This is a genomic window from Nonomuraea terrae, from assembly GCF_004348995.1.
Lineage (GTDB): Bacteria > Actinomycetota > Actinomycetes > Streptosporangiales > Streptosporangiaceae > Nonomuraea > Nonomuraea terrae.
This window is the reverse complement of sequence record NZ_SMKQ01000011.1, coordinates 1-56,335: the sequence shown is the minus strand read 5'-3', so window position 1 is coordinate 56,335 and position 56,335 is coordinate 1. Positions and strand designations below refer to the sequence as shown.

54 protein-coding genes (1 of these 54 cut by a window edge) are annotated in these 56,335 nt (G+C 72.4%); 31 read left to right on the top strand and 23 right to left on the bottom strand.

Translation table 11 applies throughout. The features are described from left to right. Positions 1–193, bottom strand: partial view of an ABC transporter permease gene (locus E1286_RS06670; protein ID WP_132609766.1) — the beginning only. 623 nt of this gene lie to the left of the window's left edge; 193 of the gene's 816 nt are visible here — the first part of the coding sequence; its start codon is at positions 191–193; the stop codon falls past the left edge of the window. Between the two features lie 145 nt (positions 194–338). Between E1286_RS06670 and E1286_RS06665 the strand changes: the two genes are divergently transcribed. The 5 genes from E1286_RS06665 to E1286_RS06645 are packed head-to-tail and all read left to right on the top strand — an operon-like array spanning position 339 to position 5,194. Then, the gene (locus tag E1286_RS06665) at positions 339–1,844 is read left to right on the top strand and encodes an ABC transporter substrate-binding protein (protein WP_223189622.1); all 1,506 of its coding nucleotides are present in this window, start codon (positions 339–341) and stop codon (positions 1,842–1,844) included. Further along, on the top strand, positions 1,844–2,809 hold the full coding sequence (locus tag E1286_RS06660) for an ABC transporter permease (RefSeq protein ID WP_132609764.1): 966 nt from the start codon (positions 1,844–1,846) through the stop codon (positions 2,807–2,809). Before E1286_RS06665 ends, E1286_RS06660 begins: the two co-directional genes overlap by 1 nt. Then, positions 2,806–3,618 (top strand): ABC transporter permease, encoded by an 813-nt coding sequence (locus tag E1286_RS06655; protein WP_132609762.1) that lies wholly within the window; start codon positions 2,806–2,808, stop codon positions 3,616–3,618. The genes E1286_RS06660 and E1286_RS06655 overlap by 4 nt, the downstream gene beginning before the upstream one ends. After that, positions 3,615–4,406, top strand: coding sequence for an ATP-binding cassette domain-containing protein (locus E1286_RS06650; protein WP_132609760.1), 792 nt, complete (start codon positions 3,615–3,617; stop codon positions 4,404–4,406). The genes E1286_RS06655 and E1286_RS06650 overlap by 4 nt, the downstream gene beginning before the upstream one ends. Continuing rightward, positions 4,403–5,194: an ABC transporter ATP-binding protein gene (locus E1286_RS06645; RefSeq protein ID WP_132609758.1), complete on the top strand. Its 792-nt coding sequence runs from the start codon at positions 4,403–4,405 to the stop codon at positions 5,192–5,194. The genes E1286_RS06650 and E1286_RS06645 overlap by 4 nt, the downstream gene beginning before the upstream one ends. A gap of 115 nt (positions 5,195–5,309) precedes the next feature. Here the strand turns inward: E1286_RS06645 and E1286_RS06640 are convergent, their stop codons facing one another. From E1286_RS06640 to E1286_RS06630, 3 genes are read right to left on the bottom strand one after another with little or no spacing between them, the layout of a single operon-like run. Next, entirely contained in the window at positions 5,310–6,908 is a 1,599-nt protein-coding gene (locus tag E1286_RS06640) for an ABC transporter permease (RefSeq protein WP_132609756.1), read from the bottom strand. Then, the gene (locus tag E1286_RS06635) at positions 6,905–7,828 is read right to left on the bottom strand and encodes an ABC transporter ATP-binding protein (protein ID WP_132609754.1); all 924 of its coding nucleotides are present in this window, start codon (positions 7,826–7,828) and stop codon (positions 6,905–6,907) included. The genes E1286_RS06640 and E1286_RS06635 overlap by 4 nt, the downstream gene beginning before the upstream one ends. After that, the gene (locus tag E1286_RS06630; RefSeq protein WP_132609752.1) at positions 7,821–8,516 is read right to left on the bottom strand and encodes a TetR/AcrR family transcriptional regulator; all 696 of its coding nucleotides are present in this window, start codon (positions 8,514–8,516) and stop codon (positions 7,821–7,823) included. Before E1286_RS06630 ends, E1286_RS06635 begins: the two co-directional genes overlap by 8 nt. A 321-nt stretch (positions 8,517–8,837) precedes the next feature. On the opposite strand from E1286_RS06630, the gene E1286_RS06625 reads away from it, so the two are divergent. Further along, positions 8,838–9,302, top strand: a complete 465-nt coding sequence (locus E1286_RS06625) for a hypothetical protein (protein WP_132609750.1) — start codon at positions 8,838–8,840, stop codon at positions 9,300–9,302. 184 nt (positions 9,303–9,486) lie between these two features. Here E1286_RS06625 and E1286_RS06620 read toward each other — a convergent pair whose 3' ends face one another. Continuing rightward, positions 9,487–11,190 carry an alpha amylase family protein gene (locus E1286_RS06620; protein ID WP_132609748.1) on the bottom strand — a complete coding sequence of 568 codons (1,704 nt, stop codon included), beginning with the start codon at positions 11,188–11,190 and terminating at the stop codon, positions 9,487–9,489. Positions 11,191–11,375: 185 nt separating this feature from the next. Between E1286_RS06620 and E1286_RS06615 the strand changes: the two genes are divergently transcribed. The 9 genes from E1286_RS06615 to E1286_RS06575 all read left to right on the top strand — a co-directional run bounded on the left by E1286_RS06615 (position 11,376) and on the right by E1286_RS06575 (position 22,448). Further along, on the top strand, positions 11,376–12,671 hold the full coding sequence (locus E1286_RS06615) for an ABC transporter substrate-binding protein (RefSeq protein ID WP_132609746.1): 1,296 nt from the start codon (positions 11,376–11,378) through the stop codon (positions 12,669–12,671). A gap of 61 nt (positions 12,672–12,732) precedes the next feature. Continuing rightward, positions 12,733–13,611 (top strand): carbohydrate ABC transporter permease, encoded by an 879-nt coding sequence (locus E1286_RS06610; protein WP_132609744.1) that lies wholly within the window; start codon positions 12,733–12,735, stop codon positions 13,609–13,611. Then, positions 13,608–14,453 (top strand): carbohydrate ABC transporter permease, encoded by an 846-nt coding sequence (locus E1286_RS06605; RefSeq protein ID WP_132609742.1) that lies wholly within the window; start codon positions 13,608–13,610, stop codon positions 14,451–14,453. The genes E1286_RS06610 and E1286_RS06605 overlap by 4 nt, the downstream gene beginning before the upstream one ends. Continuing rightward, a complete protein-coding gene (locus E1286_RS06600) occupies positions 14,450–15,166 on the top strand; it encodes a GntR family transcriptional regulator (protein WP_132609740.1) in 717 nt (238 codons plus the stop codon). The genes E1286_RS06605 and E1286_RS06600 overlap by 4 nt, the downstream gene beginning before the upstream one ends. After that, the gene (locus tag E1286_RS06595; protein WP_132609738.1) at positions 15,163–16,041 is read left to right on the top strand and encodes an ROK family protein; all 879 of its coding nucleotides are present in this window, start codon (positions 15,163–15,165) and stop codon (positions 16,039–16,041) included. The genes E1286_RS06600 and E1286_RS06595 overlap by 4 nt, the downstream gene beginning before the upstream one ends. After that, entirely contained in the window at positions 16,038–17,588 is a 1,551-nt protein-coding gene (locus tag E1286_RS06590; protein ID WP_132609736.1) for a DUF4127 family protein, read from the top strand. The genes E1286_RS06595 and E1286_RS06590 overlap by 4 nt, the downstream gene beginning before the upstream one ends. After that, positions 17,582–19,246, top strand: a complete 1,665-nt coding sequence (locus E1286_RS06585; RefSeq protein ID WP_165969607.1) for an FAD-dependent oxidoreductase — start codon at positions 17,582–17,584, stop codon at positions 19,244–19,246. Before E1286_RS06590 ends, E1286_RS06585 begins: the two co-directional genes overlap by 7 nt. Next, on the top strand, positions 19,243–19,929 hold the full coding sequence (locus E1286_RS06580) for an N-acetylmannosamine-6-phosphate 2-epimerase (RefSeq protein ID WP_132609732.1): 687 nt from the start codon (positions 19,243–19,245) through the stop codon (positions 19,927–19,929). The genes E1286_RS06585 and E1286_RS06580 overlap by 4 nt, the downstream gene beginning before the upstream one ends. Then, on the top strand, positions 19,926–22,448 hold the full coding sequence (locus E1286_RS06575) for a glycoside hydrolase family 38 N-terminal domain-containing protein (protein WP_132609730.1): 2,523 nt from the start codon (positions 19,926–19,928) through the stop codon (positions 22,446–22,448). Before E1286_RS06580 ends, E1286_RS06575 begins: the two co-directional genes overlap by 4 nt. On the opposite strand, the gene E1286_RS06570 is transcribed toward E1286_RS06575, so the two are convergent. Both E1286_RS06570 and E1286_RS06565 read right to left on the bottom strand, forming a co-directional pair. Further along, a complete protein-coding gene (locus E1286_RS06570) occupies positions 22,435–22,998 on the bottom strand; it encodes a hypothetical protein (protein WP_132609728.1) in 564 nt (187 codons plus the stop codon). The two genes, E1286_RS06575 and E1286_RS06570, sit on opposite strands and share 14 nt — an antisense overlap. 78 nt (positions 22,999–23,076) lie before the next feature. Further along, complete coding sequence (locus tag E1286_RS06565; RefSeq protein ID WP_132609726.1) at positions 23,077–24,834, bottom strand: glycoside hydrolase family 10-like protein; 1,758 nt, start codon at positions 24,832–24,834, stop codon at positions 23,077–23,079. A 305-nt stretch (positions 24,835–25,139) separates the two neighbouring features. Between E1286_RS06565 and E1286_RS06560 the strand changes: the two genes are divergently transcribed. From E1286_RS06560 to E1286_RS06525, 8 genes are read left to right on the top strand one after another with little or no spacing between them, the layout of a single operon-like run. Beyond that, positions 25,140–26,291 (top strand): inositol-3-phosphate synthase, encoded by a 1,152-nt coding sequence (locus E1286_RS06560; RefSeq protein ID WP_132609724.1) that lies wholly within the window; start codon positions 25,140–25,142, stop codon positions 26,289–26,291. Beyond that, a complete protein-coding gene (locus E1286_RS06555; RefSeq protein WP_132609722.1) occupies positions 26,288–27,133 on the top strand; it encodes an SCO3242 family prenyltransferase in 846 nt (281 codons plus the stop codon). Before E1286_RS06560 ends, E1286_RS06555 begins: the two co-directional genes overlap by 4 nt. Continuing rightward, a complete protein-coding gene (locus E1286_RS06550; protein ID WP_132609720.1) occupies positions 27,130–27,996 on the top strand; it encodes a sugar phosphate isomerase/epimerase family protein in 867 nt (288 codons plus the stop codon). Before E1286_RS06555 ends, E1286_RS06550 begins: the two co-directional genes overlap by 4 nt. Then, positions 27,941–28,459 (top strand): EboA domain-containing protein, encoded by a 519-nt coding sequence (locus E1286_RS06545; protein WP_132609718.1) that lies wholly within the window; start codon positions 27,941–27,943, stop codon positions 28,457–28,459. The genes E1286_RS06550 and E1286_RS06545 overlap by 56 nt, the downstream gene beginning before the upstream one ends. Then, entirely contained in the window at positions 28,460–29,305 is an 846-nt protein-coding gene (locus E1286_RS06540) for a TatD family hydrolase (protein WP_132609716.1), read from the top strand. It abuts the gene before it with no gap. A gap of 2 nt (positions 29,306–29,307) precedes the next feature. Continuing rightward, positions 29,308–30,420 (top strand): metabolite traffic protein EboE, encoded by a 1,113-nt coding sequence (eboE, locus tag E1286_RS06535; RefSeq protein WP_132609714.1) that lies wholly within the window; start codon positions 29,308–29,310, stop codon positions 30,418–30,420. Continuing rightward, complete coding sequence (locus E1286_RS06530) at positions 30,420–31,754, top strand: alkaline phosphatase family protein (protein ID WP_132609712.1); 1,335 nt, start codon at positions 30,420–30,422, stop codon at positions 31,752–31,754. The genes eboE and E1286_RS06530 overlap by 1 nt, the downstream gene beginning before the upstream one ends. 41 nt (positions 31,755–31,795) lie before the next feature. Beyond that, positions 31,796–32,842: an amidohydrolase family protein gene (locus tag E1286_RS06525; protein WP_223189620.1), complete on the top strand. Its 1,047-nt coding sequence runs from the start codon at positions 31,796–31,798 to the stop codon at positions 32,840–32,842. Positions 32,843–32,961: 119 nt separating this feature from the next. On the opposite strand, the gene E1286_RS06520 is transcribed toward E1286_RS06525, so the two are convergent. The 3 genes from E1286_RS06520 to E1286_RS06510 form a co-directional block, all read right to left on the bottom strand. Then, positions 32,962–34,119, bottom strand: coding sequence for an ROK family transcriptional regulator (locus E1286_RS06520; protein WP_223189618.1), 1,158 nt, complete (start codon positions 34,117–34,119; stop codon positions 32,962–32,964). A gap of 49 nt (positions 34,120–34,168) precedes the next feature. Next, positions 34,169–35,662, bottom strand: a complete 1,494-nt coding sequence (locus tag E1286_RS06515) for a glycoside hydrolase family 36 protein (protein ID WP_132609708.1) — start codon at positions 35,660–35,662, stop codon at positions 34,169–34,171. 79 nt (positions 35,663–35,741) lie between these two features. Then, positions 35,742–37,100 (bottom strand): ABC transporter substrate-binding protein, encoded by a 1,359-nt coding sequence (locus E1286_RS06510; RefSeq protein WP_132609706.1) that lies wholly within the window; start codon positions 37,098–37,100, stop codon positions 35,742–35,744. 147 nt (positions 37,101–37,247) lie between these two features. Between E1286_RS06510 and E1286_RS06505 the strand changes: the two genes are divergently transcribed. Beyond that, the gene (locus tag E1286_RS06505) at positions 37,248–38,639 is read left to right on the top strand and encodes a DUF4832 domain-containing protein (RefSeq protein ID WP_132609704.1); all 1,392 of its coding nucleotides are present in this window, start codon (positions 37,248–37,250) and stop codon (positions 38,637–38,639) included. 81 nt (positions 38,640–38,720) lie between these two features. Here E1286_RS06505 and E1286_RS06500 read toward each other — a convergent pair whose 3' ends face one another. The 6 genes from E1286_RS06500 to E1286_RS06475 form a co-directional block, all read right to left on the bottom strand. After that, the gene (locus E1286_RS06500; RefSeq protein ID WP_132609702.1) at positions 38,721–39,602 is read right to left on the bottom strand and encodes a carbohydrate ABC transporter permease; all 882 of its coding nucleotides are present in this window, start codon (positions 39,600–39,602) and stop codon (positions 38,721–38,723) included. An 11-nt stretch (positions 39,603–39,613) separates the two neighbouring features. Next, a complete protein-coding gene (locus tag E1286_RS06495; protein WP_132609700.1) occupies positions 39,614–40,564 on the bottom strand; it encodes a carbohydrate ABC transporter permease in 951 nt (316 codons plus the stop codon). 280 nt (positions 40,565–40,844) lie between these two features. Beyond that, positions 40,845–41,477 (bottom strand): helix-turn-helix domain-containing protein, encoded by a 633-nt coding sequence (locus tag E1286_RS49065; RefSeq protein WP_223189616.1) that lies wholly within the window; start codon positions 41,475–41,477, stop codon positions 40,845–40,847. 319 nt (positions 41,478–41,796) lie between these two features. Further along, positions 41,797–42,135, bottom strand: a complete 339-nt coding sequence (locus E1286_RS48785) for a hypothetical protein (RefSeq protein WP_187368126.1) — start codon at positions 42,133–42,135, stop codon at positions 41,797–41,799. A gap of 122 nt (positions 42,136–42,257) precedes the next feature. Next, the gene (locus E1286_RS06480) at positions 42,258–43,127 is read right to left on the bottom strand and encodes an aminoglycoside phosphotransferase family protein (RefSeq protein WP_246074515.1); all 870 of its coding nucleotides are present in this window, start codon (positions 43,125–43,127) and stop codon (positions 42,258–42,260) included. A gap of 51 nt (positions 43,128–43,178) precedes the next feature. After that, on the bottom strand, positions 43,179–44,369 hold the full coding sequence (locus E1286_RS06475; RefSeq protein ID WP_132609696.1) for a Cmx/CmrA family chloramphenicol efflux MFS transporter: 1,191 nt from the start codon (positions 44,367–44,369) through the stop codon (positions 43,179–43,181). Positions 44,370–44,836: 467 nt separating this feature from the next. Here E1286_RS06475 and E1286_RS06470 point away from each other — a divergent pair, with 467 nt between their 5' ends. Beyond that, entirely contained in the window at positions 44,837–45,952 is a 1,116-nt protein-coding gene (locus tag E1286_RS06470; protein ID WP_246074513.1) for a DUF418 domain-containing protein, read from the top strand. 2 nt (positions 45,953–45,954) lie between these two features. Here E1286_RS06470 and E1286_RS06465 read toward each other — a convergent pair whose 3' ends face one another. From E1286_RS06465 to E1286_RS06450, 4 genes are read right to left on the bottom strand one after another with little or no spacing between them, the layout of a single operon-like run. After that, positions 45,955–46,185 (bottom strand): hypothetical protein, encoded by a 231-nt coding sequence (locus E1286_RS06465; RefSeq protein WP_132609694.1) that lies wholly within the window; start codon positions 46,183–46,185, stop codon positions 45,955–45,957. Positions 46,186–46,197: 12 nt separating this feature from the next. Further along, the gene (locus E1286_RS06460; protein ID WP_132609692.1) at positions 46,198–47,535 is read right to left on the bottom strand and encodes a TRAP transporter large permease subunit; all 1,338 of its coding nucleotides are present in this window, start codon (positions 47,533–47,535) and stop codon (positions 46,198–46,200) included. 56 nt (positions 47,536–47,591) lie between these two features. Continuing rightward, on the bottom strand, positions 47,592–48,587 hold the full coding sequence (locus E1286_RS06455) for an HpcH/HpaI aldolase/citrate lyase family protein (protein WP_246074511.1): 996 nt from the start codon (positions 48,585–48,587) through the stop codon (positions 47,592–47,594). Continuing rightward, a complete protein-coding gene (locus tag E1286_RS06450) occupies positions 48,584–49,771 on the bottom strand; it encodes a CaiB/BaiF CoA transferase family protein (RefSeq protein ID WP_132609690.1) in 1,188 nt (395 codons plus the stop codon). Before E1286_RS06450 ends, E1286_RS06455 begins: the two co-directional genes overlap by 4 nt. A 68-nt stretch (positions 49,772–49,839) precedes the next feature. On the opposite strand from E1286_RS06450, the gene E1286_RS06445 reads away from it, so the two are divergent. From E1286_RS06445 to E1286_RS06435, 3 genes are all read left to right on the top strand, one after another. Further along, entirely contained in the window at positions 49,840–50,493 is a 654-nt protein-coding gene (locus tag E1286_RS06445; protein WP_246074508.1) for a GntR family transcriptional regulator, read from the top strand. Positions 50,494–50,633: 140 nt separating this feature from the next. Beyond that, a complete protein-coding gene (locus E1286_RS06440) occupies positions 50,634–51,359 on the top strand; it encodes a hypothetical protein (protein ID WP_132609688.1) in 726 nt (241 codons plus the stop codon). 22 nt (positions 51,360–51,381) lie between these two features. Then, the gene (locus tag E1286_RS06435; RefSeq protein WP_132609686.1) at positions 51,382–52,116 is read left to right on the top strand and encodes an HAD family hydrolase; all 735 of its coding nucleotides are present in this window, start codon (positions 51,382–51,384) and stop codon (positions 52,114–52,116) included. Here E1286_RS06435 and E1286_RS06430 read toward each other — a convergent pair. Further along, complete coding sequence (locus E1286_RS06430; protein ID WP_132609684.1) at positions 52,078–52,851, bottom strand: inositol monophosphatase family protein; 774 nt, start codon at positions 52,849–52,851, stop codon at positions 52,078–52,080. The genes E1286_RS06435 and E1286_RS06430 overlap by 39 nt on opposite strands. Positions 52,852–52,937: 86 nt before the next feature. Between E1286_RS06430 and E1286_RS06425 the strand changes: the two genes are divergently transcribed. Beyond that, positions 52,938–53,678, top strand: coding sequence for a GntR family transcriptional regulator (locus tag E1286_RS06425; protein ID WP_132609682.1), 741 nt, complete (start codon positions 52,938–52,940; stop codon positions 53,676–53,678). Positions 53,679–53,741: 63 nt separating this feature from the next. Here E1286_RS06425 and E1286_RS49950 read toward each other — a convergent pair whose 3' ends face one another. Continuing rightward, positions 53,742–53,996 carry an aldo/keto reductase gene (locus E1286_RS49950; RefSeq protein ID WP_246074506.1) on the bottom strand — a complete coding sequence of 85 codons (255 nt, stop codon included), beginning with the start codon at positions 53,994–53,996 and terminating at the stop codon, positions 53,742–53,744. A gap of 481 nt (positions 53,997–54,477) precedes the next feature. After that, entirely contained in the window at positions 54,478–54,687 is a 210-nt protein-coding gene (locus E1286_RS49945) for a hypothetical protein (RefSeq protein WP_246074504.1), read from the bottom strand. Here E1286_RS49945 and E1286_RS51895 point away from each other — a divergent pair. Beyond that, positions 54,601–54,909, top strand: a complete 309-nt coding sequence (locus E1286_RS51895) for a hypothetical protein (protein ID WP_425464739.1) — start codon at positions 54,601–54,603, stop codon at positions 54,907–54,909. The genes E1286_RS49945 and E1286_RS51895 overlap by 87 nt on opposite strands. A gap of 72 nt (positions 54,910–54,981) precedes the next feature. Then, positions 54,982–56,271 carry an alpha/beta fold hydrolase gene (locus E1286_RS06410; RefSeq protein ID WP_132609680.1) on the top strand — a complete coding sequence of 430 codons (1,290 nt, stop codon included), beginning with the start codon at positions 54,982–54,984 and terminating at the stop codon, positions 56,269–56,271. Positions 56,272–56,335 lie beyond the last annotated feature (64 nt).

Genomic DNA, 56,335 nt, shown 5'->3' with positions numbered 1-56,335 from the left:
GGTCGAGCGCGGTGGCGGCGACGGCGGAGGGAGCGGCGAGCAGGCGCTCCGGCAGCAGCCCCGTGGAGCTGGCGAGCTGCCAGAGCGCGAGCAGCGCCAGCGGACTGACCAGCCGCCACCCTGTGCCGGGAAGACGCCATCGGACGGGCGCCGCCCTGGACGCCGCGGGGAGATCGAGCTCGGTGGAGGCCATACCGCCATGCTGCGCAGTATTACCCTCTAAGTCAATAGGGATTCCCTGGAATACGTCCTGCTAGCGTCCGTCGTGCGACAAGCGAGGTTTGTGAGAATTTGGAAGGTATAGTCCACTAAACCTACTGAGTTTTTATGGAGTGACGTTGACCAGCAAGTTCGTCGGCGTGATCGCCGCGCTCGCCCTCGCTCTCGCCGCGTGCGGATCCGGCGGCGGCGAGCCGGGCGGCGGTCCGGCCGGGACGCCCGACGCCGGCGCGACGATCGAGATCGGCTCGCTGTACGAGCCGCAGAACCTCGACAACACCGCCGGCGGCGGTCAAGGCGTGACGGAGGCCTTCAACGGCAACGTCTACGAGGGCCTGTTCAAGCTGACCGACGACGGCAAGGTGGAGAACCTGCTGGCCGAGAGCTACGAGGTCTCCGACGACGGCCTGACCTACACCTTCAAGCTCCGTCAGGGCGTGACGTTCCACTCCGGCAAGGCGCTGACCGCCGCCGACGCGAAGACCAGCATCGAGCGGGTCATCTCCGACGATTCGCAGTCGGCGCGCAAGAGCAGCCTCACGGCGATCGAGTCCGTCGAGGCGCCCGACGACGCCACGGTCGTGGTCAAGCTGTCGAGCCGGTCGATCTCACTGGTCTACAACCTGAGCTACGTCTGGGTCGTCAACGCCGAAGGCAAGGACCTGACGACGGGCGAGGACGGCACGGGGCCGTACAGGCTGGGCAGCTGGAAGCGTGGCTCCACCCTCAGCCTGGAGCCCTTCCCCGGGTACTGGGGTACGGCTCCCGCCAACGGCGGCGTGGTGTTCCACTACTTCACCGACGCCACGGCGCTCAACAACGCCCTGATCACCGGAGCCGTGGACATCGTCACCAGCCAGCAGAGCCCCGACGCGCTGGCGCAGTTCACCGGCAACCCCGACTACAAGATCAGTGAAGGCCACTCGACGACCAAGCTGCTGCTGGCCTTCAACGACCGCAAGGCGCCGTTCGACGAGCCGCTGGTGCGCAAGGCCGTCTCCTCGGCCGTCGACGACGCCAAGCTGCTGGAGTCGGTCTGGGCCGGTCACGGCAGCGTGATCGGCTCGATGGTGCCCCCCACCGACCCGTGGTACGAGGACCTGACCTCGGTCAACCCGTACGACGTCGAGCTGGCCAAGAAGCAGCTCGCGCAGGCCGGGTACGCCGACGGCTTCCGGTTCACCCTCGACACGCCCAACTACGACCCGCACCCGACGGCGGCCACGTTCATCAAGAGCGAGCTGGCCAAGGTGGGCATCACGGTCGACATCAACGTCATCACCGCCGACGAGTGGTACACGAAGGTGTACAAGAACCACGACTTCGCGGCGACGCTGCAGGAGCACGTCAACGACCGCGACGTGGTCTGGTACGGCGACCCCGACTTCTACTGGGGCTACGACAACAAGCAGGTCACCGACTGGATCGAGCAGGCCGAGCAGGCCAGGACCGCCGAGGAGCAGACCGAGCTGCTGAAGAAGGCCAACCGGCGGATCGCCGAGGACGCCGCCAGCGACTGGATCTACCTCTACCCGCAGATCGTCGTGGCGGCCTCCGACCTGTCGGGCTACCCGGTCAACGGCCTGAACTCGCAGTTCTACGCCTACGGCATCAAGAAGGGCTGATGGGGCGCTACCTGCTGCGCCGTACCGCCTTCCTGCTCGGCTCGCTGCTGGCGGCGGCCGCGCTGCTGTTCGTGCTGCTGCGGCTGCTGCCCGGCGACCCGGCGAACGCGCTGCTGTCCGTCGGCGCCACGCCCGAGCAGATCGCGGCGGCGCGCCGGCAGATCGGCTCGGACCTGCCGCTGCTGCAGCAGTTCGGCTCGTGGCTGGCCGGGCTGGCGCGGCTGGATCTCGGCACGTCGTTCGTCAGCAGGCTGCCCGTCGGCCCGGAGATCGCCGCGCGGCTGGTCGTGACCGTGCCGCTGACGCTGCTGGCGTTCGTCCTGGCGGTGGTGATCGCGCTGCCGGTCGGGTTCGTCGCGGCCTGGCGGTCCGACCGCTGGTACGGCCTCCTGCTGAACGGCGTCTCGCAGCTCGGCATCGCGGTCCCCGCGTTCTGGATCGGAATGTTGCTGGTGACGGTGTTCGCGCTGCGGTTGCGGCTGCTGCCGGCGGGCGGGTTCCCGCGCGACGACTGGGCCGAGCCCGGCAGGGCGCTGACCTCGCTGGCGCTGCCGGTCGTCACGATCGCGCTGGTCATGTCGGCCTCGCTGATCCGCTACGTCCGCTCGGCCACCCTCGACGTGCTCGGCAGCGACTACCTGCGCACGGCCCGGGCGCTCGGCTCGTCGTTCGCGGGCGCCATGTGGCGGCACGGGCTGCGCAACGCGGCGGTGCCCGTCGTGTCCATCCTCGGCATCGAGCTGGCCACGACGTTCCTCGGCGCGGTGGTCGTGGAGAGTGTGTTCACGCTGCCGGGGCTCGGCACGATGCTGGTCGAGGGCATCGCCGAGCACGACTATCCGGTCATCCAGGGCGTGCTGGTGGTGAGCACGTTCGCGGTGCTGGTGATCGGCTTCGCCGCCGACCTCGTCCAGCGGCTGATCGACCCGCGGCTGCGGGCCCACGTGGGCGGAGGACGTCCATGAGGGGCCGGACCGCGTTCGTGATCGGCTGCGTGCTGGCCGGGCTGATCCTCGCCATGGCCGCGCTGTCGCTGGTCTGGCTGCCGTACGACCCGTCCGACACCACGGGCGGGCGGCTCGCGCCGCCGGGCGACGGCCACCTGCTGGGCACCGACAAGCTGGGCCGCGACCTGCTGACGCAGCTCATGGTCGGCGCCCGCATCGCGCTGACCGTCGGGATCGGCTCCGTGCTCCTCGGCGCGCTGCTCGGGGTGGCCGGCGGGCTGCTGGCCGGGTTCGCGAGCGACTGGCTGGACGACGCGCTGTCGGCGGCGCTCGACATCCTCATCGCGTTCCCGACACTGCTGCTCGCCATGCTGGTGGTGGCGGCGCGCGAGGCATCGCTCGGGTCGGCGGTGCTGGCGATCGGGCTGGCCATGTCGGCGATCGTGGCCCGGCTGACCCGGGTGCTGGTCATGCGCGTGCTCGCGCAGGACTACGTCACGGCCGCACGCACCTCGGGCACCTCGTGGCCGCGCGTGGTGATCGAGCACGTGCTGCCGAACATCTGGCCCACGCTGCTGGTCAACCTCTCCCTCCAGCTCGGGCTGGCCGTGCTGGCCGAGGCGTCGCTGTCCTACCTCGGGCTGGGGCCTCCGCCGCCGAACGCCTCGTGGGGCCGGCTGCTGCAGGAGGCGCAGGCCACCGTGCTGACCGCGCCCCTGGGCGCCGTCGCGCCCGGCGTGCTGCTCGTCGTCCTCGTGGTGGGCGTGAACCTGCTGGCCGACGGCTTCCGTGACCTGGCCGACCCGACGCGCAGGAGGAGCCGATGACGCTGCTGGACGTCGCCGGCCTGTCGGTGCGCCGCGCCGACGGCCGCGACCTGGTGCGCGACCTGTCCTTCACCCTCGCCCCCGGCGAGCGGCTCGGCCTCATCGGCGAGTCGGGCTCCGGCAAGTCGTTGACCGCGCTGGCCGTCATGGGCCTGCTGCCCGCGGGCATGACCGCGCACGGCAGCGTGACGCTGGCCGGGACGCAGGTGGTCGGAGCCCGCGACAAGGAGCTGGACCGGGTGCGCGGACGCAGGGTCGGCGTGGTCTTCCAGGAGCCGCTGACGGCCCTGGACCCGTTGATGCGCGTCGGCCGGCAGATCGCGGGGCCGATCCGCCGCCGTCGCGGGCTGCGCGGCGCACCGCTGCGCGCCGCCGTCGCCGCGGCGCTGGGCGAGGTACGCCTGCCGGAGAGCCTCGCCCGCGCCTACCCGCACGAGATCTCCGGCGGGCAGCGGCAGCGGGTGGCCATCGCCATGGCGCTGGCGTGCGAGCCCGAGGTGCTGATCGCCGACGAGCCCACCACGGCGCTGGACGTCACGGTGCAGGCCGAGATCCTCACGCTGCTGGACCGGCTGGTCGCCGGGCGGGACATGGCGCTGCTGTTCATCAGCCACGACCTGGCGGTCGTCGCGGACGTGGCCGACCGGGTGATCGTGCTCAAGGACGGCTCCGGCGTGGAGTCGGGAAGGACGCGTGACATCGTGCGCGAGCCCCGCCACCCGTACACGCGCGCACTCGTGGACAGCGCGCGGGCGCTGGAGGGCGCGCTGGATCGGCTGGCTCCATGAAGGGGCCGACGGAGGTGCTGGCGGCGCGCGAGGTGGGCTTCGCCTACCGCGGCGGCCGTCCGGTGCTGGAGGACGTCTCGGTCTCCGTGACGACGGGGCGCAACCTGGCGCTGGTCGGCGAGTCGGGAGCCGGCAAGACCACACTGCTGCGGCTGCTGCTGGGCCTGGCCAGGCCGACGGCCGGTCAGGTGCTCTTCGACGGCGCCCCGATCGCCCCGCGCGACCGGGCGTTCCGGCGGGCCGTGCAGCCGGTGTTCCAGGATCCGTACTCCTCGCTCGATCCGCGCCAGCGGGTCGAGCGGATCGTCTCCGAGCCCCTGCGCTCGCTCGGCCTGCTGTCCGGCTCCCGGGCGGCCCGGCGCGAGGAGGCCGCCGATCGGGTGGCCGAGGCGCTGCGCTCGGTGGAGCTGCCCGCCGACGCGGCCCGCCGGTACCCGCACGAGTTCTCGGGCGGCCAGCGGCAGCGCATCGCGATCGCCCGGGCCATCGTGTGCCGGCCGCGCGTGCTGCTCGCCGACGAGCCGGTCAGCGCGCTCGACGTGTCGACGCGGGCGCGCGTGGTGGAGCTGCTCGCCGGTCTGGCGGAGAGCCACGGCCTGACGGTGGTGGTGGTCTCGCACGACCTCAGCCTGGTGGCGGCGCTGTGCGCGGAGACGGCGGTCATCGAGCAGGGGCGCGTGGTGGAGCAGGGGGCGACGGCGGACGTGCTCGGCTCCCCCGCGCACCCGTACACGCGCAAGCTCATCGCGAGCGTCCCCCGCCTCAGCCGGGCCGCCCGGCTGCGCTGACCGGCGCGCTCGTCCTGCCACCTCCAGCCGGGCGGCACCGCGGCGCTGACCGGCGCGCACGTCCTGCCACCCCGGAGGGCCCGTCCACCAGGCGGCTGCCGGCGTCCCTGTGGGCTCACCCGAAGTCGCGGCGGCGGAGGGCGAGCAGTCCGCCGCCGAGCAGGACCGCCGTGACGGCGAGCAGGGCCAGGATCGGTCCAGCGTCCATGGGTGCTGCGGCGAAGGCGTTGGGGATGTAGTGGAACGGCTCCAGCGGGCTGCCGCCCCACCGCCCGTACAGGGGGCCGGCGACCTGCCCGAGCGCGACGGTCAGGATCCAGACGGCCCAGGAGATCGCCGCGCTCGCCCGCGGCAGCGTCGCGTAAGCGAGCAGGCACACCGCCCCGACGCACCAGGCGGCCGGCACGGCGCCCAGCGCCCCGGCCAGAAAGCGGGGCAGGTCGGTGGCGAGGTCGCCCACGAGCACCGAGTACAGCGTGCCGAACACGAGCCCGGCGGCGGCCATCAGCGCCGTCGTGCCGAACCCGGTCACGACCAGGTGCCCGGCCGCCCACCGGAGCCGGGTCACCGCGGTGGCCTGGACGACCTGCGCGCGGCCTGAGGTCTCCTCCGAGCGCAGCCGCAGTGTCATGAGCACCGGGTAGAGGGCGATGGCGTAGGCGAGGATCAGAAGCATGTACCAGGAGTAGGCGCCGAGCGTCTGATCTGCGGGTACGCCGAGGGTGTTCCTGATGTTGTCGGCCACGATGCTCGGTCGCGAGAGCAGATCCCGGCCCAGCGGGCTCAACCCGGCTGCCGCCGCCGCGAAGAACGCGACCCCGGCCGTCCATTTCAGCAGCAGGCCGCGGTGCAGCCGCCAGGCCAAACTGATCGGGCCGCGCAGCTCCGGTGCCGTCGCGCGCCCGAGGCGTTCGGGCAACAGCCCGGCGCCGAGGTCACGGTGGCCGAGCAGCTGAGAGGCGACGGCGGACAGGACGGCGCCGGCCAGGATCGAGATCCCGAGCATCCACCACCGTTCGTCCTGGTAGGGCTGCACCAGATGGCTCCAGCCGATCGGGGACAGGTACTTCAGCCAGTACTGGGCGCTCGCATCACCGGCATAGCGCATCACGAAGGAGATGGCGAGCACGGACAGGCCGATCACGGTGGCCGTACGGGCGTCGTGCGCCAGTTGGGCGGCGACGGCGGCGACGCCCGCGAACACCCAGCCCGCCACCGTGATGGCGGCCCCGTAGGCCAGCGATCCGACGGGTTCGAGCCCGACCCCGATCAGCACGACGGCCGCCACCAGCCCACCGAGCAGACTGATCCCCGCCGCCACCAGCATGGCGGCGATCAGCTGAGCGTGGCGGCTCACCACGGCGGAGCGGACCAGCTCGCTGCGGCCGGCGTCCTCCTCCCCGCGAGTGTGCCGGACGACTGACATGACCGCCGCCAACGCGCTCGCCAGATGGAGGAACCCGCCGCTGCGCCACGTGGCGAGCACCTCCAGCCGCGGTTCGGCGAATCCACCGCCTAACCCTTGGAGGAAGGCGTTGCTGCGGATGATCTCGATGTAGGCGAGTTTCAGCTCGTAGGTGCCCATGTTCCTGTTGATGTAGGCGACCATCGTCAGGGCCAGGGTCGCGATCAGCAGGATCCACCAAGGGGCGATGGCCCGTTCGCGGCGCAGCGCCAGGCGGGCGAGGTGACCGGCGCCCGTGAAAGAGGTCATCGTGCCGCTCCTACCTGTCGCCCGTCGTTCCTGCCGGTGCGGTCGTAGTGCCGAAGGAACAGCTCCTCCAGGGTGGGGGGCCGGCTGACAAGACCGCGTACGCCGGTGCCGGTGAGGTGGCGCAGCACGGCGTCCAGGTCCGTGGTGTCGACGTCGAACCACACCCGGCTGCCCTCGGTGCGCAGGTCGTGCACGCCGGGCAGGCCGGCCAGCCCCTCCGGCGGCGCCGCCAGGTCGGCCTGGATGGAGGTGCGGGTGAGATGGCGCAGGCCGGCCAGGGTGCCGGTTTCGACCGTGCGCCCGTCCTTGATGATGGTCACCCGGTCGCACAGCGCCTCGACCTCGGCCAGGATGTGGCTGGACAGCAGTACGGTCCGGTTTCCGCGGCGCTGCTCCTGGCGTACCGTCTCGCGGAAGACCTCCTCCATCAGGGGGTCCAGACCGCTGGTGGGCTCGTCGAGGATGAGCAGCTCGACGTCGGAGGCCAGCGCGGCGATCAGGGCGACCTTCTGCCGGTTGCCCTTGGAGTAGGCACGGCACTTCTTGCGGGGGTCCAGGTCGAAGCGCTCCAGCAGCTCGGCGCGGCGCCGCTCGTCGAGCCCGCCGCGCAGCCGTCCGAGCAGGTCGATCACCTCGCCGCCGGACAACTGAGGCCACAGCGTGACGTCTCCGGGCACGTAGGCCAGCCTGCGGTGCAGCCGCGTCGCGTCGGCCCACGGATCGCCGCCGAGCAGCCGGGCGGTGCCCGCGTCGGCGCGAAGCAGGCCGAGCAGGATGCGGATCGCGGTGCTCTTGCCCGCGCCGTTGGGCCCCAGGAAGCCGTGCACCTCTCCGGTTCCCACGACGAGATCGAGCCCGTCCAGCGCGCGGGTGGTGCCGAACGTCTTGACCAGGCCTGTTACCGACATCGCGTCACTCATCGGGATGCTCCTCGGGCGAACGGAGTGCGGCTCCGGGGTCTGTCCGGGTCCTGTCCAGGGCGTCGCGGTACGCGGCGGCCTCCTCAGGGCTGAGCCAGGGGTGGGAGTAGAGGTCGAGCACGGTCAGGGCGAGCAGGTGGGCGCCTTCCTGGCTGGACACGTCGACGCCCAGCCCTCGGGACACGTGTCGGCGGAGGATTCCGACGGCCAGCGCCATCGCCGTGCCCACCGTCGCCCTGGCCTTGCGGTCGGTGAAGGGAGGATCGGAGCGGCGCTCGTCGAGCCCCGCGAGCCACTGCTCGCTCATCTGGACCATCGCGTCGAACACCGGCTCGGCCCATCCCTCGGTCAGGGCGCGCGCCAGGTATCGCTGGTAGGGGCCGAGGGCCGCCATGGAGGCCGCGACGTAGTTCACGCCGTTCATGCCGCCGGCGGCCGTGTCGGCGCCTACCTGCTCGTTGATCCTGCTGATCAGCTTGACCAGGTGGGCGTCGCACGCCTCGCGCAGCGCCTGCTTGGACCCGAAGTGATGGCGCAGCAGTCCCGGGGAGACGCCCGCGGTCTCGGCGATCGCCCGGGTTGTCGCCCTCTCGAAGCCGTGCTCCCCGAAATGCCGCAGGGCCGCGTCTCTGATCCGCGCGCGAGCGGTCAGGTCCTCAGGGTCCGGTCTGATGTCGTCACTGCCCATGGCTCCTGTCCATTCGCATAGAGAATTGTTCGTGCGGACAGGATGCTATGCGGTTGCATAGGAGACGTCCAGCGCGAGAGGGGATGGGGCCTTGGGGGCGGCTGGTCGAGCAGGGATCAGCGGCGGCCGGCCCCGGATGCCCCGCCGTCCAGGGGTCGCTGCGGGCACTTTTCGTGGCGGGGACTCCACCGAGACGCGTCGGCGGAAGCCGCTCGTCCGGGGTTGTCGAGCGACCTGGCCAGGCCAGAAATTCGAAGGTCATCAAGCCACGTCAGCCAAGTAGGCTGGCACGCGGATACCACGCCGGAGAAGGAGCCGCTCATGAACACCGACCCGACGCTCACCCGGATCGGCCAGGGGGTGGAGCTGCATCACCACCGAGGTGAGCGCGAAGCCGCTCGCGAGCTGTTCGCGCAGATCTGGGACGACATCGGCGGCGAGCAAGGCGACCCGCTGCATGTTTGCGTCCTTGCCCACTCGATGGCCGACGTGCAGGACGACGTGCACGAGGAGCTGATGTGGGATCTGCGGGCGCTTGCCGCCGTCGGCCTGATCACCGATGAGCGGGTGGCCCAAGCGGGGGTGCCGCTTTCGGTGGCCGGCCTGTATCCGTCGTTGCATCTCAACCTGAGCGAGTGCTATCGCAAGCTGGGCGATCTCGGCCGCGCCCGCGAGCACCTCCAGCAGGCGCGGGCCCAGATCGGCGCGCTCGGCGACGACGAGTACGGGCGGCTCATCAAGAGCGGTCTGGAGCGGCTGACCGAACAGGTGGGTGACGCCACCTGACCGCGCCCCGGCGCATTCCTCTCGTGGCCGCTTGAGCCAGGCCAGGACCGACGGTCTCGTGCGTCTTCCAGGCCGCCAGCTGTCGGTCAGGGCGGGTTTTCCCTCGCGCGCACGCCTCGACCCGCGGCCCTGCCGATCGTGGGCAGGCCGCGGGTCAGCGTGAGGGGTGGACGCGTCCGCTGGGTCAGCGGTCGTTGGTGAGCATGGCCCGGTAGGCCGGGTTCTCGTGCGGGGGGCGGTGCGGGCCGTGGCCGAACTCGTCCGCGACCACGTCCCACCAGTCGTACTGCTCCAGGTAGACGAGGTCGAAGAGCATGATGCCGTGCGTCTTGTCCAGCGCCATCCGCAGCGCGCGGCGGAACTTGTCCGGATCGCCCTCGTACTGCAGGAGGTAGAGGCTCGCGTAGGTGAACGTGGCCTCGTCGATCGCCTCGGTGGCGAGCTCGGCGGAGCCCTCCACGGAGTACCACGGGGCCGGCTGGCCCTCGGCCACCGCCTCGTCCTTCGTGATGGCCGTGAAGTACGTCCCGGTCATCAGGAAGTCCATCGTCTCCGCGTACCCGGTGCGGTGGTAGTCCTCGCTCGCCCACGCGTACGGCGGGTGGTAATGGCGGCTGCCCCAGTTGACCCCTTCCGCGTAGTACTCGGGATACCAGGCCCCGACGTAGTCGGTGTAGATCAGGCCGGGGTCGATGCCGTGGACGAGCCGCTCGGCACGCTCGAAGAACGCGCCGATGTTGCCCGCCCGCCACTCGATCCACTTCTTGTAGAGCTGGCCCTCGACGCGCTTCTGGGTGAAGCCGTCCAGCTCGTACCGGAACACGTCGGAGGGCCAGTTCCGCACCTCGCTGCCGAGGTAGCGCTCGAACGCCTGCCGGCTGGCGTCGCTGAAGTCGGCGTCGACGTTGGAGTAGCGGGTGCGGTCCAGTGAGATGCCGTCCACGTCGTACTCGCGGGCGATCTCCTCGATCACGCTCAGCTCGTACCGCTGCACGTCCGGGTTGATCGGGTTGACGAACGTGGAGGAGGTCGGGTACTCGGCGGCGGGGACGATCGAGGTCTCGGCGGAGACGCCGGCCTCGTCGCCCACGTTTAGGTGGGCGAGCAGCCAGTCGGCCGCGGCTCCGTGGCCGGACAGCACGTACCCGTCGTCGGGCACCGCCACCGCGGGGGCGCCGCCGCGCCGGTCGGTCAGCTGGGTGACCACGCCGTCGCGCACCTGCGCCTCGACACCCCACTGGTTCGCCGGCGAGACCTCGTACGCCGCCGGGGTGAAGGCGACGAGCTGCTGGTCACCGCGCGCGCCGTCGACTCCGGACAGCGGGTGCGTCGCCCCGCTGGGCGCGGTCACCACCCGCCTGGCGTGCTGGTACCTGGTCTGCCACTCGGGGTGTTCGAAGGCCGGCCCGTCCTTGTAGGTGTTCTGGCCCTCGCTGAAGACGTTGACCGCGGCGATCACGTCGAGCCCGGCCGCGTGACCCTCCTCGATCACGGTGCGCAGCAGGTCGTAGCCGGCCGGATAGCCCTGGTACGACGGGATCTTCGTGGTGGACAGGTGCGGCGCGATCGCCGAGTCGTAGGCGACGTAGCCGGTGTAGTTCTTCACGTCCACCACGACGGTGTCGAAGCCGGCCTGCGCGGTCTTGGCGACGATGTCGCGCACCTCCGCGCGGGTGTCGAGCCGCTTCAGGTTCGCCGCGAGGTCGTACCAGAGGATCCGCGAATTCCAGTACGCGTGGCCGTACAGGCTTTCCAGGAGTGCGTGGCGCGCCCGGTCCGCGGGCGGTGAGGCGCTCGCCGGCGGGGCCAGGGACACGACGAGCGCGACCGCCAGGCAGGCCGCGGCGACGAGCCGTCCGCGCAGGGCGTGGGGGGTGAGCATCCGCATAGGACTCCCATCTCAAGGGGGATCGATGCCGGCCGTGGGGCACGCGGGGCCCAGACCATTGAAAGAAGTGGTACGGACAGATTCCGAATCGATCAGGCAGCATATTGACAGGTAATTGCCAGTACGTCCACACTTTCCGGCTAGTGGTACGGACCACTTCGCCCACCCCTCCCCCCTGGAGCACCATGCGTACGACCGTTCCCGTCCGGCTGGCCGCCGGCCTGGCCGGGCTCGCCCTGGCCGTGTCCGCCTGCGGCCTCGGCGGCGCCGAGCAGCAGACCCCGCAGCAGCAGTCGACCGGCCCCGCGAAGATCGTTTTCCAGACCCTGCAGCTCAAGCCGACGTTCACCGACTACATCGAGAAGACGGTGGCCGCGTTCGAGTCGGCGAACAAGGACATCGACGTCGAGTGGGTCGACATCCCCTTCCAGGGCGCACAGGAGAAGCTGGTCGCCGACGCGGCAGCCGGCAAGCTGCCCGACGTCGTCAACCTCAACCCCAGCTTCGCCCAGCCGCTGGAGGCCCAGGGTGTCTTCGTCGACCTGGAGAGCGCGGCGGCCGACGCCAAGCCCCTGTACGTGCCCGGCGCCTGGGACGCCTTCAAGGTGCGCGGCCTGACCGGCTCGTTCGGCTTCCCCTGGTACCTCACCTCCGAGGTGACCATGTACAACAAGAAGCTCTTCGAGCAGGCGGGCCTGGACCCGGACAAGCCGCCGGCGACGCTGGACGAGCTCTACGCCACCGCGGAGAAGATCGCCGAAAAGGGCAAGGGCGACTTCTACGGGCTGCACCCCGCGCTGGAGAACCGCTTCCACACCGACCTGGCCAAGCTCGGCGTCCCGATGCTGGACGAGAGCGGCTCGTGGGCGTTCAACACCCCCGAGGCGGTCGCCCACGTCGAGCGGCTGGCCAAGCTCTACCAGGACGGCGCGTTCGCCAAGGACTCCCTCACCCAGGACCACGCCAAGGAGAACGAGGCCTACCAGGCCGGCAAGATCGCGCTCTACCCGAGCGGGCCGAACTTCCTGACGATCGTCAAGGAGAACGCCCCGGACATCGCCGCGGCGACCGGCGTCGGCCCCCAGATCACCGGCCCCGACGGCGTGGCGAACATGTCGGTGATGGGCCTGCTGGTGCCGAAGTCCAGCCCGAACCAGGCGGCCGCCATCAAGTTCGCCAAGTACATGACCGACGGCGCGAACCAGCTCGCCTTCGCCAAGGTCACCACGGTGCTGCCGAGCGTGAGCGAGGCGCTGAAGGACCCGTACTTCGCGTCGAGCGACGGCACGCCCGAGGGCGAGGCGCGCAAGCTGTCGGCCGCCGCGATGCAGAACGCCGCGAACCTGACCCCCGTGGAGTACGACGACCGGGTCAAGAAGATGGTCGTCGGCAAGGTCCAGCTCGCGCTGCAGGGCGAGCTGAGCGCCAAGGAGGCGCTGGACCAGGCGGTGGAGGAGGCCGGCCAGATCACCGGCTCCTGATCCCGCCCCGGTCCCGGACGTCCGCGCCGGGACCGGCCCGCTCCTCACGAAAGGTCCTCCCATGATCGGCCGCCGACCGGCCACCCCATGGTTGTTCGTCGCCCCGGCCCTGGTGGTCGCGCTCGTCTTCTCGCTCGGGCCGTTCGTCAACACGGCCGTGCTGGCCTTCACCAACGCCACGACGCTGGGCGGCGGCACGTTCACCGGCCTGGAGAACTTCTCCCGGCTGGCCGAGGACGAACGCTTCTGGCAGGCGCTGCGCAACACCGGGTTGTACGTCGTCGTCTGCGTCCCCGCGATGGTCACGCTGCCGCTGCTGCTGGCGCTGCTGGTGGAGAAGAAGATCTTCGCCGTCGGGTTCTTCCGCGCGCTGTTCTACTCGCCGGTCGTCGCCTCCATGGTGGTCGTCGGCCTGATCTGGTCGTGGCTGCTGTCGAGCGACGGCCTGGTCAACGCCGCGCTGCGCGGCCTGCACCTGATCAGCGAGCCGCTGCCCTTCCTGACCGACGCCGACCTGCTGCTGCTCAGCGCGATCGGCGTGACGATCTGGAAGGGGCTCGGCTACTACATGGTCGTCTACCTGGCCGCTCTGGCGAACGTGCCGCGCGAGCACCACGAGGCCGCCCAGGTGGACGGCGCGGGCGCGGTCCGCAGGTTCTGGTCGGTGACGGTGCCGGCCATCCGCCCGACCATGGTGCTCGTGGGCACGCTGGCGGCGGTCGCCTCCGCGAAGGTGTTCGCCGAGATCTACGTGCTCGGCAACGGCTCGGCCGGCCCCGGCGGCCAGGCCGCCAGCATCGTCTACTACATCCGCGAAGCCGGGCTCGGCCTGGGCGGCGAGGCCGGCTACGCCTCGGCGATGAGCCTGGTGCTCTTCTTCGCCACGCTCGGCTTCTCGCTGCTGGTCACCCGGCTCAACCGACGGGAGGAGAGCCTGTGACCCCCGCCCTCGCGGCGGCCCGCCGGATCGCCGGCCGGACCGTCCGCTACCTGCTGCTGCTCGTGGTCCTCGTGGTGCTGATCGGCCCGTTCGCCTGGCAGTTGTCCACCTCGCTCAAGGGGCTGGGCGAGAGCATCTTCAGCTACCCGCCCGACCTGTGGCCGGACGAGCCCACCCTGCGCAACTACGCCAAGGCCGCCGACACGGTGCCCGTCTGGCGCTACGGCCTCAACTCCCTGGTCGTGGCCGTGCTCTCGGCCGTCACGAACTGCGTGTTCGGCGCCATGGCCGGCTACGCGCTGGCCAGGATGAACTTCAGGGGCCGCAAGCTCGTCTTCGCCGCGTTCCTGGGCACGATGATCATCCCGTTCGAGGTCATCATGGTGTCGGTCTTCCTCACCTCGCGGTCGCTGGGCCTGGTCGACACCCTGCTCGGGGTGGTGCTGCCGACCGCGGTGACCGGCCTGTCGGTGCTGCTGTGCCGTAACGGCTTCCTCAACCTGCCGATGGAGGTGGAGGAGGCGGCGATGCTCGACGGGGCCGGCGAATGGCAGCGGTTCTGGCGCGTCGCCCTGCCGTCGGTGCGCGGCACGCTCGCCGTGGTCGCGATCTTCAGCTTCGTCTTCGCCTGGGACGAGTTCCTGTGGCCGCTCATCGTGCTGTCCACCCCGGACAACTACACGCTGACCGTGGGCATCCAGTACCTGTCGGGGACGTTCACCGCGGACCAGCGGGTCATCGCGGCGGGCACAATGATCGCGGTTGTTCCGTTGCTGGCGTTGTTCTTCGCCCTGCAGAGATTCTTCTTCCGGGGCGTCGGAGAGGGAGCGGTCAAAGGATGACGCAGGAGACCAAGTACGAGACGCTCCGGCGCGTTCTCGCCGAGCTCATCGACACGAACATGGCGCCGCACGACCCGTTGCCGAGCGAGCGGGAGCTGATGCAGCGCTACGGCGTGAGCCGCATGACCGTGCGTCAGGCCGTGGAGGGCCTGGTGCGCGACGGGCGCGTCTACCGCGTCCAGGGGGCGGGCACGTTCGTCACCGACTCAGGGAAGATCACCAAGTCGCTGACGTTCAGCTCGTTCAGCGAGGACATCAGGGCCCGGCGCATGGTGCCGGGCGGCAAGCTGCTGCGGCTGGAGAGCGAGCCCGCCGAGATCGACGTGGCCCGCGACCTGTTCGTGGAGCCCGGCACGCCGGTGGTGCACATCACCCGGCTGCGCACCGCCGACGGCGAGCCGATGTGCCTGGAGAACGCCTGGGTGCCCGAGCACCTGGTGCCGGACCTGGCCTCGCGGGGACAGGTGGAGAGCCTGTACGACGTGCTGGAGGCGGCCGGCGCCGCGCCCGAGCACGCCGACCAGACGATCTCGGCCACGGTCGTCAACCGTGAGCAGGCGGAGCTGCTCGGCGTGCCGAACAACTTCCCGGCGCTGCGCGTCTCACGGGTGACGCACGACGCGCGCGGCCGGGTGGTGGAGCGCGCGATCAGCCTGTACCGCGCCGACCGCTACGACTACCGGCTGTCGATCGCGAGAGGCCGCAGAAAGTGAGGCTGGGCGTCGACATCGGCGGCACGAAGATCGCCGTCGGGCTGGTCACGCGGGACGGCACCGTCCACCGGCGGGCGTGCGCGCCGACGCCGGCCGCGCGGGGGCCGCGCGCGGTCGTGCGGACGGTGGCGGAGCTGGCCCGCGGTCTCGGCCTGGACGGCGTCGCCTCGGCCGGGGTGGGCACGGCGGGCGTCGTGGACCCCGGCGGCCGGGAGATCGTCGGGGCGACCGACGCGATCCGCGACTGGGCCGGCACTCCGCTGGCCCGGCTGCTGGAGGACGAGCTCCGGCTGCCGGTGCTGGTGCGCAACGACGTGCAGGCGTTCCTCGCGGGAGAGCTGGCGGGCACCGTGTGGCGCTCGGCGCTGGGTGTGACCGTCGGCACCGGCGTCGGCGGGGCGCTCGCCCTGGACGGCCGCGTCGTGCCCGGCTCGCGCGGCGCCGCCGGTCACCTGGGGCACGTGCCGGTGCCCGAGGCCGAGGGGCTGGCCTGCTCCTGTGGCGCGGAAGGCCACGTCGAGGCCGTCGCCGCCGGGCCCGCCATGGCGGCCGCCTCGGGAGAGCGCGATCTGCGCCAGGTGGTCGAGCGGGCCGAGGCAGGTGACGTGGCGGCGGCCGGCGTGCTGGCGCGCGGCGGCCGGGCCCTGGGCCGGGCGCTGGCGGGCGTGGTGAACGTGTGGGACCCGCAGGTCGTGATCATCGGCGGCGGCGTCCTGGCCGCCGGGGATCTCTACCTGGCGCCGCTCCGCGAGGCGCTGGCCGCCGGGATCCTGCCCGTGCTGACCGGAGTGCCCATCGCCTCGGCCCGCCTGGGTGACGACGCGGTACTGATCGGAGCGGCCCTGGCCGCCGGTGGGCAGCGGGGGCGCGGATGACGCTCACGCTGGCCCTCGTCCCGTTGGACGAGCGGCCCGCCTGCGCCGCGTTGCCCCGTGAGATCGCCGCGGTCGCGGGGGCACGCGTGCTCCTGCCGCCGCCGTCCGCGCTGCCGCGCGTCCGCCGCGCCGGTGACACCGCCGCGCTCGCGGGCTGGCTCCGGTCAGTACGCTGCGACGCCGCGGTGGTGGCGCTGGAGACCCTCGGGTACGGCGGGCTGATCGCGTCCCGGACGGTTCCGGCCACGGTGGAGGAGGTCGCCGGCAGGTGGGCGGCGCTGCGTGAGGTGCGCGCGCCGGTGCACGCCGTCACCCTGGTCACCAGGACGCCCGACTCGGACGACGCCATGGAGGAGCCCGGCTACTGGTCGGCCCACGGGCCCGCGCTGCACCGGCTCTCGGCCTCCCTGCACCGGCTCTCCGCCGGCCAGGACGCCTCTCGCCCGTCGGATGTACCTGGCATACCCGACGTTCCGGATACGTCGAGCGCGCTGGGCATGGGCGTACCAGGCGTGGGTGCGCCGGGCGCCGGTATGCCGGGCGAGCCGGAGGTGCCGGATGACGTTCGCGGGGACTTCCTGCGGCGGCGGCTACGCAACCACACGCTCAACCTGACCGCGCTCGGCCTGCTCGCCGACGGGACCCTGGAGTCGCTGGTCATCGGCGCCGACGACACCGCCGTCTGGGGCCTGGCGACGGCCGAGCTGGGCTGGCTGCGGTCGTGGGCCTCCTGGCTGGGCGACGGGCGCGTCAGCGTGCGGCCGGGCGCGGACGAGGCGGTCTCGACGCTGGTCGCCCGCGTGTTGTCCGGCGGAACGCCCGTCGGCTTCTCCGTGGAGGCCGCGGGCCCGCTGGACCGGGTGGCGCCGTACGAGAACATGCCCGTCGAGCGGACCGCCCTCGGCCAGATCGCGGCCTGCGGCGGGGTCGCGGGCAGTGACGTGTGCCTGGTGGTCCACGTGCCCGACCAGAGCGGCGCCGACTGGGCGGTGGCCCCTCCCGCGGCGACCGACGCCCGGGCGGCCGAGAAGGTCGCCGCGCTCGTCGAGCGGCTGCTCGGCGAGGGGCGGCGGGTCGCCGTGGCGGACTGCGGCCAGCCCAACGGCGCCGACCCGGCCCTGGTGGCGGCGCTGGCCGGGCGCGGACTGCTGCACCGGCTGACCGCGTACGCCGGCTGGAACACCGCGGGCAACACGATCGGCACGGCGGTGGCGCACGCGGTGGCGGTGGTCGCCGGGCAGCGGGCGGGCACGTTCGACGCGCGGGCGCACCGCCGCCTGCTGATGCGCCGCCTGGTCGAGGACTACGGCTACATGACCGGAGCGCGCGCGGCGGCCCGCGCCCGGCTGGGCAGCGACCCGGCCCGGCACGACCACGTCCCGGCCGGGCATCCGGTGCTGCGGGAGATCGTCGCGGCGCTGGACGGGCTGCGGCTGCCCGGGTTCGAGGGGTTGCGCGTGAGCGGGGTCGGCCTGCCGTGGGAGCGCACGTTCGAAGTGGATTTCGACATCACCGACAACAGCGAGGAGGGGGACGGCGCGTGCTGACAGCCGACGTCGTGGTCATCGGGGGCGGGCTGGGCGGCGTGGCCGCCGCGCTCGCGGCCGCCGAGTCGGGGCGCAGCGTGGTGCTCACCTGCGCGGAGGAGGAGCCGGGCGGGCAGATCACCAGCCAGCTCGTGCCCGCGCTGGACGAGCACCCGCACGTGGAGACCGGCGGTGTCTCGGCCTCCTACACGCGGCTGCGCGAGCTCGTCCGCGCCGGGTACGGCGGCGTCGCCAACCCCGGCGGCGGCTGGGTGAGCCGGTTGTGCTTCGAGCCGCACGCCGGCGCGAAGGCGATCGCGGACCTGCTGGCCCCGCATGTGGAAAGCGGGCGGCTCACCGTCGTCACCGGCGCCGCGCCGGCCGGCGTCCGCCTGCATGCGGGCCTCATCGAGGCGGTGACGCTCACCACCGGGCAGAGCGTCGCCGGCGAGGTGTTCTGCGACGCCACCGAGCTGGGCGACCTGCTCGTCCTGGCCGGAGCCCCGTGGGTGTGCGGTTCGGAGGGCGGCGACGCCTACGGCGAGTCGCTGGCCGTCGAGGGCGCCCCGCGCCCGCGGGCCGTGCAGTCGTGCACGACGGGCTTCCTGGTCGAGCACCTGCCGGGAGAGGACCACACGGTGCCGCGGCCGCCGGGTTACGAGCGCTGGCGGGACGGCCAGCCGTTCACGCTGGAGATCGACGGCTGGGACGGCAGGACGCACCGCTACCGCATGTTCGAGGACGGTCCCGACGGCCACCCGCCGTTCTGGACCTACCGGCGGCTGCGCGACGGCGCGGTGCTCGGCGGCCGCGACCTGGTGCTGATCAACTGGGCGGGCAACGACTACGCCGACCGGTCGCTGATCCACGAGCCCGGGGAGGCGGCGGCCGGGGCGCGCCTGCTGTCGCTGGCGTTCCTGCACTGGCTGCAGACCGAGGCCGGCTTCCCCGGGCTGCGGCTGGCCGCCGAGGCGCCCGGCACGAGCGGGGGCCTGGCCCGGCACCCGTACGTGCGCGAGTCGCGGCGGCTGGCCGTGCCCGGCCCGGTGACCGAGCACCACCTGCGGCCGGTGCCCGGGCAGGCGCGGGCCGCGGCGATGCCCGACGCCGTGGGCGTGGCCTGGTACCACATGGACATTCACGCGCGGGTGGGCCATCCCGGCAGCCACTACGCCGACACGGCGCCGTTCCAGATCCCGCTGTCGGCGCTGGTCGCCCCGGAGCCGGGCAACCTGCTGGCCGCCGCCAAGAACCTGGGCGCCACCCAGGCCGCCGCCTCGGCCTACCGGGTGCACCACGGCGAGTGGGCGGTCGGCGAGGCCGCGGGCACGGCCGCCGCCCACTGCGTGCGCCGAAGCATCCGGCCCGGCCGGTTGAGCGCGCCCGCCGAGCTCCTGGCGGTGCGGCGGAGCCTGGTGGCGCGCGGGGCGCCGATCGCCTGGGTGCTCGACGTCGCCCCCAGCGACCCGCTGTTCGCGCCGGTGCAGCTGCTGGCGGCGGCGGGCGCCGTCCGGCCGGACAGCCTGGACGTACGGCCCGATCAACCGCTGACCGAGGCCGATCGCACGGTGCTGCGCGCGGCCGCCGCCCGTCTGGGCCGGCACGACATGACCTCGGACCCGGGACGGACCTGGGCCGACGCGGCGAGCACGCTCGCCGGAGGGGGAGGAACGGCATGACCGGCGTCGAGATGCTCGGCCTGCTGCGTGGTGGCCTAGTGGTCTCCTGCCAGGCCTACGAGGGCGAGCCGTTGCACGGGCCGCGGTTCATGACCGCGATGGCGCGATCCGTGGTGCTGGGGGGCGCGGCCGGCGTGCGGGTCAACGGCCCGGCCGACGTCGAGGCCGTTCGGGCGGCCGTGCCGGTCCCGTTGATCGGTCTGTGGAAGGACGGCGACGGCGACGTCTACATCACCCCCACCGCCGAGCACGCGCTGACGATCGCGCGGGCGGGCGCGGACATCGTCGCGCTCGACGCCACCTCGCGTCCCCGGCCCGACGGTCTCGGGCTGGCCGAGACGATCGCCCGCGTCCACGAGGCGGGCGCGCTGGTCATGGCGGACGTCTCCACCGCGGCGGAGGGGGTGGCCGCCGCGGAGCTCGGCGCGGACTGCGTCTCGACGACGTTGTCCGGCTACACGCCCGCCTCGCCCCGTCTCCACGGGCCGGACCTGGAGCTGGTGGCCGAGCTGGCGGGCAAGCTGGACGTCCCGCTCTTCGCCGAAGGCCGCATCAGCACCCCCGCCGAGGCCGCGCGGGCCCTGGAGCTGGGCGCGCACGCCGTCGTCGTCGGCGGCGCCATCACCCGGCCGGCCGACATCACCCTGCGGTTCTCCCGCGTCCTGAAGGAGGCCCGGTCGTGACCGTCTGCCATGTCGTCAGCCACGTGCACTGGGACCGCGAGTGGTACCGCACGTTCGAGTCGTTCCGCTCCCGCCTCGTGGAGCTGGTGGAGCACGTCTGCGCGGAGCTCGAGTCCGGCGCGATGGCGGGCTTCCACCTGGACGGGCAGACCGTCACCCTGTCCGACGTGCTGACCGTCCGGCCCGACCTCGCCGGACGGATCAGGCGGCACGTCGTCGCGGGCCGCCTGACCATCGGCCCCTGGCACGTCCTGGCCGACAACCAGCTCGTCTCGGGCGAGAACATGATCCGCAACCTGTTCGCGGCGCGGCGCGCGGCCGAGCCGGTCGGCGGGCTCACCCCGATCGGCTACTCGCCGGACGCCTTCGGCCATCCCGGCGACCTGCCGCGCGTGCTGCGCGGCTTCGGGCTGGACACCGCGCTGGTGTGGCGCGGCGCGCCCGCCGGGGCGGCGCGGTTCCGCTGGCGGGCGCCGGACGGCTCGGAGGTGTACGCGGTCAACCAGGCCTACCACGAGGCCGAGGTGCTGTGGGCGGACGCCGAGCGGCGCCTGGCCGCGTTCCTGGACAGGGAGCGGGAGCGGTGCGGCGACGGGCCGTGGCTGCTGCTGAACGGCGGCGACCACCTGGCACCGTCCGGCACCACCGCCCGGGTGGCCGAGCTGGGCGGGCCGCTGCGGGAGAGCACGCTGCCGGCGTTCTTCGCCGCCGCCAGGGCGGCCGACCCCGAGCCGCCGCTGGTGACGGGCGAGCTGCGGCATCCCGGCGGGAGGCTCACGTTCCTGCTGCCGGGCACGCTCAGCGCGCGAACCCCGCTCAAGCAGGCCAACTGGCGCGCCCAGACGCTGCTGGAGCGCTGGGCCGAGCCGTACACGGCGCTGTCGGGGCGTGCCGAGCAGGTGCCGAACCTGCGTCACGCCTGGGACCTGCTGCTGAAGAACGCGCCGCACGACTCCATCTGCGGCTGCAGCGTGGACGAGGTGCACCGGGAGAACCTGACCCGCTTCGACCGCGTCACCTCGGTGGGCGAGCAGGTGCTCAACCGCTGCCTGGGCGCGCTGGGGCTGGACGTGCGGCTGTACGGCGACCCGTGCGCGGACGAGGCGGTGCTGGCCGTGCTGAACCCGCACGGCGGCCCGGTCACCCAGGGCGTGGAGGCCGACGTGCTGACGGCGCCCGGGCGCTACCCGCGCGCGGTGTACGGCCCGGACGGCGAGAGCGTGCCCTTCGAGTCGGTCACGATCGGGCCGGAGAAGGCGTTCGAGGCGGACCTCGACCTGCTGCCCGACACGCGGGACGCGCTCCGGCACCGGGTGGCCCTCCTCGCCGAGGAGGTGCCGCCGCTGGGCTGGGCGGCGTACCGGATCGAGCTGGGCGGCGAGCCCGTGGCGGTCCCGGAGACCTCGCCCGGCCGCCGCGCGCAGGCGGGCCCGTACACGCTGGAGGCCGCCGGCGACGCCACGGTCACGGTCAGCGGCGGCGGGCGGGTCTTCGCCGGGCTCGGCCTGCTGGAGGACATGGGCGACCGCGGCGACGCCTACACCTTCGATCCGGTGCCCGACGCCCCGGTGCACGCCCGCCTGTACGGCTCGTCCGTGACCGTCTCCCCCGTCCGCACCCGGCTGTCGCTGCGGGCCGTGCTCGACCTGCCCGCCGGACTGGACGACTCGCGCGAGCGCCGCTCCCGCGACGCGGTGGCCGTGCCGGTGACCGTCGACGTCACCTGCTGGCACGGGACGCCGGAGCTGCACTGGGACGTACGCCTGGACAACCGGGCCGGCGACCACCGGCTGCGCCTGTTGTTCCCCGCCGGGAACGCGCCAGGCGAGTGGCTCGCGGACGCGCACTTCTCGCTCGTGCGCCGCCCCGTCGAGCCGGAGCTGGGTCCGCTGCCCGACGAGCCGGCCATGGAGGCCCGGCACCCGGTGGCGCCGGCGCAGACGTTCGGCTCGGCGGGCTCCGGCGCCGCGCGGGTCTTCGTCGCCGCGCCGGGCCTGCCCGAGATGCAGGGCCTGCCCGGCCGCGACGGTGACGTGCTCGCCGTCACGCTGCTGCGCGCGGTCGGCTGGTTGTCGCGCTTCGACCTGCGCACGCGTACGACGGGGGCCGGGCCGCAGCTGCCCGTCCCCGAGGCGCAGTGCCGCGGCCCGCAACGGTTCGGCCTGGTCGTCCGGCTCGGCGACGCGGACGACCTGACGCTGGCGCACGCCGCCGCCCAGGCCCGGGCGCCGATGCGGGCCGTGCAGGCCAGGCCCGGCACGGCGGTCGCGCCGCGGCACGCCGGACCGCGCCTCGCGGGCGGCCTGCTGACCGCGCTCAAACCCGCCGAGGACGGCGACGGCTACGTGCTGCGCGTGTCGAACCCGACGGGTGAGACGGTGACGGCGGGCCTGACCCTGCCCGAGGGTGCTCAGGTGAGCGAGGCCCGCCTGGACGAGACGGCGTACCCGGCGGCGGAGCTCGCCCTCGAGGAGTTCGAGCTGCCGCCGTACGCGCTGCGCACGTTCAGGGTGCGCTGACCCCCAGCCAGCGCTGGTACATGGACAGGTCGCGCAGCACACGGGCACGGAAGCGCGGCTCGGTCCCCCCCTCCGCCGAGGCCGCGCGGAGGCGGGCGGCCGCGGCGTCGAGGGAGGCGTGGGCGCGCTCCGGCCTGCCGAGCCGGGTCCAGCGGTCGGCGGCGGCCAGGTCCTTGCCCATCCGCTTGGCCGTCGCGGCGGGCGCGCACGCCCCGCCGAGCTGGCCGCTGGTGTAGGCGATGCCGGCGCGGACGGCGGCCTCGGGGTCGGCGTGCGGCACCACGGCCCCGGTCCGGAAGACGCCCTCGCCGACGGCGGCCGCCTGGTCGTTGCGGAGCTGGACGTAGGAGAACAGCGCCGCGCCGTCGGAGTCGGCCTCGCGCACCGCCTGCACCTGGTCGGTGACGGTGTCGGGCGAGCTGCCGCGGTAGGGGCCGTACGTGGCGGTGTAGAGGAGGTTGTCCGCGCCGACCGAGGCGCGCATCTTGGCCGTGTCGCCGGCCACCGCGTCGGCGGACGTCCCGAAGGCCATCCCGGTCAGCACGTCCACGTAGCCCTTGCCGACCCAGTCGGCCCAGTTCTGGAACTTCTTGTCGAGCCCGTCGCCCGGGTCGGGGAAGACCGCGGCCTACAGTCGCGTCTCAGGGGCCGCCTCGCGCTGCAGCGCCCGCACCTCGGAGACGAACGACGTCACCTGACGCTCGCGCCAGGCGTTCCACTGCGTCCAGCGCGGATCGTCCATGGTCAGCGTGTACGGGTCCGCCCCGTCGTGCTCCCGGGCGAAGGCCGCCCTGCTGTGGTCGCTGTAGGAGAAGGACGCCTGGTACGGCACCGACACGGGGTAGCGGATGTAGTCCAGGTGCAGTCCGTCGGTCCGGTAGCGGGTCAGGATCTCCCGGAAGACCTCCTTGACGTACTGCCTGGGCTCCGGCATGGCCGGATCGAGGAAGTAGTAGCCGGCCTCCTGCGACGACGGCTGCGGCCCCGCCTTGCCGACGTCCTCGCGCTCGACCGCGGCCCACTCGGGGTGCGCGGTGAGGATCGGGCCGGGACCGCCGTTCGCGCTCTGGTGCCCGGCGTAGAAGGTGTGCACCCAGGCGTGCAGCTCGATGCCGCGCCGGTGGGCGCCGTCGATCCACACCTGGAGCGGGTCGAACCCCTTCATGTTCGGGCGTTGCGCCTCGACCCCCCACTTCGCGGCCACCTCGCTCGGGAAGATCGTGTAGCCCTGCCAGAGCGTCTCCAGGAAGATCAGGTTGACGCCGGTGCTCTGGATGCGGTCGAGGGACTTCTCGATCTGCTCCGCGGTCGTCTCGGTCGGGCGCACCCAGAGGCCGCGCCCTTCGGCCGGGCGGGATTCCCTGGTGCGGTACCACGCCCGTACGGCGGCCTGCCCGGCCCGCTGGGCCAGCTCCGCGGCGGCCCGCTCGTCCGGCTCCGCCCCGGCCCGGCCGAGCAGGTCGCGGGCCTCGGCGAGGTGCCGCCCGGCGGCCTCGGCGTCGACGGGCAGGCAACTCCCCTCGGCTTCGGCGAGCCCGGCCTCGGCGGCGGCGATCTGCTGCTCGGCGCCGCGCGCGTACGTCCCCGCGTCCACGGAGACGGTGACCCGGCCGGCGTCGAGGGTGACGGACGCGCCGAGCACGGCGTTGGCCGACAACCATTCGCCCTTGGAGCCGTGACCGCTGAGCACGAAGCCGCCCGGCGGGATGAGGCTGTCGCCGCCGCCCCGGGCGGTCACCCTGCCGTCCACCACGGTGACCTCGAAGCCGTTGGCGTTCGTGCCGGTGCGCTCGCCCTGCGTCGGCGAGCTGATGTAGGCGAGGAGCTGCTCGGCGCCGCGGCACCCGGGGAAGCACGCGCCGGTGGCGGGGTCGACGCCGCCGGGGTTGCCGGCGGCCGTCGGATTCATCGCGTCCAGAGTGGCGGAGACGCTTCTGAACAGCATGCCGTCCAGCCGGATCCGGTCGCCCTTGCGCACGTGGTCGCGCAGGAAGAGGCGCACGTCCGGGCTGCCGCCCGGGGAGGCGGACAGGACCGCGCCGTCGGCGGGGATCGCGTTGTCGCCGGGGTTGGGGCATGCGGGGCTGGTCAGCGCGGTGCACACGTCGAGCACCTCGTACACGTCCCGTTCCGCCGTCCGGCGCAGCACGGCCTCGGCGCCGAACGCGTTGGTGCCCGTGGTGGGCTGGAAGGCCGGGGTGTACAGGGCCAGGACGCCGGCGGCCCTGCTGGGCGGGTCGATGGCGGTGATCTCCTGGCGGACACCGTCGGCGGCGATCACTCCAGGGCCGCTCGCCGGCTCCTGGGCCGCGTGGACCGGACCGGCCGTCGGGAATGTCAGCGCGGCGGCGCCCAGCAGTGCGGTGCCCCATCGTCGAGTGCGCACGAATCCTCCTGATCAGCGAATGGTGTCAGGAGTCTGGCGTAGTGGTCCGTACAAGTAAAGAGGCGATATCCCAGGATAAAGCCCACTTGACGATAGTGGTCCGGACCACTTCGGTGAGACGTCCGCTCGTGCCGGCGCCGGAAATACGCCGGAGCGAGCGGCAGTTCAGGCGGCGGCGGTCCTAAGGCGCGGGCGATAGGACGAACCTCGATCAACTTCTGCTTGACCATCGGTAAAAGTCGCTCTTAACTGACATACCGTATGCACCTCGCATATGGCATGAAGCCCGACACACAGGAGCTTCCATGGACAAGGTCGGTGTGTGGCTCATCGGCGCACGCGGATCCGTGGCGACCACCGCGACCGCCGGCGCCGCCGCGATCAAAGCCGGACTCGCACCCCCCCAGGGATGCGTGACCGAATCCCCCAACTTCCCCGCAACGCTCGTCCCGCTCGCCGGCCTCGTCTTCGGCGGTCACGACATCACCGAGACGCCTCTGCGCAAACGCGCCGAGCAACTCGGCAGAGCCGGAGTCGTCCCCCCTCACCTGCCCGACCTGATCGCCGCCGACCTCGACGCCGCCGACGCCGAGATCCGCCCCGGCCACGTGCCCGGCGACGTGCCCGGCGACCGTGACCAGGCGGCCGCCGCCGCCCGCCTGGGTGACGACATCGCCGCCTTCCGCACCCGCCACCACCTGGCCCGGGTCGTCGTCGTCAACGTCTCCTCCACCGAGCCGCCCGCCGCCGACCGCCCGGAGTTCGCCCGGCTGGCCGACCTGGAGGAGCGGCTCGCGGCCGGCGACGACGTCCTGCCGCCGAGCAGTCTGTACGCCTACGCCGCCTTCCAGGCCGGCTGCGGCTACGTGGAGTTCACCCCGTCCACCGGTCCCACCCTGCCCGCGCTGGCCGAACTGGCCGCCTTACGGCAGGTGCCGTACGCAGGGCGGGACGGCAAGACCGGCGAGACGCTGGTCAAGAGCGCGCTGGCGCCCATGTTCGCGAGCCGGGCGCTGCGCGTGCGCTCCTGGTCCGGGCTCAACCTGCTCGGCGGGGGCGACGGCGCCACGCTCGCCGATCCGGCCGCCCGATCCAGCAAGCAGCTGTCCAAGGACCAGGTCGTCGCCGGCGTCTTCGACGAGCCCGTCGAGGGGCAGACGCACATCGACTTCGTCGCCGACCTCGGCGAGTGGAAGACCGCCTGGGACCACGTCACCTTCGAGGGCTTCCTCGGGGTGCGGATGGCGCTGCAGTTCACCTGGCAGGGCTGCGACTCGGCGCTGGCCGCCCCGCTCGTGCTGGACCTGGCCCGGCTGGTGGCCCGCGCGCACGAGAAGGGACGGCACGGCCCGCTGCCCGAGCTCGGCTACTTCTTCAAGAACCCGCTGGGCGGCGGCGAGCACGCGCTGGCCGCCCAGTACGCCCGGCTGCGCGCGTTCGCCGAGGAGCTGTCGTGAGGGCGCTGCTGGAGCTGGTCCGGGCCCCGGCCGCGCTGTCGGTGCCCGGCGACACCATGGCCGGAGCGGCCGCCGCGGGCCGGTGCCCGAACGCCGGACTGGCCCTGGCGTCGGTGCTCATGTACTGGTCGGGCATGGCGCTCAACGACTGGGCCGACCGCGAGGCCGACGCCGCCGAGCGGCCGGAGCGGCCGATCCCGTCCGGCAGGATCCGTCCGGGCACCGCGCTCGGCCTCGCGGTCGCCCTCACGGGGGCCGGCCTGGCCGTCGCCGCCGTCGCCGGCGGGCGCCGCGGCCTCACCACCGCCGGGCTGCTGGCCGGCGCGGTGTGGGCGTACGACCTGGGCCTCAAGCGGACGGCGGCGGGCCCGGCGTCGATGGCGGCCTGCCGCGCCCTCGACGTGCTCATGGGCGCGGGCGCGCAGGCGCGAGCCGCCGTGCCGATGGCGCTGGCGGTCGGCGCGCACACGTACGGGATCAGTGTCCTGGGCCGCGCCGAGGTGACGGGGGCGTCGCCCGCGACCGCCGGGCGCGCGCTGGCCGCCAGCGGGGCGGCGGCCGGCCTGGCGGTCGCCTCCAGCCTGCGCGGCGACGCCGCCGCCCGGGCGGGCGCGGGCGTCCTCATCGCCGGGTATCTCGCCTCGACGCTGCCGGTCCAGGCCGGGTTACGGGCCAGCCCCGACCCCGAGAGCGTACGGCGAGCCGTCCGCCTGAGCATCCTCGCGCTGATCCCGCTCCAGGCGGCGGCGGTCGCGGGGAACGGCCGGTTCGCGGCGGCGGGCGCGCTGCTGTGCTCGCTGCCCGTGGGCCGGTGGCTCTCGTCAAGGATGGCGACGTCATGAAGTGGGCCTACTGCACCAACGGCTTCGGCGACCACCGGCTCACCGAGGCCCTCGAGGTCCTGGCCGAGCTGGGTTACGCCGGTGCGGCGATCACGCTCGACCGGGGGCACCTGGACCCGTACTCCCCCGGTCTGGCCGCCGAGGTGTCCAGGATCGCCGGGCTGCTCGACCGGCTGGGCCTGTCCGCTGTCGTAGAGACGGGCGGGCGCTACACCCTCGATCCCTGGCGCAAGCACCATCCGACTCTCATCAGCGACGGCGCGGAGCGCCGTTCCGCGTTCCTCACGACGGCGATGCGGATCGCCGCCGACCTGGGCGCCCCCGTGGTGCACCTGTGGAGCGGGGCCCGGCCGGACGGCGTGACCGAGCAGGAGGCCTACGCCCGCCTGGCCGGCCGGTGCGAACGGCTCCTCGACGAGGCGGACCAGACCGGCGTCACCCTGGGGTTCGAGCCGGAGCCCGGGATGCTCGTCCAGGACCTGGACGGCTTCGAGCGGCTGCGCGCGCTGCTCGGCGCCCACCCGCGCTTCGGTCTCACCTTCGACGTCGGCCACGCCCACTGCGTGGAGCGGGACGACGTGGCCGCGTGCGCGCGGCGGGCGCTGCCGTACACCGTGCACGTGCAGATCGAGGACATGCGCCGCGGGGTCCACGAGCACCTGGAGTTCGGCGAGGGCGAGATCGACTTCCCTCGCGTGCTCGCCGAGCTCCGCGGCTACTCCGGCCTGGTGGCGGTCGAGCTGGCCCGGCACGGTCACGCGGCCCCGCAGGTCGCCCGCCGATCGATCGATTTCCTGAGGAGGGCACATGAGTCAGGCGGAGCACGAGTGGCTGGCGCAGGCGGTCCGGCGGGTGGAGGCTGACCCGCGGGCGATCCACCTGCTCTTCCCGCAGGCCGAGCGGCGCGGCGGCCCCGACGCCCGCGGCGCGCTGCTGCGGGCGCTGCGCGGCGACAGCGCCGTGATCAGCGCGGTGATCAGCGACCTGTACGTACGCGGCGACAGCGGCGAACGGCTGGCGATCCTGTCCGCGCTGCCCGATCTCGACGCGGGACCGGAGGCGGTGGGGCTGGTGGAGGACGCGCTGCGCACCAACGACACCCGGCTGGTCGCCGCCGCCCTCGGCCCCTACGGCTCGGCGTGGCTGGACGACCACTCCTTCCGCCAGGGCGTGCTCAAGTGCGTCTTCATGGGGATCCCGCTGGCCTCGGTCGCGGGCCTGGAGCGCCGGTTCGACGCCGAGCTCGCCCGCATGTTGTCGGACTACGCGGCGGAGCTGCGGGCGGCCGGCCGGCCCGTCCCGCATGACGTCATGGAGAGGATCTGAATGCGCATCTTCGACCCGCACATCCACATGACCTCCCGGACCACCGACGACTACGAGCGCATGCACGCCGCGGGAGTACGCGCCGTGGTGGAGCCAGCCTTCTGGCTGGGCCAGCCGCGCACCAACGTGGGCAGCTTCCTCGACTACTTCGACGCGCTGCTCGGCTGGGAGCCGTACCGCGCCGCGCAGTACGGCATCCGCCACCACTGCGCGCTCGCGCTCAACCCGAAGGAGGCGAACGACCGGCGCTGCGCGGGCGTGCTGGCCGAGTTGCCGCGCTACCTGCTGAAGGACTCCGTGGTCGCGGTCGGCGAGGTCGGCTACGACTCGATGACGGCCGAGGAGGAGCACGCCTTCGAGACCCAGCTCACCCTCGCCCGGGAGAACGACCTGCCCGTCCTGGTGCACACGCCGCACCGGGACAAGGCCGCCGGCACCCGCCGCACGCTCGACGTGGTGCGGGCCTCGGGGACGCCTCCCGAGCGGGTGCTCGTCGACCACCTCAACGAGGTGACCGTCGGCCTGGTAGCGGACTCCGGCTGCTGGATGGGGTTCTCGATCTACCCGGACACCAAGATGGACCCGGAGCGGATGGTGGCCGTGCTCAGGCAGTACGGCACCGCCAGGATGCTGGTGAACTCGGCCGCCGACTGGGGCCGCAGCGATCCGCTGAAGACGCGCGCGGTCGCCGACGCCATGCTGGCGGCCGGCTTCGGCGCGGACGACGTGGAGCAGGTGCTCTGGCGCAACCCGGTGGCCTTCTACGGGCAGAGCGGGCGGCTCAGCCTGGAGGCGGGCGCCGAGGCGGGTCCCGACTACGCCGGCAACACGATCAAGCGGGGCTGACCATGCGGCTGCGGCATCCGGACGGCTCGGCCGTCCACCTGTCCTACTGCACCAACGTGCACCCCGCGGAGGATCTGCCCGGCATCCGCCGCCAGCTCTCCGGCGTCGCCGCGCGGGTCAGGGCGCTGCTCGGCACCGACCGGCTCGGCGTCGGCCTCTGGCTGCCCCAGCGGGCCGCGGCCGAGCTGCTCGCCCGGCGCGACGACCTGGCCGCGCTGCGCGAGCAGCTGACCGCGCTCGGGCTGGAGGTCGTGACCCTCAACGGGTTCCCGTACCGCGGCTTCCACGACGAGGTCGTGAAGTACCGCGTGTACCAGCCCGACTGGGCCGAGGCGGAGCGGCTGCGGTACACGCTCGGGCTGGCCGAGATCCTGGCCGCGCTGCTGCCGGACGACGTCACCGAGGGCACGATCTCGACGCTCCCGCTCGCCTGGCGTACCGGTTGGACGGCGGACAAGGCGGCGGCGGTCATGGCCAACGTGGACGCGGCCGCCCAGGGGCTGCGGGCGCTGACCGCCAGGACCGGCAAGGTGATCCGGCTGGGCTTCGAGCCGGAGCCCGGCTGCCTCATCGAGACGACCCCCCAGGCCGGTCCGCTGCTCGGCGACGTCGACCACGACTACCTGGGCCTGTGCCTGGACGCCTGCCACATGGCCGTCGGGTTCGAGGAGCCGGGCGCCGGCGCCCGTACGGGGCTGCCGATCGTCAAGCTCCAGGCGTCGTGCGCGCTGGAGGCCCCGCCAGGGGCGCAGCGGGCGCTCGCGGCGTTCGACGAGCCCAGGTTCCTGCACCAGACGCGCTCCGCCGGCGGGTTCACCGACGACCTCGGAGAGGCGCTGGCCGGCGGCCTGCCCGCGGACGAGAGCTGGCGGGTGCACTTCCACGTCCCGCTGCACGCCGACCCGCCCGCGCCGCTCACGACCAGCGCGCCGTACCTGGACGGGCTGCTGCGCACGCTCCTCGGCGGCGCCGCCCCGCTGACCCGGCACGTCGAGGTGGAGACCTACACCTGGGCCGTGCTCCCGGACGCGCCGCCGGACCTCGCCGCCGGCATCGCCGCCGAGCTCGACTGGATGCGGGGCCGGCTGGCCTCGCTGGGACTGAAGGAGCAGTGATGGCACCGCTCGTCGTGATCAACGTGGTGGGGCTGACCCCGCGCCTGCTGGCGCACATGCCGAACGTGGCCAAGGTGGGCGCGGCGGCCACGCTGCGGCCCGTGCTCCCGGCCGTCACCTGCTCGATGCAGGCCACCCTGCTGACCGGCGCGATGCCGCGCGAGCACGGCATCGTCGGCAACGGCTGGTACTTCCGCGACCTCGGCGAGGTCTTCCTGTGGCGCCAGCACAACGCGCTCATCCAGGGCGACCAGCTGTGGACCGCCGTGCCGGGCCTGCGCACCGCCAACGTCTGCTGGTGGTACGCGATGGGCGCGGCCAGCGACCTGCTCGTCACCCCGCGCCCGATCTACCACGCCGACGGCCGCAAGTCGCCCGACTGCTACACCAGGCCGCCCTCGCTCCACGACGACCTCGAATCCGCGCTGGGCACGTTCCCGCTGTTCAACTACTGGGGCCCGACCGCGGGGATCGCCTCGTCCGAATGGATCATCGGCGCGGCCCGCCGCATCCTCGAGCGTGAGCGGCCCGACCTGATGCTGGTCTACGTCCCGCACCTCGACTACGACCTGCAGCGGTACGGCCCCGACGGTTCCGAGGCGATCGCCGCCGCCCGCGCCGTGGACGCCGCGCTGGCGCCGCTGCTCGCCGAGGACGCCGAGGTGGTGGTGCTGTCGGAGTACGGCATCACGCCGGCGTCCCGCCCGGTCGACGTCAACCGGGCGCTGCGCGGTGCGGGACTGCTGGAGGTCTACACCCAGGAGGGGATGGAGTACCTCGACCCGTGGGCGTCGCGGGCGTTCGCCGTGGCCGACCACCAGGTGGCCCACGTGTACGTACGCGACCCGGCCGACCTCGCCCGCGCCCGCGACGTCGTCGCCGGGCTGCCCGGCGTGGACGAGGTGCTCGACCAGGCGGGCAAGGCGAAGTACGGGCTCGACCACGAGCGCGCCGGTGAGCTGGTCGCGGTGGCGGAGCCCGACGCCTGGTTCACCTACTACTACTGGCTGTCGGACGACCGGGCCCCGGACTTCGCCAGGCTCGTGGAGATCCACCGCAAGCCCGGCTACGACCCGGCCGAGCTGTTCATGGACCCGCGTGACCCCTTCGTCAAGCTGCGTGCGGCCGCGGCCCTGGCCAGGAAGACCCTGGGGTTCCGCTACACGATGTCGGTGGTGCCGCTGGACCCGGCGCCGGTGCGGGGCAGCCACGGCCGGCTGCCCGACGCCGCCGAGGACGGCCCCGTGCTCATCGGGCCGTTCGAGGGGGACGCCTACGAGGCCACCGACGTCAAGGAGCTGCTGGCCGGGCTGGCGCGCCGGCGCGCGACGTAGGCTGGGGCGCGACGGAAGGGGCCGGCGTGCCGGTGTGGCGGTTGAGAGGGATCATCCTGCCGGCCGGCGAGCCGGGCGAGGTCTACGTGGACGGCGACCGGATCACGTTCACGCCGGTCGCCGGCGCCGAGACCGTCGCCGACGGCGGCTATCTCCTGCCGGGCCTCGTCGACGCCCACTGCCATCCGGGCACCTCGGGGATCGGTGAGCCGCTGGACGAGCGGCTGCTGCGCACCCACGGCGAGCAGCTGCGCGCGGCCGGCGTGGCCGCGGTCCGGGTGCCGGGGTCGGCGGGCCGGCTGCCGTCCTGGTTCGGCGCCGATCCCGGTCTTCCGCGGGTGTGGGAGGCCGGTCTGGCCGTCGCCGCGGAGGGAGGCTTCTTCCCCGGCTGGGGCCGGCAGCTCCCGCAGGAACGGATCCCCGCGGCCGCGGTGGAGGAGTCACAAGCCTCGGGCGGCTGGTGCAAGCTCATCGTCGACTGGCTGACCGGCGACGACGGGTACGCCCCCACCATGTCCCCCGAGGTCGTGGCCGCGGCGACGCGGGCGGTCCGGCAGGCCGGCGGCCGGGTGGCGGCGCACACCCAGCACGCCGGCGGCGGCACCGCCGCGGTGCTGGCCGGCGTCGACTCCGTCGAGCACGGCATGCACCTGCCGGAGCACCTGCTGGCCACCATGGCCGCTCAGGGCACGGCGCTGGTCCCCACCGCGACGGCCTTCGCGCAGCTCGCGCCACTGATGGCCGATCCGCAGGTGCCGGCGGGCACGCGTACGTGGTTCGGCGAGGGATGGCGGCGGCATCCCGGCCTGGCCCGCGCCGCGTACGAGGCCGGGGTGACCGTCCTGGCGGGCACCGACCTGCCGCCGGGTCACCTCACCGACGAGATCCGGTGGCTGGCGGAGGCCGGCCTGCCCGGTGACGTCGCCGTCGGCGCGGCGTCGTGGACGGCCCGCGCGTGGCTCGGCCTGCCGGGCATCGAGGAAGGCGCGCCCGCCGACATCCTCGCCTTCGCCACCGACCCCCGCCGCCGGCTCGACGTCCTGGACCGGCCGAGCCGCGTCATCGTGCGCGGCCGCCTGGTCCGCTGACCGAACCGGTACGCACTCCCCTGCCCACTCCGGCCGCGCTCAGCACTCTCCTTCCGAGGTCCGCGACGGGACGCGCCAGTTCTGGAACCGGCAGGAGAACTGACGGCTCCAGAACGATCTCAGTTCTGGGGGGTGAGAGGTGCGGGCATGCCGTCGGTGAACAGTCGGGAGTCGACCTCGTCCAAGGCGACGCGTAGTGCGCCGAGGGCGACGCTGTCCGCGCCCAGATGGGACGCCCTGATCTCGGGGACGCGCAGGCAGAGGCGGCGCAGCTCCCGCTCCAGGGGGTCGATGAGGAGGTCGGCGGAACGGGAGTAGCCGCCGCCGAGGATGACGACCTGCGGGTCGAGGGTCAGCACGAGGGCCGCCGCCCCCACGGCCAGGTCTTTGACATAGCGGCGGAGCGCGGTTCTGGCGTCGCGGTCGCCTTCGCGGGCGCGTTCGAAGACCCAGGCGGCCTTGTCGTTCGGGTGGATGCCCTCGGGCACCCCGGGACAGTTCTCGATGTGGGAGGGGGCGGAGAGCCAGCGGACCGCCTTGAGTGCGCCGATCTCCCCGGCCGCTCCGCCGTAGCCGCGTCGCAGGGTGCCGTCGAGGATGAGACCGGCGCCGGTCCGCATGCCCGCCAGCAGGTAGACGATGTCGTCGGCGTCCTGCGCGGCACCCTGCCAGCGTTCGGCGACGGCGGCGAGCTTGCAGTCGTTCTCGACCAGGATCGGGCAGCTGAAGCGGGCCGCGAGGTGCTCGGCGGGAGAGACGCTCGCCCAGCCCGGCAGCGGGGTGAACAGCGTGGTGCGGCCGGTGGCGTCGACCGGGCCGGTCACCCCGACCGTCACCGCCCAGATCTGGTCGGGCCGCATACCGGCGGCTGACAGGCACTGGGAGATGGCGGTGTCGACGGCCTCCAGCCGTGCGGCCGGGGCCGCGTCCGGGTCGACCGGCAGCCGGTGGCTGCGCAGCACCTGTCCTTCGAGGTCGGCGAGGAGGACCAGGATCTTGTGGCCGCCGACGTCGACGCCGAGCACGTGTCCTGCGCCGGCGTTGAAGCGGTAGCGGCGAGCCGGGCGGCCGACGCTGCTGCCGTCGGGTTCGACGACCTGCACCCACCCGTCGGTGACCAGCCCGCGGACCACGACGTCGGTCCCCGGACGGGACAGGCCGGTGCGTGCGGCGAGCTCGGTGACGGTGGCAGGTGGCTGACCACGCATCGCCCGGACGATGCTGAGCGAGTTGAGTTCGCGCAGCTTGCTGACATCGGCTCCGGCCGCCTCGGGCACCGCTTACCCCCCAATTATGCTTCGTTGAAGCGAAATTCTAGCGGTCCCCTCACGAGATCGGGTACTGCTGCCCCGCGTCGAGCGCGGCGGTGAAGTCGACCGTGCGGCCGTCGATGGCGAAACTGTATCGGCCTTCCTGGCGGATCTCGGGCTGCTCGCCGAGGTAGGCGGCCATGCGCTCGAGTTCGTCCGGGCTGAGCCAGGACGGCGGGTCGGAGACGGCCTTGAACCCGCAGATCGCGGCCAGGTCCTGCAACCAGCTCGTCTGGGTCTCGGTGAGCAGGTTGAGGCGGCTGCGGAAGTACACGACGTCGGGGTCGACCTGAAGGAGACGCGACTGCCACAGCCGGTGCAGCGTGTTCACGACGGCGTTGTAGGCCATCGCGTCCGAGGGGTCGTCGCTGGCGTAGTTGGTCCACAGCGGGGCGACGTCGGGGCCGCTGCGCAGCCCGTCGACCAGTCCGAGCGAGGGCAGCAGCAGGCCTCCGCTGCCGAGCAGGTAGACCTCCGGACCCGCGACGCGCCGGATCAGGGCGAGCGCGTCCCGGTACGCCTGCTCGCGAGGTGCCCCGGAGTGCCGGACGCCGGGGACGGCGCCGGCGTTGATGAAGTCGATCTTGAGGTAGCTGAAGCCCCATTCGTGCACGACGCGGTTGATCAGCCGGGTGAGATGCTCCTGGACGCCGGGGTGGGTGAGGTCCAGGGCCCAGTAGGAGGTGCCCCAGTTGTGGCCGGCGACGACGGGCTGCCCGTCTGCGCCGCGCAGGAGGAACTCGGGGTGTTCGCGGGCCGTCGCCGACGTGGGCAGCACGATGAACGGCGCCAGCCAGAGGCCCGGGTTCATCCCGATGGCGATGATCCGTTCGGTCAGGGCCCGCATGCCGGAGGGGAACTTGTCGTTGGGCTCCCAGTCTCCGACCGCCAGCTCCCAGCCGTCGTCGATCTGGACGACGTCGAACGGCAGGCCGGCCAGTTCGTCGATGTCCTTGTTCAGCACCTGTTCGGTGATGCCTTCGTAGTAGGCGTACCAGGTGCACCACACGTTGCCCGCGCGCCGGTCGCTGCTGCCCAGCCGCTCGGCCAGCTGCTCGGCGTACTGGGCGAAGACCTCCTGCTCGGGACCGTAGGCGAGGAACCAGGGGGCCCCGTCGTCCTCGCACCAGCCGGCGAGGGTGTCGTGGTCGGCGGCCAGCCGCGGGGTGCCCAGCCCGAGAGAGCCCAGCAGCAGCACGCGGCCGTCGGCGCCCTGCAGCGCGGCCAGGGCCGAGGAGTGATGACGGGCCGGGTCGTCCCAGACGGTGTCGTCGGCGGTCAGGCGCCGTTCGGGGCCGGCGATCCGCAAGGGGGGCTCGCTGAGGCGGCGCCATCCGCAGGGGCTCCAGGAGTTCTGGCCGTGGCGGTAGAACAGGGCGTCGGCGAGGCCGTGCAGGATCGCGACCCGGCCCGGCGGCAGGATCAGACCGCCGGCGACGGGCGTCGGGGGCTCGGAACCGGTCAGCTCGACCGCGAAGTCGCGGCCGGCCAGGTTGACGAGCAGGGGCATGGTTCTCCTTCGAGCAGCGGTGACCGTCCGGCGGGATGCTCAGCGTGGATCCCGCCGAACGGGGCAGATGATGGAACGGTCAGCCGAACAGGGCGTTGACCTGCTGATTGGCTTTCGTCAGGGCCTCAGCGGGCTCGATCTGACCGAGGATGACCGACTGCAGGGCGTCCTGCACGATCTGGCTGATCTCGGTGCCGTGCTCGGTGATCGGCAGGAGGAACGTGCCCTCGGGAGTCTTGGTGTAATCGACGTACACCTGCACGTCACGGCCCTTGGCCAGGTGCGCGGCCAGCGCCTTCTCGGTCGAGGTCTTGATCGCGGGGAAGACCACGGCGTTACCGGCGACCAGGTCCTGGCAGTCGGCCGACCCGAGGTACTTCACCCACTTCCACGCGGCGTCCTTGTTCTCGGTGCCCGCCCAGATCGCGTCCGACAGGCCGTTGATGGCGCTCTTGCGGACGCCGACCGGGCCGACGGGCAGCGGTGCGAGCGCGAACTTCTGCTTGGCGCCGTCACCCAGGTAGGTGTTGATGGTCCAGGAGCCCGCGATCGTCAGCGCGGCCTTCCCCGAGTTCATCACCGCGTCGATGCCGAGCGTCGACTGCGTCTCGAACGGGGCCGCGTATCCCTTGTCTGTCAGGGCCTTGTACCAGCTGATGGTCTCGATCAGTTTGGGGTCGTCGTACTTGTACTGGGTGCCCCACGGGTTCTTGTCCAGGTAGGTGAAGCCGTTGGCGGCGGCCAGCTCGCCCCATCCGTTCTGGCCCTGGGAGCCGTCGTTCCATTCCGGCTGGTATCCGTAGACCGCGACGTTGTCCTTGTCGAAGGCCGGGTCCAGGCCGTTGCGGCCCTGCTCGTCGGTGGTGAGCCTGGCGATGACCTCCTCGAAGGTGCCGCCGTCGGTGGGGTTCCAGGTGAGGTCGGCCAGCTCCTCGGGCTTGACGCCGGCCTTCTCGAGCATCTCGCTGTTGTAGACGATCGCCTCGGTGTCCCAGTCCTTGGGCAGGCCGTACCGGCGGCCGTCCTTGGTCCAGAGCTCCGCCAGCCCCTCCTGGTACTGGCTCAGGTCGATCTTGTCGGCGTCGACGTAGGGCTGGATGTCGAGGATCTGCTGGCTGGACACGAACTGCGGGTAGTACGACACCTGGTTGGTCCACACGTCCGGGGCTCCGCCGGCGGCCAGCTGCGTGGTCAGGTTCTGCCAGTACTGCGCCCAGGCCGTCTGAGTGATCTTGACGGTGATGTTCGGGTTCGTTTTGTGGAAGGCATCGGCGCAGGCCTGGTAGGAGGCCTGCTGGTTGTCGTCCCACAGCCAGTAGTCGAGCGTGACCTGGCCGTCCGCCGCCTCGCCGGTCTCCGAGCCGCTGCACGCGGTGAGCGCGGTGCCCGCCAGCAGCCCGCACAGCAGCGCCGCGCCGATCCGCTTCCTGTTGATCATCGAGGTGCCTCTTCCTGGGGGGAGTGGGCCGAGGGCCGCGAAAAGTCCCTCTTGCCTTGTTCGCTCTATCGAATAATGATGTGGCTCATCGAAAATTTGTCAAGGCTAGCTCATAAGTGCCTTGACGGACGTCATGTGGAGGCTTCGATGGTCCACTCTCCGATGAAGCGGAACGCCCGGCTGGCGATCGTCACCGTCCTGGCCGCGGTCGTGGCGGCGGCGCTGCCCGCCACCGGCTCGACCGCGGCCACACAGCCGGGCTGGCGGCCCCTGGCGGCGGCGGAGGCTCCGGACGCCAATCCGCTGAAGGGCTTCATCCCGTACGCGGGCGCCTATACGACGTTCCCGCACTCGATGGAGTGGTTCTACCTGCCGCTGAACGCGGTGATGACCGGTCCCCACCGGTTCGACTGGCGGCCCCTGGAAGAGCAGCTGAACACGATCGCCGCCCGAGGCCACCAGGCGGCGTTCCGGTTCTATCTGGACTATCCGAGCAAGCCCAGCGGCATCCCGCAGTTCCTGCTCGACCAGGGCCTGATGACCCGCCCGTACGACGACTTCGGCAACAACGGGCAGAGCGTGTCGCCCGACTACGACGACCCGAACCTGGTCGCCGCGCTCGACCGGTTCATCGCCGCGCTCGGCCGGCGCTACGACGGAGATCCGCGGGTGGGGTTCGTCCAGCTCGGCCTGCTGGGCTTCTGGGGCGAGTGGCACACCTGGCCGTACAACGGCGACGGAACGGAGAACTGGTTCGCGTCCCCGGCCCAGCAGCTCAGGATGCTGAACGCGTACGACGCGGCCTTCGACGAGACCAGGCTCATGGTCCGCTACCCCGGCGCCGACAACAAGGCGCACGACCTGGGTTACCACGACGATTCCTTCGCCTACTCCACCCTGCCCGGACCCGGCTGGCACTTCATGGACCTGATGCGGCAGGCCGGGACCACCGACAAGTGGAAGAGCAACACGGTCGCCGGCGAGTTGCGGCCCGAGCTGCAGGGCTGCCTCTTCAACACGCCGATGGACTGTGCCGGTGACGGGGACAAGGACTTCGCCACCAGCGTCGCCCAGACCCACGCCACCTGGCTGCTCAACCACTACGCCTTCAGCCCCGGCTACACGGGCGCCGCCTACGGCAACGCTCTGGCCGCAGCGAAGTCACTGGGCTACGAGCTGCAGGTCACCGCCGTGAGGAGCGAGGCCCGGCACCGCGGCCTCGACCTCGCCGTCCGGATCAGGAACGACGGCGTCGCCCCGTTCGCCTACGACTGGCCACTGCAGGTGGCCGCCGTCGGCAGCGACGGCCGGATCGCCCGGGCCTGGACGACCTCGTGGCGGCTGACCGGCATCATGCCCGGCGTCCCGGCCGAGCTCAGCGCCGCCCTGTCCACCGAGGACCTGCGGAAGGGCGACTACACGCTGGTGCTGCGGGCCGCCAACCCCCTGCGGCACGGCATGCCGCTGCGCTTCGCCAACGCCGGCCAGGACACCACCGTTTCCGGCTGGCTCACGCTGGGCCGGACCAGGATCTCCTGACCTCGGCCCCGACGGAATCACCGGCGGGCTGGCACCCGTAACCGACCCCGGGCCGGTCACCGGTCCGGGGTCTCGTGCCGTTCACTTCATGCCGGAGAAGTTCATGGACTGCACCAGCCGCCTGCCGAGGAAGACGAGCAGGAGGAGCACCGGCAGGATGGACAACACCGATCCGGCCATGAGCCCGCTCCAGTCCGGTGCCCGGTTCGGGGACTGCTGGAGGAACACGCCCAGGCCGACCGTGAGGACACGGGTGCTCTCGCCCTTCCCGACCAGCAACGGCCACAGATAGTCCTTCCAGCTCCACACGATGGTGGTCAGCCCGATGGTGATCAGCGGACCCCGGCTCATCGGGAGCACGATCCTCCAGAACATCCCCCACCGGCTGATGCCCTCGAGTGTCGCGGCCTCCTCCACGTCCCTGGGGATGGACAGGAAGAACTGGCGCAGGAAGAACACCGCGAACGGGGTCATCAACAGGCTGGGCAGGACCATGCCAGGAATGGTGTTGAGGATCCCCAGCTGCTTGACGAGGACGAAGTTCGGCAGGAGCGTGAAGATCGGCGGCACCATCAGCGCGGCCACGACGATTCCGAACACCAGGTCCCTGCCCGGGAAGCGCAGCCGGGCGAAGGCGTAGCCGGCCATGGCGCAGCAGAAGGTCTGTACGGCGGCGATCAGTCCGCTGTAGACGAGCGAGTTGATCGTGTACCGCAGGAAGTCGATCTGCGCGCCCGACCCGCCGGCGGCTCTGGCCTGTTCGGCGTCGACCAGGCCCAGGATCCGGGCGAAGTTGATCAATGTGGGGTTCTGGGGCCACAGCCCGGTCGAGTCGCTGTAGAGGTCGGCCGCGGGAGTGAGGGCCGTACGGACCATCCAGTAGAAGGGGAAGATGGTGAGCACGACCGCGGCGATGAGGGCGAACCAGGTGACGCCTCTGCCGATCTTCAATCCGGAGAACATCAGAAGGCTCCTTAACCCAGGTCCGAGCGCGACGCGCGCAGCATCCGCATCTGGACGGCAGTCAGCACGCCGAGGATGACCACGAGGACCATCGCCACAGCGGCGGCGTATCCCATGTGGAAGTAGGTGAAGGCCTGCTGGTAGATGTAGTAGTAAATGACGCGGGTCTCCGGAATGGGCGGTTTGCCGCCGTACACGACCGCGACCGTGTCGAAGATCTGGAACGAGCCGATCAGCGACACCACCAGCACCAGCGCCAGGATCGGCCGCAGGAGCGGCAGGGTGATCGATCGGAACATCCGCAGCTCGCCGGCGCCGTCGATCGCCGCACCCTCGTACAGATGTTGCGGTATCTGCAGCATCCCGGCGTAGAGCAGCAGCGCGGTGTAGCCGGTGTAGGCCCAGCTGTTGACCAGAGCCACCAGCGGCATCGCCCAGGTCGGGGAGTTGAACGACAGGGTCGTGTCGAGTCCGGCGAGGTCGAGGAGGTGGTTGACGAATCCGAGGTCGGGATCCAACAGCCACGCCCATAACAGGCCGATCGTCACGTTGGGCACCAGCCACGGCACCAGGAGCGCCGCACGCAGCACGATCGACCGGGTCAGCCGGTGCATCAACGCCGCCAGGCCCAGTGCCACCACCGTCTGCGAGACGATGTTCACGACCACGTAGTAGCCCGTGACCTTCAGCGCGTTCCAGAACTGATCGTCGGTGATGAGCTTCTTGTAGTTGTCGGCGCCCACGTACGACGGATCGTTGAGCAGGCTGTAGTCGGTGAACGAGTACCACACGCCGCGGACCGTCGGGTAGGCGTAGAAGACGAGGAAGCCGACGATCACCGGCAGCAGGAACAACCACCCGACGAGCCGATCGTCCCGCCGCTTCCGTGGGCCGCCGCGGCGGCCGGGAAGCCCCGCACGCCGGCCGGCCCCAGCATCGAGTCGTGGCTCAACCGCGTGCATGCGCGCTCCTTATCGACAGCCACTCACCGGCGTTCCACGGCCGGCCATCGGTTAATAATGATGCGGGCTAGCGATATTTTGTCAAGAGCTAATCATATATACGGCTGGCCAGGAGCGCGCGTCCGCCCGTGCGGGGGTCGGAAGGTGGCGATTTGCTGAGCGGAATCCATGCAGCCGGCGTTCATTGCCGAAGATCCGCCGGCGTGCCGTCGGCATGCTGGACTGCCGGCGTGAGTCGGTCAATGACGAACGGCGGGCTCGCGCCCCGGGGTCAGTGGTCTCAGAGGCCGGCTGGTGGGGCGGCGGCCGCGCTCACGTAGGCGATCGGGCCGCCGGCCAGGGATTCGAGGCGCTTGCCGAGAAGGAGTTCGGCGATGCGCAGGTCGTCGGCTGTGCCGGCCGTGATCATGTTGACGGACGTGTCGAGGTCGCTGATGTAGCCGGCGAGTCTGGCGTCGAAACGATGACGGACCCGGCCATTGTCGGTCAGTTTGGTGTCCCAGTCGCTCAGCCCCGTCAGTACGGCGACGACGAAACCGCCGAGTGTCACCGTGAGAACCCCGGCCTGGGCGATCTTCTCCGGTCTGCCCATCCACCATCCGCGCAGCGCCTCCAACAGGTCCGCGGATGGCAGATCAGCGTGAAAGCCGATGAAGGAGCGATCTTCTTGTGGGACAGGCTTCGCCACGTCGACGCGTAACACTGCCATCGTGGTGCTGCCCGTTGCGGTGGGCAGCAGGCGATGTAGCGCCACAGCGGAGCGAGCCTGGATTCGTTGCGCCACATCCGTAGGGATGAGCACTTTGCCGCCGGATTGACCGGCCGCAGGAAGCAGACCCGCAGCCGTGATCTTCCGCAGAGCGTCGTAGGAGAGGTTGAGGTGGGCGGCGGCTTGCCGCAGGGTGAGGGGCATGGGCTCGTGAGGCCCTCTCTTCGGTCAGCTGCGTTCGGACGTCCGAAGTTGATCAGGTGAACGTGCGAGTTGTCCAGAAAAGGGCGCTCACGAGCTCGGCGTGCCGCCGTGGCCGGAGCGTGGATCGACACCACGGGCGAGCCCGGCTGGTTGATCGTCAGGTCCCGGCCGCCGTTGCGATAGATGCCAACCCGCGAGTCTCGGTCCGGCCGTCCACCATCCACGCCGTTCGGGGCCGGGGCGACGGCGGCGCCGGATCGGATGGCCGGAACGGCGAGCGCAAGCCCGGCGGCGGTGAGCGCTTCAGTCAGAGCCGTCTTCAAGTCCGGCGGTTCGGCCCTGTTGCGTTCCTGCCGGGAGCCGTACCGGCTGTCGGTGGGCTCGGGCGCGTACCGGGCCAGGCCCTGACGTGCGTCCGCTCGATCGTGGCCGTGCCTGGCCGCCGTCTCGGCGAGGTGTTCGAGCGGGCGCGCGGCTCCCTCGACCACGGACGCGTACAGCGCCCCCGGTGGCTGTCATAAATCTGCCACAGCACCGCCACCGGCAGGTCGACCAGCTGCGGCGGCGTCCGCACGCCGAACAGGTCGACCATCGGCGCGAACGGCACGATCGAGAACGCCGGCATCACCATGATCACCGGCGCCAGGAAACAGAGCATCCGGTCGAGGGTGCGCGGGAAGCGGTCCTCCTTGTCGAGTCATGAGCATTCGGCTGCCCGCACGAGCTCATACGAGGATTCGGCGCGCGCTTTCGGAAAAGGCCGCCAGAAGTGTTTCCTCTCTAGCCGATGAGGGCCTCGGTGATCTGGCGGGTGGTCTGCGCGGCCACCCGGGCGTCGGTGGCGGCGTAGGCGGTGTAGGCGTTCAGACCGGTGGCCAGGGCCCAGCCGCGGCCGCGCGTCCAGGTCGCCTCGTCCACGCCGAGCGCGGCCCGGAAGACGGCGCGGCTGCCGGCCGACATCAGGGTGAACGCGATGACCAGGTCGCAGGCCGGGTCGCCGGCGCCGAGCCCGCCGAAGTCGATGACCGCGCTCAGGCGGCCGCCGACGGTCAGCAGGTTGCCGGTGTGGAAGTCGCCGTGGAACCAGACCGCAGGGCGGTCCCATTCCGGGGCGCCCAGCGCCGTGTCCCACAACTGGGTCATGGCCGCCCTGTCGAACACGCCGCCGACCCGCGCGATGGCGGCCCGCGTCGCGCGATCGCGGTCGGCGAGCGGCCGGCCGGCGAGCCCCGCGGGCGCGTCCCCGAACCGCTGCAGGGCGGTCAGGAACTCCGCCAGCTCGACGGCGGCCGCGGAGGAGCCGCCCAGCGCCTCGACGGTCACCACCTCGCCGTCCAGCCAGCGGGACACCGCCCAGTGCCAGGGGTAACCGAAGGCCGGCCGGCCCACGTCCACCGGCACCGGGATGGCCAGGGGCAGGTGCGGGGCGAGCCGGGGCAGCCACTCGAGCTCCTTCCTGGCCTGCCCGATCGCCCCGGCGTGGCGGGGCAGCCGGACGGACAGCTCGTCGCCGAGCCGATAGATCACGTGGTCGGAGCCGGCGGGGTCGACGAGCCGCAGCGGCAACCCGGCCCACTGCGGGAACTGCGTGTCGACCAGCCGCCTGACCAGTGCGGCGGTGATCACCGGGCGGGTGTCGGTGGTCGTCAACAGAGCGCCTCCTGCGATCGGTCCGCTGCCACGGCGGACGGCCGCGACCTATCACAGTGCGCCGCGGACCCGCCTGTCCACGGGTTTTCCACGGCGCAGGGGCCGCACCGCCCAGGCCAGCCCGGCCGTGACCAGCGCCGCCGCCACCAGCAGGGCGCTGACCCACAGCGGCGAGCGATATCCCAGCCCGGCGGCGAGGGCGAGGCCGCCGACGGCGGGGCCGGCCGCCGCGCCCACGTTGAAGGCCGCGGTCGCGAACGAGCCGCCGAGCGAGGGCGCCTCCGGCGCCGCGTACATCACCCGCGCGATCAGGGTCGAGCCGACCGCGAACGACAGGGTGCCCTGGACGAAGACGAGCACGAACACGGCGGCGGGGCTGCCCGCCGTGGTCGTGAAGAGCCCCCATCCGGCGAGCAACGCGACCCCGCCGGGAACCAGGACCCACATCGGCCGCGCGTCGGACAGGCGCCCGCCGACGGTCACCCCGGCGAACGCCCCGAGGCCGAACAGCGCCAGCATCACCGGCACCCACCCTTCGGAGAACCCGCCGACCTCGGTGACCACCGGCGCCAGGTAGGTGAAGGCGCAGAAGGTGGCGGCGTTCACCAGCGCGGCGACCAGCAGCACCACCAGCAGGCGCGGGCGGCGCAGCGCCCGCAGCTCGTGCCGGGCGCTGGGACGGGCGGCGCCGGCGGAGGTCGTGGCGGGCACGGACCGCAGCACGGCGAGGACGGCCGGCAGGCAGATCAGGGCGACGGCCCAGAACGCCGCCCGCCAGCCGTACGCCTGGCCGAGCACGGCGCCGGCGGGCACACCCGCGACGCAGGCGAGCGTGGTGCCCGTGAGCAGGACGGAGGTCGCCCGTCCCTTGGCGTCCGGCGCGACCATGCCGGTCGCCGCCGCGAGCCCCACGGCGAGGAAACCGGCGTTGGCCAGCGCCCCGAGCACCCTGGTCGCCAGGAGCACGGAGAAGTCGGTGGTGACCGCGCCGATGACGTGCACGACCACGAACGCGGTCAGGAAGACGAGCAGCGCCCGGCGGCGCGGCCAGCGCAGGCTGAGGACCGCCATGAGCGGTGCTCCGACGATCATTCCCACGGCGAAGGCGGACGTCAGCGCGCCGGCGGCCGAAAGGGACACGTTCAGTTCAGCGGCGATATCCGGAATGAGCCCGGAAAGCATGAATTCAGAGGTCGCCTGGGCGAATACCGCCAGTCCGAGGACGTAGATGGCGAAAGGCATGAGCGGACAACTCCAGAGCCGTCGATGTGAAACGGCAGCACGTGCGGAAATCGGGCGCACGCCGGCGCTGCCGTGTGCAGGAGACCCGGCTCTACGCCACCCGCGGGGTGGCGGAGTCACGGGGAAGAATCAGTCCGTACGACGGTGATCCGGCGGCGGGCACGGCGGCAGATGGCGCGCCTCAGCGACGGCGCGTCCGCGTGACACCTCGACAGGCCACCGGAGACCGGTGGCTAGCGTCTTGACGCCTCAGGACTGGACACGGGCGACACCCTAGTGAAAGCCCTCGGGACCCGTCCACCGGATTAGAGCCCGGCGGCCCGCCGGGGAAGGACGCCTGCGGCCCCGCGTGACCGAAGACGTGCCGTGCGTGGCCAAAGGCGTAAGGCCGTACATCGTTCTGTGTACGGCCGTATTCGCCCCAGGTGAGGAGGTCGCCGGGCGCGCCGGCCGGGAGGCTGTGAAGTGTGACGAAACGCATCGACGCTCTCGACGTGCTCCGAGGTGTGGCGATCTTGGGCACGCTCGCCTCCAACATCTGGATCTTCACCGAACCGAACGGCCCGGCCGGCTTCTTGGCGCTCGGCGGCGGCGTCGTGGAGAGGTTCCTGCTGTTCCTGTCCAACGGCAAGTTCCTCGGCCTGCTGACGTTACTCTTCGGCATCGGCCTGGAACTGCAGTACCGCAGCGCCGTACGCAAGGGCCTGAGGTGGCCCGGCAGGTATCTGTGGCGGGCCACCCTGCTGTTCGTCGAGGGCGCCCTGCACTACGTCCTGATCTTCGAGTTCGACGTGCTCATGGGGTACGCGATCACGTCGGTGATCGTGGCGTACCTGATCGGCAGGAGCGACCGCGTGGTCAGGGCCTGGATGATCGGCGCGGGCGCCCTGCACGTCCTGCTGGTGACGCTGCTGACCGCGGCCCTGCTGGCCGGCGGCGGCGCGGTCAGCGGCACCGCGACCAGCCTCTACACCGAGGGCAGCTGGCCCGACCAGGTCGCCGCCCGCCTGCAGAACCTGGCCGTCTACCGGTCGGAGCTGATCCTCATCATCCCGATGGGGACCGTGCTGTTCCTGCTCGGCGCCCGCCTCCTGCGGGCCGGCGTCTTCGACGAACGCGGGGCGGCCCTGCGCAGGCGGCTGACCTTCCTCGGGCTCGGCGTCGCCGCGCCGCTGAACCTGGTCACGACCTTCGCCGGCCCCGCCTGGTTCGCCGTCGACCGCTACGTCCTGCCGCCCCTGGTCGCCCTCGGCCTGCTCGGGCTGATCACCTCGATCGTGCTCGGCCTGCGCGGCGAGCCGGGCCCGGTCCGCACGGCCGTCACGAACGTCGGCCGCACGGCCCTGTCCTGCTACGTCCTGCAGAACCTGATCGCCAGTGCGCTCTGCTACGGCTGGGGCCTGGGCCTGGCGGCCCAGCTCGACTGGCTGCGCCCCTGGTGGGTGCCGGTCGCGTGGGCGGCCATCTGCCTGCTGTTCGCGGCGCTGGCCTCGCTGTGGCTGCGCCGCTTCCAGCGCGGCCCGCTCGAACTGGCCTGGCAGTGGGCCTACCAGGCGCCGCTCCCCTCGGGCGCGGTCCGCTGACGTCAGTCCTCGCCGGGCTTCCAGTGGAACAGGTACGACATCGCGAACCCGAGCAACCCGGTCAGCCCCGCGGCGACGGTCATCGCCATGCCGAGCGCCGAGACGGCGCCCGACACCAGACCGGGGCTGCCGGCGACCAGGCCCACCGCCTGCACGAGCACGACGACCACGCCCAGCACCAGGAAGACGACGACGCCGGTCTTGAACGCGGCCATGGTGAGGCGTTCCAGCATGGAAGGCTCCTCTCAGATCGGCAGCACGCCGGTCGCGACCAGCACGCCGATGACCAGGGTCGGGATGACGAACCAGAGGATCAGCCGGCCGAACGTCCTGGCCGGGTCCACCTGGGCGATGCCGCTGGCGATGTAGATCGGGGCCGCGCCGGGCGGTGACGCGCCCTCGGTGGAGGCGAAGATCATGATGGCGGTGGCCGCGGCGGCGGGCGCCATCCCGGCGGCCGTGAGCGCGCTGAAGGCCACCCCGCCGACGGCGGCGATCGTGGCCGTGCCGGTCAGCGGCGCGGCGATGACGACGAGCAGCAGGCCGACGAGCGTCGCGATGACGAAAGCGGGCGCGTCGAGGCCGTTCATGATCGCGGTCAGCTGGTCGACCAGGCCCAGCTCGCCCAGACTGGCGGCGGCGGCGAAGGCGAAGAAGAGCGTGGCGCCGATGACGGCGTACCGGGGCGCCATGTCGCCGAGCAGCTCGCTCCAGCCGCGGGCGGTGCGCGGCAGCCGCTTCCACGCGACCGCGAACGTGGCCAGCACGGTCAGCACGGGGATCCACACGACGATGCTGACGTCACCGGCGGCCTCGCCGACGCGTGACTCCATCAGCGCCACCCCGAAGTCCAGGGTCATCAGCACCGGCACGAGGATGCCCGCGTACACCAGCAGCGACGTCCACCCCTCCCGCAGCGCGACCCGCAGCGGGACGAGGTCGGAGGCGTCGGTCGCGGCGATCTTGTGCCGCCGCACCCACAAGAACACCACGAGGAACCGGTACGCCACCGTCCACAGGCCGCCGACGAGCGCGGGCACGAAGAGCTGGTCGGCGGTCAGCACCGGCGCGACGGCGGCCGAGCCGAGCAGCAGGAACATCGACGAGCTGGGCGGGATCGAGATGCCCAGCCCGGCGTTGCCGGCCACGAGCGAGGCGGCCAGGTCGGGGCGCCAGTTCGAGCGGGTCATCCACGGGATCGTCACCGACCCGACCGACGCGGCGATGCCGGATCCGGACCCGGCCGGGCCGCCGAGCAGCGCGGCGGCGGAGGTGGAGACGTAGCCGGCGCCGCCGCGCAGCCGGCCGAAGATCGAGTTCAGCACGGTGACCTGCTGCTGGATGAGCCCGAGGCGGGTGAGCAGGTAGCCCATGAAGACGAACGCCAGGGCGGCGAAGACGACCTCCTCGGCCAGCGCGTCGGCGATGCCGGCCCACGCCAGCTCGAAGAAGCCGGTGCCACCGAACAGGCACACGCCGGCGAAGCCGATGAGCATCGCCTCACCGATGTTGCGTTTCAGCACTCCGTTCCAGATGACGATGATGGCGATGTAGGCGATGAGCGCCCATACGGCGACTCCCATGGCGAACGACCTCCAAGGGGGGTTGGAGCTGGGGGTGGTCGGGCTCGCGGCGGCGGCTACGCGTCAGAGACGGGCACCTCCGGCGAACCCACCGCCCGGTCGCCCGGACGGCCTTCTTCTCGGTCTCGCACGCGGCCCTCGTCCGCGCCTTCCGCTCGACCTGGGTCCTCGTCCCCGCCTTCCGCTCGCTCTCGCGCGCGATCTTCTGCGCGGGCCGCGGCGGCGGCTTCCGGGGGGTCGGTGAGGCGGCGGGAGAGGGCTAGGGTGCGGCGGGCGCGGGTGACGATCGGGGCGTCCACGAAACGGCCGTCGGGCAGCGCGACCGCGCCGAGCCCCGCCGCCTCCGCCCGTTCGGCGGCCTCGACGACCTCGGCGGCCCTGGCCGCCTCCTCCTCCGACGGCCGGAACGCCCGCCGGATCAGCGGGATCTGCCGCGGATGGATCGCCGTCCTGCCGAACAGGCCGATCGCGCGCCCGGCCCGGCAGGACGCCAGCAGCCCCACCTCGTCCTTGACATTCGGATAGACCGACATGGGCACGGGCGGCAGCCCGGCCGCCGCGGCGGCGAGGACGACCTGGAGCCGCAGGTGGTTCATCGGCTGCTCGTCGGTGATGGCCAGCTCGGCGGCCAGATCCTGCTCGCCCAGCGCCACACCCGCCACGCGCGGGTGCGCGGCGATCTCCCCGGCCGCGACGATCCCCGCCGCCGACTCCAGCAGCGCGTACGCGGGCGCGCCGGTGACCGCGTCGAGCGCGGCCGCCGACTCGACCTTCGGCAGCCGTACGGCGTCGGCCAGCTCACCGACGGCGGCCAGGTCGTCGCGCCCGCGCGCGGTGGCCAGGTCGTTGACCCGGACGTGCACCTGGCCGGCCGTCCTGGGCCGCGACCGCAGGTAGGCGACGGCGTTATCGCGGGCCTCGTCCTTCTTGGCGGGCGCGACGGCGTCCTCCAGATCCAGGATCACCACGTCGGCGCCGGACGCCACCGCCTTGGCGAACCGCTCAGGACGGTCCCCCGGCACGTACAGCCAGGTGACAGGAAGCCACGTCACGCGATCACCCCTTCCGAGCGCAGCACGGCGATGCGCTCCTCCGGGTAGTCCAGCTCCGCGAGCACCTCGTCGGTGTCGCGGCCGACCGGGCGGCCCGGCCAGCGGATCTCGCCGGGCGTGTCCGACAGGCGGAAGCAGACGTTCTGCATGGTGAGCGAGCCGAGCTCCTCGTCGGGTACCTCGACGAACGTGCCGAGCGCGGCGTACTGCGGGTCCTCGGCGATGTCCGTGACGTCGTAGATGGGCGCGACGGCGGCCTGTGCCTCCTCGAAGCGGGCGACGACCTCGTCGGCGTCCCGCTCGGCGATCCACGACGCGACGGCCTCGTCCAGCTCGTCCACGTGCTGCACCCGGCCGTGACCGGTGGCGAACCACGGCTGCTCGACCAGGTCGGGCCGGCCGACCAGGGTGACCACGCGCTCGGCGATGGGCTGCGCGCTGGTGGAGATCGCCAGCCAGCGCCCGTCGCGGGTGCGGTAGGTGTTGCGCGGCGCGTTGCTGCTGGAACGGTTGCCCGTCCGCTGAGGCACGGCCCCGAGCGCCTTGTACGCGCTCATCTGCGGCCCGAGCAGCCCCAGGATCGGCTCGATGATGGCCATGTCGATCACCTGGCCGCGACCGGTCCGCTCGCGGGCGTGCAACGCCACCATGATCGCGTACGCCATGGCCAGGCCGGCGATGCCGTCGGCGAGGGCCAGCGGGGGCAGCGTGGGCGGGCCGTCGGGCTGCCCGGTCATGGCGGCGAACCCGCTCATGGCCTCGGCCAGCGTGCCGAAGCCGGGCTGCTTCGCCATCGGCCCGAACTGCCCGAACCCGGTCATCCGCGCCACGATCAGCCGCGGGTTGAGCTCCAGGAGGTCCTCGGGGGCGAGGTTCCAGCGTTCCAGGGTGCCGGGCCGGAAGTTCTCGATCAGCACGTCGGACCGCTGCGCGAGGCGGCGCAGGATCTCCTGGCCGTCGCCGTGCGACAGGTCCACGGCGGCGGCGCGCTTGTTGCGGGACAGCGTCTTCCACCACAGGCCCACGCCGTTCACCGAGGCGCCGTGGCCGCGCGACGGGTCGCCACGCCGGGGGTGCTCGATCTTGATCACGTCGGCGCCGAAGTCGCCCAGCATCATCGCGGCGGAGGGGCCGGCGAACAGCGTCGCCGCGTCGATGACCCGCAGGTCGGCGAGGCTCGTCATGGGTATGTAACTTATAAGAAATAAGTCATAGGTCAACAGATCGGCCTAAATCAGCGACACTTGGGGGCATGTCATCCAGCGAGCCGCGGCCGCCCATGAGCAAGGCCGAATACGTCTACACCGTGCTCCTGGAGGAGATCCGCAGCTCACGGATCCCCGGCGGCACGGCGCTGCGCGCCGGCGAGGTGGCCAAGCGCCTCGGGGTGTCGGTGACGCCGGTCCGCGAGGCGCTGCGGAGGCTGGAGAAGGATCGGCTGATCAGCTACGAGGCCCACCACGGCGCGACCGTGGTCGACCTCGGCGACGAGGCGCTGGCCGAGTACTACGGGCTGCGCGCCGTGGTCGAGGGGCTGGGGGCGCGGCTGGCGGCGTCCCGGATCACCGCCGCGGAGCTGGCGGAGCTGCGGGAGCTGCACGCCGCGATGGCGGAGGACGCCGTCCGCGGCAGGAACGAGCGGCTCGGCGAGCAGAGCAGGCGCTTCCACCTGCGCATCGTCGACATCGGCGGCCCCGCCTTCCTGGGCGAGCACGCCCGCTCGGTGCGCAACAGCTTCCCGGTGCCCGCCGAGGCGTCGTTGTGGCTCGACGAGACCCAGGTGAGGATCCAGCTCGACGCGCACGAGGGCATCCTGGCCGCCCTGGAGGCGGGCGACGGCGAGCGCGCGGAACGCATCATGATCGAGCACGTCCGCAACGCCGGCGACTACCGCCAGCGTCACTGACAGGGACGTACGTCACGTTCGCCGATGACAAAAATCAGCGTTTACACCCTGTCTATTGCACGGGGGTGGCCCGTGGTGCACGATGGCCACCTCTAGGCGTCTGACGTCGTGGAACACGTCGATCGGAAGGGGCTGACACTGTGGCGGACACGTGGGTCCTGCATCCCGACTACCGGACTCCCCGGGTCCCCGCAGACTCCTCCGTCGCCCCCGGGCCGTGGCGCCACCCCGACGGCGGCCAGGTCATGAACGGCACCTACGAGCGCGCCCTGCCCGACCGCCAGGTCGAGGTCGTGACCATCTGGTACGGCTACCCGCTCAGCCGCTGGCGCGGCCCCTGCATGCCGCGTTTCTCCAGCCCGATGGTGTCGGCGTGGAACCCGGTCCTGGCCCAGGGCCTGACCCTCGACCCGGCCGCGCCGTCCCCCTACCGCGACGAGCTGTGGTGCGACCGCTGGATCGCCGAGGCGCTGCTCTACGGGCGCAAGCCGTACGGCACGTTCACGCTGCCCGCCGAGCAGGCGCTGCGCTGGTTCGCCAAGTGCGGCGGCACGAACCTCGTCTACCACGCGCGCGTCGAGGGCGAGCTGGTGCGGGTCGTGGCCGGCACCTCCGAGCGGTACGGGCAGCTGTTCGACCTCGACGCGCTGATCGCCGACTACCGGGAGTCGCTGCCGCGCGAGCTGGCCGAGCCGGAGACGGCCGCCCTGGCCGCCCACCGCTCCCTGTCCCCCGCGCTGCACTACGTGCTGCCCGAGGAGGGCGAGGAGCGCTTCGAACGGGCCCCGCTGTCGGTCCGCGGTCTCACGCTGGGCTACCCTCCCCGTGAGACGGCCGCCCGCATCGTCACGGCGTCCGGCCAGTGACGACCCCGACCCGAGGTGCCCCATGACGTCTTCCCCGGTCAAGGGGATCCTGTTCGACCTCGACGGCACCCTGCTCGACCACCGGGGCGCCGCCGACGCCGCGATCGTGGCCTGGGTCGAGGCCCGCGCGCCCGGCCACCCGCGCCTGGCCGAGACGGCCGCGCTGTGGGAGGCGATGGAGGGCCCGTACCTCGCGATGTGGCAGGCGGGCCGGTGCACGGTGCAGGAGCAGCGCCGCCTGCGGGTGACCGCCCTGTGCCGGGAGCTGGGCCTGGCCGTCCCCGCCGACCTCGACGCGGCGTTCGACGACTTCGCCGGGCGCTACCGGCGGGGCTGGGCGGCCTTCCCCGACGCGGCGCAGGCGGTGGCGGGACTGCGCGGGTTCGCGCTCGGGGTGCTGACGAACGGCGCCCAGCGCATGCAGGAGGCGAAGGTCCGCGCGATCGGCCTGGAGGGGCAGGTCGGCCCGGTGCTGACGGGCGAGGTGCTCGGCGGTTTCAAGCCCGTGCCCGCCGCCTACACCGGGGCCGCCGCCGCGCTCGGGCTGGCGCCGGAGGAGGTGCTGCTGGTCGGCGACGACGTGCGCAACGACGTGACGGCCCCGGCGGCGACCGGGATGCGCTCGGTCTGGCTGGACCGGCTGGGCGCCGAGCCGGCGCCCGCCGGGTTCCCGCGCATCACCTCGTTGTCGGAGCTGTCCGGCCTGCTCGGCGCCGCGTCAGTGTGGGGCCACCTCGGCGAGCGCGGACGACGTTAAGTCGAACCCGCCCACGTGCGCCAGGTAGTCGCCCGTGGCCAGCGGGTCTCCCAGGTAGACGCCGCCGGCCGCGCGCACGAGCAGCGCCCCGGCGGCCACGTCCCACGGGTTGGAGCGGGTGCCGTACGCGGCGTCGGACCAGCCGGCGGCGACGTGGGCGAGCTTGAGCGCGGCGCTGCCCGGCTTGCGCACGGCGGCGAACGACGCCAGGAAACGGCCGTAGCGCTGGAGCGCGGCCTCGCCGTCGGCGTCGAGGTCGCGCGGTGTGGGGTAGCTCGACAGCAGCATGGCCTCACGGTCGCGGGTGGCTCCGGCGCTGCGCAGCGGCGTGCCGTTGCACCAGGCGCCGTCGGGGGTGGCGGTGAACTCGTCGTCGCGTACGGGGTCGTAAACGACTCCCGCCACCAGCTCCCCGCGGACGGCGGCGGCGATGGAGACGCAGAAGAACGGCAGGCCGGCGGCGAAGTTGGCGGTGCCGTCGATGGGGTCGACGTACCAGACGATGTCGCCGGCGCCGGTAGTGCCGCCCTCCTCGCCGATGATCGTGCTGCCCGGCGCGCGGGAGGCGATGACGGTGCGGATGGTCTCCTCGGCGGCCCGGTCGTGCTCGGTCACGGGGTCGTGGAAGTCGCGCTTGGTGGCCACGCCGGGCCGGGATCTGAAGGCCTTGCGCAGACGGGGGCCGACGGCCCTGGCGGCCTCGGTGGCGGTGTCGAGCAGATGCGTCGCGTCCATGCCCTCTCCCCTACCTCCCGGGCGCGCGCCGCACACCCGGTCGGCGCGTTTGTCTGGACATTCTGACCTGAGTTAGGCTGATCAGCATGACCGCCAATCTCGCCATCGACCTGGATCGATCCAGTCCCGTGCCGCTCTACTTCCAGGTGGCCGAGCAGATCGCCGAGGCCATCCGGCGAGGCGACCTGGCGCCGGGCTCGCGGCTCGACAACGAGATCCTGCTGGCCGACAAACTCGGCCTGTCGCGGCCCACGATCCGCCAGGCGATCCAGTACCTCGTCGACAAGGGCCTGCTGGTCCGCAAACGCGGCGTCGGCACGCAGGTGGTGCACGGCCAGGTCAAGCGCTCGGTCGAGCTGACCAGCCTCTACGACGACCTGCGCCGGGCCGGCCAGGAGCCGGCCACGCAGGTGCTGAGGCTGGAGCCGCGCCCGGTGGAGGAGGAGGTCGCCGGCATCCTCGGCGTGGAGTCCGGTTCCGAGGTTCTCTACCTAGAGCGGGTGCGCTTCGCGGCGGGCGAGCCGCTGGCGGTTCTGCACAACTGGCTGCCGGTGGGGCTGGCCGCGCTCACGGCCGCCGATCTGGAGGGCCGCGGCCTGTACGAGCTGCTGCGCTCGGCGGGCGTGCGGATGCGCGTGGCCAACCAGCGCATCGGCGCGCGGGCCGCCACGCAGGCGGAGGCCCGGCTGCTGGAGGAGCGCCGGGGCGCTCCGCTGCTGACGATGATCCGCACCACCTACGACGACCAGGGCCGGGCGGTCGAGCACGGCTCCCACGTCTACCGGGCCTCCCACTACTCCCTGGAGGTCACGCTCATCGAGCGCTGAGCCCTCAGCGTTCGCTGTCGAGCTCGCCCATGGCCGCCTCGGGGTAGCGGCCGCCGGCGGCCGCTACCCGGCGGCACTGCGGCCTCGATCGCGGCCAGATCGTCGCCAGTCAGGGTCACCCGCAGGGCGTCCGCCGGAGAAGCGCGGGCTGAAGCCGCGGAAGTCGCCCGACGCCGCCGACCGCTCCTTGCTCCAGTGGCCGCTGATCAGCCCCCTGGACAGCACGCCGTACGCGGTCACGGCGACGCCGAGCTCGCGGCAGACGGGCAGGATCTCCCGCTCGATGCCCCGCGACAACAGGGAGTACTCGAGCTGCACGTCGGCGATGGGGTGGACGGCGCGGGCACGCCGGATGGTCGTGGCCCCGGCTTCCGACAGGCGGGCGGCCGTCGTAGCCCAGCCAGTTGCCGTCGTGGTCGCGCTGGGCGCCGAACTTCACCCTGATCACCACCTCAGGCGACATACGGTGAATTACGTTCTCTTTACGTACTTGACCCAGACCTTGGCAACACACCCGCCGGACACCTAGGGTGCAGTGCAATGCCACGCATTACTGGGATGCACGGCCACGGTCCCCCACATCATCGAGCAGCTCCGCGCGGCCGGCAACGTCGCCGACCTGAGGTGCCCGCTGGAGCAGGATCCGCCGCCGTACCGGGGGCCGCTACCCCTTCCTCGACACCGATCTGTACAAGACCCTCGAAGGGCTGGCGTACGAGCTCGGCGAGGGCGAGGAAGGGCCGCGGGAGTTCTACGAGGAGGTCGTCGGCCTCCTGGAACGCGTCCAGGCCGACGACGGCTACCTCAACTCCTCCTTCCAGGACCCGGCCGGCCCCAAGAAGCCGTGGGAGGACCTGGCCTGGGGCACGAGCTGTACCACCTCGGCCACCTCGTGCAGGCCGCCGTCGCGGCCTCCCGCCGGCTGGGCGACGACCGGCTGCTGCGCGTGGCCCGGCGCTTCGCGGACCTGGTGGTGGAGCGGTTCGCGGAGTCGGGGCTGTGCGGCCATCCCGAGGCGGAGACGGCGCTGGTCGAGCTGACAGGGAGACGGGCGAGCGCAGATCATCGACCTGCTGCGGCGGCTGCAGCGCGAAAGCGGCTTCAGCTACGTGTTCATCGCGCACGACCTGGCCGTGGTGCGCCAGATCGCGGAGCGGGTCGCGGTGATGAGCAAGGGCAGAATCGTCGAACGCGGCCCCACCGGGCAGGTCTTCGGCGACCCACAGGATGATTACACGCGCACGCTGCCGGCGGCCATCCCCCGCATCGACCCGGAGGGGGACCGCCGCAGGAGGGAGAAAGCTTGATCACCGCGACCTACACGATCCCCGGGATGCGGATGCGTGACCACGTCGAGCAGGTGCCGCTCGACTGGTCCGACCCTGGGGAGACCATCACGGTGTTCGCCCGCGAGGTGGTCGACCCCGCCCGCGACGGCGAGGACCTGCCGTGCCTGCTCTACCTGCAGGGCGGCCCCGGCGGCAAGAGCCCCCGGCCGCTCGACCGGTCGGGCTGGCTGGGGCGGGCGCTGGAGACGTACCGGGTGATCCTGCTCGACCAGCGCGGCACGGGCCGCAGCTCGCGCATCGACGGGCGGGCGATGAGCGCGCTCGGCGCCAAGGAGGGCGCCGACTATCTCGCGCGCTTCCTGGCGGACTCGATCGTCGCCGACGCCGAGCACCTGCGCAAGACGATCTTCGGTGGGCGGCGCTGGTCCACGCTCGGGCAGAGCTACGGCGGCTTCCTCACGCTGCGCTACCTGTCGGCCGCGCCGGAGGGGCTGACCGCCTGCTACGTCACCGGCGGCCTGCCTTCGCTCGACCCGGACGCCGAGGAGGTCTACCGGCGCACCTACCCGCGGGTCGCGGCCAAGAACGCCGCGTTCTACCGCCGCTACCCGCAACACGCCGAGACGGCGGGGACGCTGGCCGACCGGCTGGCCGAGGGTGACGTCCTGCTGCCCGACGGCGACGTGCTCACCGTGCGGCGGCTGCAGTCGCTCGGCATAGACTTCGGCATGAAGCCGGGCTACGAGCGCATGCACTGGCTGCTCGACGAGGCCGTGCCGGACGATCGCGGCGAGCTGCCCGAGACGTTCCTGCACCAGGTGCTGGCCCGCTCGTCGTACGCCGACAACCCGCTGTTCGCCGCGCTGCAGGAGAGCATCTACGGCTCGGGGCCGGGCGCGACGGCCTGGGCGGCGCAGCGCGAGCGCGCCCGTCACCCGGCCTTCGCCGAGGACGCGCGGCCGCTGCTGTTCACCGGGGAGATGATCTACCCCTGGATGTTCGAGGAGATCCGGGCGCTGCGCCCGTTCCGCGCGGCCGTCGAGCTGCTCGCCGAGCGGGCGGAGTGGCCGCCGCTGTACGACCTGGACCGCCTGGCGGCCAACGAGGCGCCGGTGGCCGCCGCCGTCTACTTCGACGACATGTACGTCGACGCCGGCCTGCAGCTCGACACCGCCGCCCGAGTGGGCAACACGCAGGTCTGGGTCACCAACGAGTGGGAGCACGACGGCATCGGCGACGACCGGGTCTTCACCCGGCTGACCGGCCTCGTGCGTGAGATGGGAGGAGGAATCACCGGTGAGTGACGGCAAACTGCCCAGGTTGTCGGAGATCCCCGCGTTCGCCGAGTACATCGCCCAGGGGTGGGAC

Coding starts and splice junctions, on each gene's coding strand:
- E1286_RS06660 (WP_132609764.1), top strand. CDS start 1,844: ATGGGGCGCTACCTGCTGCGCCGTACCGCCTTCCTGCTCGGCTCGCTG.
- E1286_RS06655 (WP_132609762.1), top strand. CDS start 2,806: ATGAGGGGCCGGACCGCGTTCGTGATCGGCTGCGTGCTGGCCGGGCTG.
- E1286_RS06650 (WP_132609760.1), top strand. CDS start 3,615: ATGACGCTGCTGGACGTCGCCGGCCTGTCGGTGCGCCGCGCCGACGGC.
- E1286_RS06645 (WP_132609758.1), top strand. CDS start 4,403: ATGAAGGGGCCGACGGAGGTGCTGGCGGCGCGCGAGGTGGGCTTCGCC.
- E1286_RS06640 (WP_132609756.1), bottom strand. CDS start 6,908: ATGACCTCTTTCACGGGCGCCGGTCACCTCGCCCGCCTGGCGCTGCGC.
- E1286_RS06635 (WP_132609754.1), bottom strand. CDS start 7,828: ATGAGTGACGCGATGTCGGTAACAGGCCTGGTCAAGACGTTCGGCACC.
- E1286_RS06630 (WP_132609752.1), bottom strand. CDS start 8,516: ATGGGCAGTGACGACATCAGACCGGACCCTGAGGACCTGACCGCTCGC.
- E1286_RS06625 (WP_132609750.1), top strand. CDS start 8,838: ATGAACACCGACCCGACGCTCACCCGGATCGGCCAGGGGGTGGAGCTG.
- E1286_RS06620 (WP_132609748.1), bottom strand. CDS start 11,190: ATGCGGATGCTCACCCCCCACGCCCTGCGCGGACGGCTCGTCGCCGCG.
- E1286_RS06615 (WP_132609746.1), top strand. CDS start 11,376: ATGCGTACGACCGTTCCCGTCCGGCTGGCCGCCGGCCTGGCCGGGCTC.
- E1286_RS06610 (WP_132609744.1), top strand. CDS start 12,733: ATGATCGGCCGCCGACCGGCCACCCCATGGTTGTTCGTCGCCCCGGCC.
- E1286_RS06600 (WP_132609740.1), top strand. CDS start 14,450: ATGACGCAGGAGACCAAGTACGAGACGCTCCGGCGCGTTCTCGCCGAG.
- E1286_RS06590 (WP_132609736.1), top strand. CDS start 16,038: ATGACGCTCACGCTGGCCCTCGTCCCGTTGGACGAGCGGCCCGCCTGC.
- E1286_RS06580 (WP_132609732.1), top strand. CDS start 19,243: ATGACCGGCGTCGAGATGCTCGGCCTGCTGCGTGGTGGCCTAGTGGTC.
- E1286_RS06560 (WP_132609724.1), top strand. CDS start 25,140: ATGGACAAGGTCGGTGTGTGGCTCATCGGCGCACGCGGATCCGTGGCG.
- E1286_RS06550 (WP_132609720.1), top strand. CDS start 27,130: ATGAAGTGGGCCTACTGCACCAACGGCTTCGGCGACCACCGGCTCACC.
- E1286_RS06545 (WP_132609718.1), top strand. CDS start 27,941: ATGAGTCAGGCGGAGCACGAGTGGCTGGCGCAGGCGGTCCGGCGGGTG.
- E1286_RS06540 (WP_132609716.1), top strand. CDS start 28,460: ATGCGCATCTTCGACCCGCACATCCACATGACCTCCCGGACCACCGAC.
- eboE (WP_132609714.1), top strand. CDS start 29,308: ATGCGGCTGCGGCATCCGGACGGCTCGGCCGTCCACCTGTCCTACTGC.
- E1286_RS06530 (WP_132609712.1), top strand. CDS start 30,420: ATGGCACCGCTCGTCGTGATCAACGTGGTGGGGCTGACCCCGCGCCTG.
- E1286_RS06515 (WP_132609708.1), bottom strand. CDS start 35,662: ATGCCCCTGCTCGTCAACCTGGCCGGCCGCGACTTCGCGGTCGAGCTG.
- E1286_RS06510 (WP_132609706.1), bottom strand. CDS start 37,100: ATGATCAACAGGAAGCGGATCGGCGCGGCGCTGCTGTGCGGGCTGCTG.
- E1286_RS06505 (WP_132609704.1), top strand. CDS start 37,248: ATGGTCCACTCTCCGATGAAGCGGAACGCCCGGCTGGCGATCGTCACC.
- E1286_RS06500 (WP_132609702.1), bottom strand. CDS start 39,602: ATGTTCTCCGGATTGAAGATCGGCAGAGGCGTCACCTGGTTCGCCCTC.
- E1286_RS06495 (WP_132609700.1), bottom strand. CDS start 40,564: ATGCACGCGGTTGAGCCACGACTCGATGCTGGGGCCGGCCGGCGTGCG.
- E1286_RS49065 (WP_223189616.1), bottom strand. CDS start 41,477: ATGCCCCTCACCCTGCGGCAAGCCGCCGCCCACCTCAACCTCTCCTAC.
- E1286_RS48785 (WP_187368126.1), bottom strand. CDS start 42,135: ATGCTCTGTTTCCTGGCGCCGGTGATCATGGTGATGCCGGCGTTCTCG.
- E1286_RS06475 (WP_132609696.1), bottom strand. CDS start 44,369: ATGCCTTTCGCCATCTACGTCCTCGGACTGGCGGTATTCGCCCAGGCG.
- E1286_RS06465 (WP_132609694.1), bottom strand. CDS start 46,185: ATGCTGGAACGCCTCACCATGGCCGCGTTCAAGACCGGCGTCGTCGTC.
- E1286_RS06460 (WP_132609692.1), bottom strand. CDS start 47,535: ATGGGAGTCGCCGTATGGGCGCTCATCGCCTACATCGCCATCATCGTC.
- E1286_RS06450 (WP_132609690.1), bottom strand. CDS start 49,771: ATGACGAGCCTCGCCGACCTGCGGGTCATCGACGCGGCGACGCTGTTC.
- E1286_RS06445 (WP_246074508.1), top strand. CDS start 49,840: ATGTCATCCAGCGAGCCGCGGCCGCCCATGAGCAAGGCCGAATACGTC.
- E1286_RS06435 (WP_132609686.1), top strand. CDS start 51,382: ATGACGTCTTCCCCGGTCAAGGGGATCCTGTTCGACCTCGACGGCACC.
- E1286_RS06430 (WP_132609684.1), bottom strand. CDS start 52,851: ATGGACGCGACGCATCTGCTCGACACCGCCACCGAGGCCGCCAGGGCC.
- E1286_RS06425 (WP_132609682.1), top strand. CDS start 52,938: ATGACCGCCAATCTCGCCATCGACCTGGATCGATCCAGTCCCGTGCCG.
- E1286_RS49945 (WP_246074504.1), bottom strand. CDS start 54,687: ATGGCCGCACAGCCCCGACTCCGCGAACCGCTCCACCACCAGGTCCGC.